This window comes from Mycobacterium sp. NGS17 (genome assembly GCF_059813205.1).
This window is the reverse complement of sequence record NZ_JCALED010000012.1, coordinates 1-57,671: the sequence shown is the minus strand read 5'-3', so window position 1 is coordinate 57,671 and position 57,671 is coordinate 1. Positions and strand designations below refer to the sequence as shown.

The window sequence follows — 57,671 nt, the reverse complement described above, 5'->3', positions numbered from 1 at the left end:
CCGCGCTGCCCATGCGGCCCACGGTCTTAGAGGTCAAGCAGGACCTGCCCGTTTCGACCCGGGACGGGTGCATCAGCGACTTCGTCAACCCCGCGGTGGTCACCTGCACCTACGGCGATGTGGCCGCCGACCGGACCATCGCACTCGCCGGTGGGTCCCATGCCGAACACTGGCTGCCCGCGCTGGACGTCCTGGGCAGGCTGCACCGCTTCAAGGTCGTGACGTACCTCAAGATGGGTTGCCCCCTGTCGACCGAGCAGGTCCCGTTGATCATGGGCAACAACGCCCCCTATCCCCAATGCCGGGAATGGGTGCAGGGAACGATGACCAAACTGGTCACCGACCGGCCCGACTACGTCTTCACCACCACCACGCGGCCGTGGAACATCAGGGCCGGCGATGTGATGCCTGCCACCTATATCGGGATCTGGCAAACGTTGTCCGACAACAACATTCCCATTCTCGGCATGCGGGACACGCCCTGGCTGGTCAAAAACGGTCAGCCGTTCGACCCGGCGGACTGCCTGGCCAAACGGGGCGGCACCGCGCAGTCATGCGCCATCAAGCGTTCCGATATGCTCTCCGACCGCAACCAGACGCTCGACTTCGTCGCGCAGTTCCCGCAGCTCAAGGTGCTCGACATGTCGGACGCGATCTGCCGCGCCGACGTGTGCCGCCCGGTCGAGGGAAACATCTTGATTTATCACGGCGCCCACCACCTGTCCCCCACCTACGTGCGGACCATGGCACCCGAATTGGGCCGCCAGATCGCCGAGGCCACGGGCTGGTGGTGACCCGCCTTACTCCCTGGTCTCCAACGCGCGTGAGCGCAACCGGGCGCGGATAAGGTCGATGGGTGTCAACAAACAGTCCCGCTTCAGAAGCAGGCGGTAACCACCAACCCAAACTCGCCACCGTGTGGCCGGGTGACCCGTATCCGCTCGGCGCCTCCTACGACGGCGCGGGAACCAACTTCTCGTTGTTCTCCGAAATCGCCGAGAAGGTCGAGTTGTGCTTGATCGACCATCACGGCGGCGAGTCGCGGATTGCCTTGGAAGAGGTGGACGGATTCGTCTGGCACGCCTATCTGCCCAACATCAACCCGGGCCAGCAATACGGCTATCGGGTCTACGGCCCCTTCGACCCGGCAGCCGGTCACCGCTGTGACCCCAGCAAGCTGCTGCTGGACCCGTACGGCAAGGCTTTTCACGGCGACTTCACTTTCGGCCAGGCGCTGTTCTCCTACGACATGAAGGCGGTCGACCCGGACGGACCCAACGCCGATGGAGCCGATCCGGGCATTCCCCCGATGGTCGATTCGCTGGGCCACACCATGACCAGCGTGGTGAGCAATCCGTTCTTCGACTGGGGATCCGACCGCGCACCGCTGACGCCCTATCACGAAACCGTCATCTACGAAGCCCATGTCAAGGGGATGACGCAAACCCATCCCAGCGTTCCCGAGGAGCTTCGGGGCACCTATGCCGGGCTGGCCCATCCGGCGATCATCGACCACCTCAAGTCGCTAGGGGTCACGGCCATCGAACTCATGCCCGTGCATCAGTTCATGCACGACTCGCGACTGCTGGATCTGGGGCTGCGAAACTACTGGGGCTACAACACTTTCGGGTATTTCGCGCCGCACAACCAGTACGCGGCCAACCGAACGTCCAGCGTCGCCGAGTTCAAGTCCATGGTGCGCAGCTTCCACGAAGCCGGCATCGAAGTGATCCTCGACGTGGTCTACAACCACACTGCCGAGGGCAACCACCTCGGGCCGACCATCAATTTCCGCGGCATCGACAACGCCGCGTACTACCGGCTGGTCGACACCGACCTGCGCCTGTACAAGGACTACACCGGCACCGGCAACAGCCTGAATCCGCGCCACCCGCACGTGCTGCAGCTGATCATGGACTCGCTGCGGTACTGGGTGACCGAGATGCACGTGGACGGTTTCCGCTTCGACCTGGCCGCCACTCTGGCCCGCGAACTGCACGACGTCGACCGATTGAGCGCGTTCTTCGATCTGGTGCAGCAGGATCCCATCGTCAGTCAGGTCAAATTGATCGCCGAACCGTGGGACGTCGGCGAGGGCGGCTACCAAGTCGGAAATTTCCCGGGTTTGTGGACCGAGTGGAACGGGAAGTATCGCGATACTGTGCGCGACTACTGGCGGGGCGAGCCCGCAACCCTGGGCGAGTTCGCTTCCCGGCTGACCGGGTCGTCGGACCTGTACGAGGCGACCGGCCGGCGTCCCAGCGCAAGCATCAACTTCGTCACCGCGCACGACGGTTTCACGCTGGCCGACCTGGTGTCCTACAACGAGAAACACAACATGGCCAACGGGGAGGAGAACCGGGACGGGGAAAGCCACAACCGATCGTGGAACTGTGGCGTCGAAGGCCCCACCGACGACCCGGACATCATCGAGCTGCGCTGCCGCCAGATGCGCAACTTCTGGGCGACCCTGATGGTCAGCCAGGGCACGCCGATGATCGCCCACGGTGACGAGTTCGGCCGCACCCAGAACGGCAACAACAACGTGTACTGCCAGGACTCCGAATTGTCTTGGATGGACTGGTCTTTGGTGGACAAGAACGCCGACCTGCTGGAGTTCGCACGCAGGGTGACCACGCTGCGCAAGCGCCATCCGGTGTTCCGCCGGCGCCGGTTCTTCGAGGGCGAACCGATCCGCAGCGGCGACGAGGTGCGCGACATCGCCTGGCTGAATCCAAGCAGCCGCGAGATGACGCATGAGGACTGGGGCGAAAGCATTCACAAGTGTGTCGCGGTGTTCCTCAACGGCGAGGCCATCACCGCGCCCAACGCCCGCGGTGAACAGGTCATCGACGACTCATTCCTGTTGTGTTTCAACGCCGGTGAAGATCCGGTGGACTTCGTGACGCCGAACAGCGACTATGCGAAAGAGTGGGCCGTGGAACTGGACACCAACGAACCGACGGGGCGCAAAGAAGGAGCCGATCAGGTGGTGACCGCCGAGGAGAAGGTGTCCCTGCCGTCGCGCTCGCTACTGGTCTTGCGTAAGACGCAGTGACGCATGGCTTTACCCGTCATCTCCACCTATCGGCTGCAACTGCGTGGTGAATCGAGTGGGTTCGCGTTCACCTTCGCCGACGCGGAAAACCTGCTCGACTACCTGAACGACCTCGGGGTGTCGCACCTGTACCTGTCTCCGATCATGACCGCGACGGCGGGATCGAGCCATGGCTACGACGTCACCGACCCGACGAGGGTGTCCCCCGAGCTCGGCGGCGCCGACGGCCTGGCACGGTTGTCGGCGGCGGCCCGAGCGCGCGGCATGGGCTTGATCGTGGACATCGTGCCCAACCATGTGGGTATCGACGATCCTCGGCAGAACCCGTGGTGGTGGGACGTCCTGCGAAACGGCCGATCTTCGCAATACGCAACGTTTTTCGACATCGACTGGGACCTCGACGACGACGGCCGCATCGTGCTGCCGGTGCTGGGTTCCGACGACGACGCCGCCGACCTCACGGTCGACGGGGACGTGTTGCGCCTGGGCGATCTGGCGTTTCCGATCGCGCCCGGCACCGCGGGGGGCAGCGGCGCGCAAGTGCACGACCGCCAGCATTACCGGCTGGTCGGCTGGCGCAACGGCGTGTGCGGCTACCGCCGCTTCTTCTCGATCACCTCGCTGGCCGGGTTGCGCCAGGAGGACCGCGCGGTGTTCGACGCCACTCATACCGAGGTCGGCCGGTGGTTCGCCGACGAGCTGGTCGACGGCATCCGCATCGACCACCCCGACGGCTTATCCGATCCGTGCGGGTACCTGGCGTGGCTGCGCGAACTGACCGGCCCGGAAGCGTGGATTGTGATCGAGAAGATCCTGGCCGTCGACGAGGCCCTCGAGCCCACCCTGCCGGTGGGCGGCACCACCGGTTATGACGTGCTGCGCGAAGTAGGCGGCGTTCTGGTGGATCCGGGCGGGGCCCGGGCGCTGACCGAACTGGTCGAATCCACCGGCGTGGACTACTCCGCGATGCCGGACATGCTGGCGGACCTCAAGATTCGTTCGGCCACCGACACCTTGGCCAGTGAGCTGCGCCGGCTGCGCCGCAGCATCGTGGCCGCGGCCGGCGTCGACCACCCGTTGTTGCCCGACGCCGTGGCCGCGCTGCTCACCCGTATCGAGGTCTACCGCTGCGACTATCCCGGCCTGGTCGCGCTGCTGCCCACCGCGCTGGCCGAAACCGAGGCGGCCGCACCGCAGTTGGGCCCCGCGCTGCAGGTGCTGGCGGCGGCGCTGGCCCGCGGCGGGGAGCCGGCCACCCGGTTGCAGCAGCTGTGCGGCGCCGTCACCGCCAAGGCCGTCGAGGACTGCTTGTTCTACCGCGACGCGCGGCTGGTCTCGCTGAACGAGGTGGGCGGCGAACCGCACCGCTTCGGGGTCGGCGCGGCCGAATTCCATCACAGCGCCGCCAGCCGGGCCCGGCTGTGGCCGCAGACCATGACCACACTGACCACCCATGACACCAAGCGCGGCGAGGATGTGCGGGCCCGCATTTCGGTGCTGTCACAGGTGCCCTCGCTGTGGACCGAGTTCCTCGCCCGCTGGGAGATCGACGCGCCCTCCCCCGATCCGGCGACCGGACAGTTCTTGTGGCAGAACATCTTCGGCGTGTGGCCCGTGAACGGTGAGGTCACCGAGGCCCTGCGCGAGCGGTTGCACAACTACACCGAGAAGGCCATCCGGGAGGCGGCCTGGCACACCTCTTGGAACGAGCCGGACGCCGATTTCGAGGGTGCGGTGCACCAATGGCTGGACACCGTGCTCGACGGCCCGGTGGCGGGCCAGCTGACCGAGCTTGTCGCCCAACTGAATCCGCACGCCGCCAGCGACGCGCTGGCCCAGAAGCTGCTCGCGCTGACCGTGCCCGGCATTCCTGACGTGTATCAGGGCACCGAGCTGTGGGACGACAGCCTGGTCGACCCGGACAATCGACGAGCCGTCGACTATGCCGCCCGCCGCGCAGCCCTGCAGGCCCTGGAGCATCCGAAGATCCGGGTCGTCACGACCGCACTTCGCGTGCGCCGTAACCACCCGGACACCTTCCTGCATGGCGACTACGTCCCGCTACTCGCCAACGGCGACGCCGGCGATCACGTGCTGGCCTTCCGTCGCGGCGAGGACATCGTGGTGGCGGTGACCCGCTGGACCGTGCGCCTGGCCGAAACAGGCTGGGGCAACACGGTTTTGCCACTGCCGGACGGCACCTGGAAGGACGCCCTGACCGGGGTGATCGCCGACGGCCCGACGTCGGCCGCCCAATTGTTCGCCGACCTGCCCGTGGTTCTGCTGGAGCGCCACCATGACTGAATTCCGGGTCTGGGCGCCCATACCCGCGCAGGTTCGACTCGACGTCGAGGGCCAGGTGCACGCCATGACCCGCTCGGCGGGCGGTTGGTGGCACACGACCGTCGATACCGCGCCGGACGCCCGCTATGGCTACCTGCTCGACGACGACCCCACCGTGCTGCCCGACCCGCGCTCGCCCCGCCAGCCCGACGGCGTGCACGCCCGCTCGCAATTGTGGGACCCGGCCGCCGCGACGTGGACCGACGGCGGGTGGGCCGGCCGCGCGGTCGAGGGCGCCGTCATCTACGAGCTGCACCTGGGCACGTTCACCGAGGCCGGAACCTTCGACGCCGCCGTCGAGAAGCTGGACTATCTGGTCGACCTCGGCGTCGACTTCGTCGAGCTGATGCCGGTGAATTCCTTTGCCGGCACGCATGGTTGGGGATACGACGGTGTCCTGTGGTACAGCGTGCACGAGCCCTACGGCGGACCCGACGGGCTGGTGCGCTTCGTCGACGCCTGCCACGGCAAGGGTTTGGGGGTGTTGATCGACGCGGTCTTCAACCACCTCGGCCCGTCGGGCAATTACCTGCCGCGGTACGGGCCCTACCTGTCGTCGGCGAGCAACCCGTGGGGCGAGGGCATCAACATCGCCGACGCCGATTCCGACGAGGTGCGCCGCTACATCATCGGCTGCGCGCTGCGCTGGATGCGCGATTTCCACGCGGACGGCCTGCGGCTGGACGCCGTCCACGCCCTGGTGGACACCACCGCGATCCACATCCTCGAGGAGCTCGCCACCGAAACAGACTGGCTGGCACAGCAATTGAGGCGGCCACTGTCGCTGATCGCCGAGAGCGACCTGAACGACCCGCGGCTGATCACCCCGCGCGACCGGGGCGGCTACGGTCTGACCGGGCAATGGGCCGACGACATTCATCACGCCATCCACACCGCTGTTTCCGGCGAGCGTCAGGGCTACTACGGCGATTTCGGCAGCCTGGCCACCCTGGCGCAGACGCTGCGCCACGGCTTCTACCACGCCGCCACCTATTCGTCGTTCCGGCGCCGCCGCCATGGGCGGCCGCTGGACACCAGCGAGGAAACGGGCATCCCGGCCACCCGGCTGGTCGCCTACACCTGCACGCACGACCAGGTCGGCAATCGCGCCCTGGGCGACCGTCCTTCGCAGAACCTGACCGGCGGCCAGCTGGCCGTCAAAGCCGCACTCGCGCTCGGATCCCCCTATACCGCCATGCTTTTCATGGGTGAGGAATACGCGGCCTCGACCCCGTTCCAGTTCTTCAGCTCGCACCCCGAACCGGAGCTGGCCCGGGCCACCGCCGAAGGACGCAAGGCCGAATTCGCCGAACACGGCTGGGACGCCGACGAGATCCCCGACCCGCAGGACCCCCAGACGTTCGCGCGCTGCAAACTCGACTGGAACGAGGTGGACACCGGCGAGCACGCCCGGCTGCACCGACTGTATCGGGACCTCATCGCGTTGCGGCGCAACCACCCCGACATGGCGGATCCCTGGCTCGACCACCTCACGGTCGACTACAACGAGGACGAGCGCTGGATCACCGTCTCCCGCGGCCGGTTGCACATCGTGTGCAACCTCGGAGCCGAGCCGGTGCGGGTCCCGGTCAGCGGTCACGTGGTGCTGGCCTGGGACGAGCCGGCCACCGACGCCGGCGGCACTGTGCTACAGGGCCATTCGTTCGCCATCCTGTCGGCTGTGGATAGCTGACTGGCGGCCGCGCCGCCTTACCCCCGAAGATGCCGCCATGAGTCAATTCGGTCAACGACGGGTCTGCCTGCACAACCCGAGCCTTCGCGCGAACACGATGTCGGGTCGGCGTACCGTGCGCCACGACATCGCGCCCACTGCGGGCGTCGATCCGTTGTGCAGCGGCCCCCGGCCCGCTGCGGCGACCGACGACGACGAGGACGCCTGAGCCGCTACACGATCGCCCGGCCATCGGGGTGCACCGCGCGTGCGACCGCGCCGGCGAGTGGATCGATCTCATCGAGAGCGAGCTCGGAGATCGTGATGCGGATGCCCGCGGGCGTGTTCATCCGGAACCGGCTGCCCGGTGCCGCGGCCCAGCCCGCGCCGAGCAGCCGGGAAACCGCGACCGCCTCGTCGGGAACCGGCACCCACACATTGAGCCCCGAGCGGCCGTGCGCCGGCAGCCCGCGTTCGGCAAAGGCGTCACATAGCCGTTGACGCCTGGCGGCGTACTGCCTTTCGGCCGTCGCGACCAGCGCCACCGCCGCGGGGTCGGACCACAAGTCGACGGCGAGCCGCTGCAGGAAGTGGCTGACCCAGCCAGGTCCGAGCCGCAACCGGCCATGCACCCGCTCGACGGTGCGATGGTCGCCGGCCAGGACGGCCACCCGCAGATCGGGGCCGTAGGCCTTGGACGCCGACCGGACGAACGCCCAGTGCGCGGTGCAGCCGGCCAGGGCGCGCAGCGATACCCCGGCAATGCCCGCGCAGTGATCGTCTTCGACCAGCAGCAGGTCGTCGGCCCGCCGCCCCAACAGCTCCCGCAACGACTCGGCCCGATCCGCCGAAAGCGCGGCGCCCGTGGGGTTTTGCGCGCGGTTGGTGAGCACCAGGGCACGTACCCCGCTCCCCAACGCCCGGGCGAGGTCGTCGGGCAGCGGACCGTCGTCGTCGACCTGCACCGGCTCGGCCGAAAGCCCCAGTGCCGCAAGGAGATCGAGCAGGTTCGCCCAGCCGGGATCCTCGACCGCGACGCGATCGCCCGGGCGCAGGTGTGCGGTGAGCGCGCGTTCGATGCCGTCCAGCGCGCCGCTGGTCACGGCCAGCTGATCGGCGGGAATCCCGTCCGCGGCCAGCGCGCGGCGGGCGAATTCCGCCAGCTCGGGCGAGACGGCCTGCTCGCCGTAGAGGACCGGTTGGCCGGTACCCGAGCCGGCCGGCGAGGCGCCGGCGATGGGCAGCAGGTCCGGGTTCGGGTTGCCGGTCGACAGGTCGCGCACGCCCGCGGGCACGTCCAGACCGAGCAGCGAGCGCGGACTGGTCGCCGGGCGGTGGCGCACGCGGGTGCCGCGTCGGCCGGCCGTCTCGACCGCCCCGCGATGGCGCAGCAGGCGGTAGGCCGCGGCGGCGGTGTTGGCGTTGACGCCGAGTTGGCCGGCGAGCTCGCGGACCGGCGGGAGCGCGTCGCCGGGCGCCAGCGCTCCGGCGGAGATCGCCGCTTCGATGCTGGCGGCTATGGACTCAGCGCCCGTTCCGGCTATGCTGTTTTGTACTGGCACGCAACTAATTATGTACTAGAACAAATACGAGGGCAATCCTGTGGACACCGCATATCAGCCGACGGCACGCACCACCCCGACCCGCTACCGGGAGCGTGCGCACTACGACCGCCGCACCATCCACGCCATCCTCGACGAGGCGCTCATCTGCCATCTGGGTTACTCGAGCGACGGTCGGCCGGTGGTCTTGCCCACGACTCATGCCCGGCGCGGCGAGACCCTCTACCTGCACGGTTCGACGGGCAGCGGCCCGTTGCTGGCGGCCAAGGCGGCCGGCGCATCGGGGGCTGGGCTGCCGGTCTGCGTCACCGTCACTTTGGTCGACGGTCTGGTGCTGGCCCGGTCCGCGATGCACCACTCGGTGAACTTCCGCTCGGTGGTCGTGATGGGTGATGCGCGCGTCGTCGACGATCCCGCCGAGAAGGCGCAGGCGCTGCGTTGCCTGCTCGACCACATCGCGCCCGGGCGCGCCGAAGACTGCCGCGCCCCCGACGCCCGCGAGCTCGCCGCGACGGGGGTGCTCGCGCTCGATCTCGTCGAGGTGTCGGCGAAGGTGCGTAGCGGCCCCCCGGCCGACGATCCGCAGGACGTTCCGCTGCCTCATTGGGCGGGTGTGGTGCCGCTGAGCCTGTCTGCCGGAACGCCGGTGCCGGCCGACGACCTCAGTCCCGGCACTCCCGTGCCGGGGTACCTCGGGAAGCACCGCCCCTGAGCCGTCACGGATCCGGCTGCCGTTTGCCGGTCCGCGTGGTGTTGTCCCACCAGAATCCGGCGAGCATGACGGCGCCGGCCCAAGCCACGCCCAGCATCCAGCCGGCGAGCACATCGCTGAGGTAATGGACGCCGAGATAGACGCGCGAGAACCCGATCAGGAACACCGACCCGATCGCCGCCGTCCACACCACCACGCGCCCGGTCCACCACGGGATCAGCCAGCGGGTCAGGATCCATGCAGTGATGGCCATGGTCGCGGCGGTGCCGGTGGCGTGCCCGGAGGGAAACGAATACCCGTCGGCGTCGACCAGGGCGAATGGCACGGGCGGGCGTTCCCGCCCCACCAAGGCTTTGGCGGTGAAGAGGATCAAGGGAATCCCACCGCCACAAACGAGAGCAAGCACCAGGGGCCGCCACGACCTGCATCGCCAGGCGGCGGCAACGGAAATCGGCAAGGCGACCGCCGCCAGCAGAAGGGGACCGCCAGCGTGGGTGACCACCCGCAGGGTGCTGGTCAGCCATAGATCACGGTGGGCCGCAAGCCACCCGGTTGTCGGCTGGTCGATTCCGGCGACGCCGTCGCCCTCGAGCACGTCGTCGAGCACTTCGGTGAAGCCGACCGCCAACGACACGACCGCGGCGAGCCCGAGAAGCACTGCGATGCCGGCGACTTCGCTGGTGGGCAACCGACCGATTCGCCCCCGCACCCATCGCATCGCTTCGCCGATCGCGGGAACGTCGGACATCCGCGCCATGAGTGCCCGTAACCGCGGCCCACGGCGAGCGACCCAGATCGCTGCCCACACAAGCAGTGCGAGCGACGCTACCGTGGCAGCGCTGACCAGCCCGAAACCGGCGGCACCGGGTCCAGACGGTGGGTGCATGTCGGCGGGGAGGCCCTAGAACAGCAGGTAGCGATAGGCGGGCGAGCCCGGTTTCAACGTCTCGACGTGAAGTTCCGTTGCGCGCATCCGGGCCAGCAGGCCGTCCAGGTCGGCCGAGGATCCCAACTGGATGCCGACCAGCGCCTCGCCGGTCTCCCGGTTGTTGCGCTTGACGTACTCGAACAGGGTGATGTCGTCGTTCGGCCCGAGCACCGTGTCGAGGAAGCGGCGCAGCGCGCCGGGCTCCTGCGGGAAGTCGACCAGGAAGTAGTGCTTGAGGCCGAGATGGACCAGCGAGCGCTCGAGCACTTCGCCATAGCGCGACACGTCGTTGTTGCCGCCCGAGACCAGGCAGACCACCGTCGAACCCGGCTCGATGTCGGCGTCCAGCAATCCCGCGACCGACAGGGCGCCCGCAGGCTCGGCGATAATGCCCTCGTTCTGATAGAGGTCGAGCATCGCGGTGCACACCGCCCCTTCGTCGACGGCGGTGATCGACACCATGTCGCCGGCCGCCGCCAAGGCGGCGTAGGTCAGGTCTCCGGCCCGGCGCACCGCGGCGCCGTCGACGAACTGGTCGACGTCGTCCAGCGTCACCGGCTCCCCGGCGGACAGCGCGGCCATCATCGCCGCGGCGCCGGCCGGTTCGACGCCGAGCACCGACGTGTTGTCGGTGCGCTCGGCCAGGTAGGTGGTGATGCCGGCGATGCAGCCGCCGCCGCCCACCGGGACGACGACCAGATCCGGCTCGCCGTCGAGCTGGTCGAGCAGTTCCGCGGCGATCGTGCCCTGGCCCGCCATGGTGCGCAGGTCGTCATAGGGGGGCACCAGGATGGCGCCGGTGCTTTCCACGTCGCTCAGCGCCGCCTCGGCGGCGAGGTCGTAGGTGGCGCCACCCACGATCAAGTCGATGAACTCCCCGCCGTGGTAGCGGATCCGGTCGCGCTTCTGCATGGGCGTCTTGGCCGGCACGTAGACGCGGCCGCGCACCTGCAACATCCGGCACGCGTAGGCGAAGCCCTGCGCGTGGTTGCCGGCCGACGAGCAGACCACGCCCGCGGCAAGCTCCGCCTCGGACAGCTGGACCAGCAGGTTGTAGGCGCCGCGCAGCTTGTAGGAGCGCACGATCTGCAGGTCCTCGCGCTTGAGGTAGACCTGCGCGCCGGTGATCGCCGACAACCGGTCGCTGAACTGCAAGGGGGTCGGCGTAACCACAGCGGCGATCCGCTTGGCCGCGCCGTCGATGTCAGCCGCGGATAACGGCGAGACGCTCGGGGGACGGCTCAATTCGGCGGACACTGGTCAATGGTGCCACGACAGCCGACCAACTCTGGAATTCAGCCGACCGGGGTCAGCACGAACACCGGGATCTGGCGGTCGGTCTTGGTCTGGTATTCGGCGTAGTCCGGCCACGCCTCGACGGCACGCTCCCACCACGTGGCCTTCTCGTCGTCGAAGACCTCGCGGGCGTCGTAATCGCGGGTCACCGAGCCGTCCTGCAGCTCGACGCGGGGGTTCTTCTTGATGTTGTGGTACCAGACCGGGTTCTTCGGCGCCCCGCCCAGGGAGGCGACCACCGCGTACTCGCCATCGTGCTCGACGCGCATCAGCGGCGTCTTGCGCAGTTTGCCGGTCTTGGCGCCGACCGTAGTCAGCAAAATGATCGGCTTGCCCTTCATGTCGGCGGCCTCGGTCCCGCCCGACTCGGCGTACTTGTCAGCTTGCTCGCGAGACCAATCCCATGGCGACGGCTCGTACTCTCCTTCTAGCGGCATGTCATCGACTCTAGGCGCGGATTTCCCGGCTGTGATCGCCCGCGATCACGGTAACGAGCCGGTGAGGTAGTGGGCGAGCACCGGGCGCAGCCACTCCGTCAGCGTCGTGTCGTCCATCGCGACTAGGGCCGGAACGCCAACAACGTTGCGCGCCATGGCGATTCCCAACACCTGCGACCCCACCATCGCGGTGCGCTCAGCGGCGCGGTCGGGAGTGACGGTGGTCAAGGCCGGCGCCACCTTCTCGACGAACACTTCCAGTAGGGCGTCGGCGGCGGCCCGGTTGGTTGCGGCAGCGCGCAGCAGCGGCAGGAAAGATCCGTCCGGATCCCATACCCGTACCAGGAACGGCACCAGGACGTCGGCGATGCGGTCCGGGGCGAGCCCGGTGAGGTCGGGGAAGTCGATGTCGAGCCGGGAGACCGCGGCGAACAAGTCGGCCTTGTTGCCGAAGTAGTGCATGACGAGCGCGGGATCGACGCCGGCCTCGGCCGCGATCGAACGGATAGTGGTCCGCTCGAAGCCGTGGGCGGAGAACAGGCTGCGCGCCGCACTGAGGATTGTCGCGCGGGTGGCTTTGCCGTCCCGGGTGGGCATGTCGAGAATTGTAGTTCAACAACTGTTGACATCGCTACTACATGGGCTTACGTTGATTTCAACAGTTGTTGAATCGGTTCATCGAGGAGGCCGAACATGACCGTGACCGTCATCCAGATTGGGCTCGATCCCGAGGTGATCGACTACTCGTCACCGGAGTTCGCCCAGTTCGCGGGCCTGTCCAAGGAGGTGCTGCGGGCCGCCAACGACGACAATGTCGCGGGGCTGCGCGCCGCGGGCTACCAGGTCGACAACTGCCTGATCGACTTCGGCGCCCCCGGCGCCGCGAAGGCCGGCGAGTGGCTGCGCGCCAAGCGCTACGACGCGGTGCTGATCGGCGCCGGAATTCGCCTGGTCGCCGGCAACACCCAGCTGTTCGAGTCGATCGTCAACATGGCGCACGCGACCCAGCCCGGCTGCCGATTCGTCTTCAACCGGGCAGCCCAAGCCACCCCCGGCGACATTCGTCGCTGGTACCCCGAACCGGAAGGAGCGATCCGATGAGCACAACCCCTGTTCGCGACGTCGACGTCCTGGTGGTGGGCGCGGGCCCCACGGGCCTGACCGCCGCCGGTGACCTGGCCCGCGCCGGGCGGGCGGTGACCGTGCTGGAGCGCTGGCCCGCCGAGAACACGACCAGCCGCGCGTTCGCCGTCATGCCCCGGACGCTGGAGCTCCTCGACGCGCGTGACGCCGCCGACGAACTGCTGGCGCAAGGTCAGCGCGGACCGGACGTCACGCTGTTCGCCAAGGCCCGCCTCGACCTGACCCGCCTCGACTCGGCCTACCCGTTCGTCTTGGTCACCCCGCAGACCAACGTCGACGCGGCACTGCGCCGCTACGCGGTGTCCGAAGGGGCCGAGATCCGGCGCGGCGTCGAGGTGATGGCACTCGAGCAGGATGCCGACAAAGTCACCGTCACCGCCCGCCCCAAGGGCGACGACGACCCCGCGCACCGCCAGACGTGGCGGGCGCGCTACGTGATCGGCGCCGACGGCGCGCACAGCACCGTCCGAACGCTGCTGGGCGCCCGCTTTCCCGGCAAGACGGTGCTGACCTCGCTCATGCTGGCCGACGTCAAGCTGGCGCACCGCCCGTCGGCCAACGGGTTGGTGGTGGGCACCACCGCTGACGTGCTGGGCTTCTTGGCCCCGTACAACCGTCACGACGAGGACGGATCGTGGTACCGGGCTCTGGTATGGGACCGCGACCACCAGCTGCCCGACAGCGCGCCCGTCGACGACGACGAGATCTTCGACGTCCTGGGCCGCGCCATGGGGACCGACTTCGGTGTGATCGAAATCGGCTGGAAGTCGCGATTCCATTGCGACGAAAGGCAAGTCGCCCAGTACCGGCACGGGCGGGTGTTCCTGGCCGGCGACGCCGCGCACGTGCACTCCCCCATGGGCGGCCAGGGCATGAACACCGGTATCCAGGACGCGGCGAACCTGGCCTGGAAGCTCGACGCGGTGCTCGGCGGCGCCGACGACGGGCTGCTGGACACCTACCAGGACGAACGCCACCCGATCGGCAAGCGGGTGCTGTTGCAGTCCGGCATGGTCGCCCGCGGCGCGACGCTGCATCGACGGCCCGCGATCTGGCTGCGTAATCTGCTGGTGCCCAACCTGTTTCGGATTGCGGCGGTGCAGGATTTCGTCGGGGGCAGCTTCGCGGGCACGGCCTTGCGTTACGGCCGGCGCGGCCTGGTCGGCACCCGCGCCGATGCGATCCCCCTCGTCGAGGGGCGGCTGACGCACCTGCAGCGCGGCGGCGGCTTCGTCCTCATCCGCGAATACGGCGCCGCCCCGGTCGAGACACCCGGGACGCTGCAGGCCGAGCGGTCCGACGGCGGGCCGGCCGTGCTGGTGCGCCCCGACGGCTACATCGCGTGGGCCGGCGCGTCGGCGCAGGCGGCCGCCGCGGTCATGAACATCACGAACCGCGGCAGTTACCCTGCCCGCGAGGTGATTTCGTCCTAGCCCCCGTTCGCGGGCCGATGCGTAGCGAAGGACCGCAAGCGACGGCGGGTTTGGTGGTCTTCCGCACCGGGCTCGCCGTCGCTGTGCCGGCCCCGCGTGTAATCGCCTTGCCAGGGCACCTTCTCGTTCTCCGCGGCTTCCTGTTCGCGGCCCAGCGCGCCACGTGAACCGAGGAAGTGCTCGTGCTTTGCGTACAGCTCCTCGTCGGATTCGATGGGCCTGAGCTCGGGTGCGAACTCCTCGAGCTCGGCCCTGCGTTGCGGCACGATCATGCAGATCGGCTCGTCGACCTCGAATCGCACCGGCATGAATTCGCGGGTGAACTTCCAGTTCATGCTGAAACTCGAGCTGGACCAATCGGTTTCGACGATGCCCTCCAACGGCGAGATGGCATCCTTCGGATGGTTGGCCGGGCCACGGACCAGCAGGTTGTAGCCGGGCGGGGTGCGAAACAGCATCGGCAGGTGCCAGGTCAGGATGCCGTAGCCGAAGTGGCTGGAGGGCAGGAACTGACCGCTCTCGCGGGTGTCGGGCGCGATCATCAGGTTGGTCCGGTCGTTGCCGCCCATCCAGGTCGCGGTGAACGCGCTGCGGTTGCGCACCTCCCAGCCGCTCTGGTTGGCGATCAGCATCGGCAGGCACCGGTGCGGCCAGCCCTGCCGAATCTCGGACATCCACGTCCGGCCTATCGGCGCGGGGCCGATCGGGGGCGCGATCTCGTGGGTGACATAGCCGATCAGCGGGCGGGACTGCCCACCGGATTTCTCGCTCATCACATCCTCGCTCCACCGGCCTATGCCGACCATCACTCGCCAACGCACTATCGCGACCAAACGTTAACGGTCCGTGAACCCCGCCGCTCGTCGGCAAACAGCGTCTCAGCGCGATCCGGCCAGCTCCGCAATGGTGTTGACCCGCCGGACAGCCGCCGCGATCTCGTCGGCGAACTCGCGACGCCGCCGGGCGATATCCAGGTCCTCGACGCCGCCCACCAACTCGCGATGCCGTGCCAGGCGCAGCGCCGTCTTGAACAACTCCATCGACCTCGATTCGGCGCTGGCGATCCTGCGTTGCAGCTCCCACTGCTTGCCCACCTCGAGGCACTCGGCCAGAAAAGCGTTCTCGTCGAATGATTCGTCGTCGTAGGCGGCGAGGCGGTCGGCGACGATGTGGTAGGCGTCCAGGAACGGGCGCAGCACGAGGTGCGCCAGCAAGACGTCGGCCTTCTCCAGCAGCCCGCGCACGTCGGCCGCGCCGGCCGCCTTGCTGGTGTCATCGACTCGCCCGAGCAGGCGCACCTCGTCGGCGAGTTCCTTCTCGAACTGCGCGCGCGCCGAGAACAAGAACTCGAATTTGAGCAACTCGCGCAGGCTCAGCGCCTCATCGCGCACAGCCGTCGGTTGCACCAATCCGTCCACCGAACCCTCGGCGTCCTCTATGGCCGCCAGCAATGCAGTCTCGGCGATCGCCCGGTCGACCACGATATGAATGGCGGCGTTGCGGTAGAACGCGGCGACCAGGTGCTGCTCCGCCCCGATGCCCCAGACCGGTTCGGTGCCGGCGTCGTACACGCTGACGACGCCGGAGGCGACCAGCTGGTGCAGGGTCCAGCGGATGGTCGAGCGATTCGTCAGGTCGGCTGCGCCGGCCACCGCCCAGTTGCGCGCCGCGATGTAGCTGGCCAACGGCCGCACGGTGGCCAGCACCTCGCTGATGGACAGTGAGCGATCGGCGCCCAGCAGCGCCAGGCTCACCACCGCCGTCGGGGTGACCGGCGTGGCTCGGTTGATGCGGTGCTCGACGTCCAGGGCGATCCGTTCGATCTCAGTGCCCGTGCCGGCCTCCTCGGCGCGCAGCTCCTCGAGCCGCTTGCGCAACGGCAGCGGTTCACCGAAATCGAGGTAGGCGCGGCCGAGCCGCTCGCCTTGCTGTCGCGCCAAGCGGACCAGGAAGCGAAAGTCTTCGGGCCGCTTGGTCGCGCCGTAAGCCTCGGTGGTCATGGCCTCCACCTCGTGCAGTTGGTCATACACGATCGAGGTCGGCACCAAATACACCTCGGGGCCCTCGATTTCGTCGACGGCATCGCTGATGTAGCGCAGGATTCCGAACACCGGCGGCCGCAGCTTGCCCGTCCTGGTCCGGCCGCCTTCGATCGACCAGGTCAGGTTGGCGTGGTTTTGCACCAGCTGCGCCGCATAGGCCCGCAGCACGAAACGGTAGACGGGAAGGTCCTTGGTCTGCCGCCGGATGAAAATGGTTCCGGTGCGTTTGGCCCAGGCGCCCATCGGAAAGAAGTTCAGGTTGGCGCCACCGAAGGTGAGCGCGGGCGACAGCCGATTGGCCTGGATCACCTCGGGCAGCAACAGCCCATCGAGATAGGAGCGATGCGAAAAGGCAAACGCCAGCGTGGCTTTGCGGTCCAGCTTGCGCAGGTGCGCGATCTGGTCCTCATCGGTCAGCACATCGTAGGCACGCATCAGCCAACAACTGAAGCTGCGCCACGCCTTCACGGCCCGCTCGTCGAGCGAGGGCGCCATTTCGCGCAGGTAGCAGGCGGCCTCGGCGCGCACGCTATCCGGCTCACGCCCGAGCTGGCGGGCCAACTCGACCAGCCGGTCGTCATACCATGGGGCGCTCAACAATTCGACGACCTCGGCCGGATCCGTCGACAGCGGTGACGCCGATTCCTCGAACATACCGGTGCGCTGCAACAGCTTTCGCACCCCCAGCCGGCCTATTTCCCGGGCGGTCGCCGCCGGTCCCCCGCTCATACCGGCTGCACCTTGGCGGCTTCGGCGGGCTCGTGCACCTCCGGATGCGGTTCGGGTGCATAAAGCTGCTCGATCTCGTCGGCGTATTTCGCCATGATCGGCTTGCGTTTGAGCTTCATCGTCAGCGTGATCTCGTCACCGCCGGGCTCCCACACGGTGGGCAGGATGCGGAACCGCTTGATCTGTTCAACCCGGGAGAGTTTGTCGTTGCCCGCCGCAACCCCGGCCGCGATCTCCGCGACCACCTCCGGGTCAGCCGCCAGGGCCGCGGGCGAGGCGTCGGTCAACCCGCGCTGGGCCGCATACGGGCCGACGGAGTCGGCGTCGAAGACCATCAGCGCGGTGTTGTACGGCCGTCCCTCACCGATGGTGATCATCACCCCGACCATGGGGCAAGAAGCCAGGATGGCGTTCTCGATATTGGCCGGCGACATGTTCTTTCCGGCCGCATTGATGATCAGCTCCTTCTTGCGGTCGACGATGCGCAGGTAACCCTCGGCGTCGACCTCGATGATGTCGCCGGTGTGCAGCCAGCCGTCGGCGTCGATCGCCTCGGCGGTCTTCGCGGGTTCCTTGCGGTAGCCCTTCATCACCAGCGGACCGCGGATCAGATATTCGCCGTCCTCGGCGACTTTGCCCTCGAGGCCGGGAAGCAGCTTGCCGACCGTGCCCAGCCGCGTGTCGTCCGGATGTGCCACGCTGGCAGCGCAACTCAGCTCCGACATGCCCCAAACCTCGCTGATCGGGATCCCGATCCCGGCGAAGAACGCCAGCGTCTCCTTGGGGATCGGCGCCGCGCCGGACACCGCCCAGCGCAATTCGCCGAACCCGAGCCGCTCGCGCAGCTTCGACAACACCAGCTCGTCGGCTTGGGCCCATTCGGCGGCCAGCTCCTCCGAGATCTCACGGCCGGCCACCAGAGCGTCGGCGCGCTTGCCGGCCACCGACAGCGCCCAGCGCAACGCCTGGCGCTTCGTCTCGTCGGCTTCGTTGGCGACAACGAATTCGATTGCGGCCTTGAGCTTCTCCCACACTCGCGGCACGGCCCCCCAGACCGTGGGCCGCACGTCGGGCAGGGCCGCGGCAACGGCACGCGCGTCAGCCACGGGAGTCACCTGGGTGCCGAACACCTCGAGGGGATACAGGGCCATCATCCGGTCGGCAATGTGGGCCGACGGCAGGTACGACGTGGTTCGATCGCCGAACCGGCTGCCCAGCACGGCGTCGAGTCCGTACGCCTCGAACAGCAGACTGGCGTGCGTCATCTCCACCCCCTTGGGATTGCCGGTCGTCCCGGAGGTGTAGATGAGGGTGATGACGTCCTCGGGCCGCACCGCCCGCCAGGTCGCCTCGAAGTCGAAATCCGTTTGCGCGGCGCCATACAGGTCGTCCACGGAGAGGGTGCCGGGCGGCGTACCGTCGATGCAGACGATGTGCTCGATTGGCGCACCGCTGGCGCGAATGCGGTCGACGTACTGCTCCTCGCAGATCGCGACCTTGGTGCCGGCGTTGTCGAACAGGTACGTCAGCTGCTCGGCCGGCAGCGTGTTGTACACCGAAAACGATGTGGCCCCGAGGTGTTGGGCGCCGATCTCGAACGGGTAGAACTCGATTCGGTTGGCCATCATCAGCGACACCGTGTCGCCCCGCCGGACCCCCAGGCCGGCCAGGCCGGCGGCGACCTTGCGCACCTGCGTCGCGAGCTCTCGCCACGTCAACACCTGGGTGTCGCCGGGCGTCCGGAGCGCGACGGCCTCCGGATCGACCGACGCGGTGCGCTGGAAAGCCTCGCAGAAGGTGACCGGATCCTGCGCTGTCGTCATTTCCGTCCTCCTCGGCGGCGCGACATCAGCCCTGCCTTCGTGAGCCTACGTCCAGTTCGCACGTTCACGACCCGGGACGCCAGAGTTGCACCGTGCTCGTCGCGCCACCGGGCAGTTCCACCAGCTCGATCGGCGTCCCGTCGGGGTCATAGACGAAGAACATCCGCACGCCGCCGATGTCGACGGGCGGCTCGGCGCGGACGCCGGGGTGCTCGCGCGTCACCGTCTCGTAAGCGGCGTCGAGATCGTCGACGCGAAACGACATGTTGGTGTAGCCCAGGTGCGGTCCGCTCGGGCACTCGGGCACCACGCCCAACGACAACAGCTCCACCATCGCCGCCCCGATCAGCCCGCCGATCATGCGGCCCCGCTGGGCGGCACCGCCGGTGACCGAATCCAGTCCCGCGCCCTCGAGTTCGACGTCGAACACCACGTCCATGCCCAGCACCGCGGTGTAGAACGCCAGGGAGGCCTCGATGTCCGAGACGCCGATGCAGACGTGGGAGAAGTTCTGCACCGCGATGGGATGGGTCATGCGGACTCCTTGTCGACGTGGGGTGGATGAATGCCGCAGGTACAGGCGTCAATGGAGGGGCATGTGCAGCGCATCCCCCACTCGATGACGGCCCGGGCGCGCGCCAGCGACTCCATGTGCGCGTCGATCTCGGCCAGTTTGGCCTCGGCCAGGGCGCGGCTGACCGGCCGTCCGGGAGCGTCGTCGGCGAACAGCAGCTGGATCTCCTCCAGCGAGAACCCGGCGGACTTGCACAGCGCGATCACCTCGAGGCGAGCCAGAATCGAGTCGTCGTAGCGGCGCTGGCCGCCCAGCCGCGCCGGCTCGGGCACCAGGCCGATCTGCTCGTAGTAACGCAACGCCGTCGCGGCCACCCCGGCCTGGCGCGCCACCTCCCCGATCGTCAGGCTTGGGGCCATCGCAATCTCCCGAGAATTGGATGCTTGACTTAGAGCCAACTCTAAGTCATTGACTGGCGTCATGACCATCCCCCGATACGCCGAACTCAACCGTTCTCGCTATGCCCTGCTGCGATCATTCCGCCGCGACGGCACGCCCGTCGGCACCCCGATCTGGTTCGCGTTCGACGACGACGGCGGCGTGTTGTTCCGGACCAAGGTCGGCCCGAAGACCAGGCGGCTGGCCGCGCGCCGTGGCGTCGAACTCGTCCCGTGCGACTACCGGGGCCAGGTGCACCCCGGCGCGACGACGGTGGCCGGCCGCGCCACGGTGCTGTCCGGTGCCGAGGCCGCCCGCGCCAACCGCGTGCTGCACCGGCGCTACGGCTGGCAGTGGAACATTCTCCCGCTGATCAAGCTTCCCGGCGTGACCAACGTGCACCAAGACCTGTGCGCGCGAGAGAAGCTGCGGCGCGCCCGCGATCGCGGCGTGTGGCCGGACAGCGTCATCGTGCGGGTGGAGCTGCCATGACGCGCGCCACGACGTCGGACCCCGTCCGCTCCCCCGGCTTGCGCCAATGCTGCGGTGCGGCAGTGGGATTGGTGCTGGGCATGGTGCGCCCTAGGCGGCCCGACGAGCGGTTCCTGCGCAGCGTCGTCGACGCGGGTCTGCCGGATCCCGGCCGCACCGTGACGGTGACGGCGCTGCCCCAACTGCCGCGCCCGGTGCCGACCGCCGCCATCGTGGAGGGCGCCTTCACCCCGGCGCGCATCGAGAACTCGCTCACGTCGTTCGTCGTCACCCACCCGGCGGCGACGTTCATCGTAGACCCCGCGGTCTGCGGCGACGTCGAGCGACGAGCGATCGCCCAGCTGCCCGCCGTGCTGCGGGTGGCGGTCCGCCCGCCGGCCGGCACGATCCCCACCCGCACCGCACTGAACGGCCTGCCCGACGCTCGCCTGGATTTCGCGCTTCCCACCCACGCGCACTGGGACCATGTGTCGGGTCTGCTGGATCTACCGGGTCTCCCCGTGTACCTGCACCGCCGCGAGCACAGCTGGATCGGCTCGGGTGGCGTCGCTCCCGTCGGCGGCGTGCGCGATTCGCTGCGCGACCGGCCCGTCAACGAATACGACCTGGACGGGCCGCCGGTGCTGACCTTCACCGCCAGCCATGACCTCTTCGGCGACCACTCGGTGCTGCTGGTCGACCTTGCCGGGCACACCCCGGGCAGCGTCGGGGTGCTCGCCCACACCGCACGAGGATGGATCCTGATCGCGGGCGACGCCGCCTGGCACTACTTGCAGATCGACAAGGTCCGGCAGAAGTCAAGCTATCCAGGCAATTTGGTGGACGAGGATCGTGACGAGACCTTCAGGACCCTGCAGCGCCTACACCTGGCGCGGCATGCGGTCACAATCATCCCGACCCACGACCACCAGGCCGCGTTGCGATTGGCCGGTTAGCGGTTCGGGGTCGAACGTGAAGTTAGTTTCACATTCGAACGCGAGTGTGAAACTAACTTCACACTCGCGGAGGAGCGGCGGTGGGCGCGCCGGCGCCTAGCCGCCCAGGCAGCCCGGGCCGAGCAGCGCCTTGAGGTCCCCCATCAGCGCCGGCGACGGCGTAACCCGAAGGGAGGCATCCAGTTCCAGGGTGGTGATCCGGTCCCCGCTGATCAGCCGCAGATGCACCTGTGCCGTGCCGGGGTGACGAGCCAGCACCTGCTTGAGCGCGGTGACCTTGTCGATGGTGCACTGCCGTGTCGGCAGGCTGACCGCCAGCGGCCGGTTCGGCTGCGCATTGGAAAAGTCCGGCACCACAAGTTCATTGGCGATCAGCGCGACGCGGTCGTCGCGCAGCGATACCTTGGCCTTGATCAGCACCACGGCGTCGTCGGCGATCTCGGCCCCGTACACGGAGTACGCCTGCGGGAAGAACATCACCTCGATCCCACCGGTGAGGTCCTCCAATTGAGCGGACGCCCAAGGCATCCCGTTCTTGTTGACCCGCCGGTTGACCGACGCGAGGATGCCCCCGACCCGCACCTGGGCGTCGTTGGGGACATCACCGTCGAGGATGGCCGGGATCTGGGTGTCGACCTGAGCGGTCAACAGGTGCGCCACCTGGTTGAGCGGATGCCCGGACACGTACAGGCCCAGCATCTCTCGCTCCAGGGCGAGCTTGTGCTTGTCCTCCCACTCGTCGTCGGGCACCTTGATGTTGAACACGGAGTCGCAGCCGACCCCGTCTTCCCCGCCGCCGAACAGGTCGAACTGGCCCATCGCCTCGGCCTTCTTGGTGCCCAGCACCGAGTCGACCGCGTCGGTATGCACCAGGAACAGACCCTTACGGGCGTGACCGAGCGAGTCGAATGCCCCCGCCTTGATCAGCGACTCGGTGACCTTCTTGTTGCAGGCCGCGACGTCGATCTTGTTCAGGTAGTCCGAAAAGTCGGTGAATTTGCCTTTGCCGTTGCGGGTGCCGATCAGCGAGCCGACCACGTTGGCGCCGACGTTGCGCACCGCGCCGAGCCCGAACCGGATGTCCCGCCCCACCGAGGCGAAGTTCACCAGCGACTCGTTGACGTCCGGCGGCAGCACCGTGATGCCGAGCTTTCTGCAGTCGGCCAGGTAGACGGCCGCCTTGTCCTTGTCGTCGCCCACCGACGTCAGCAGGCCGGCCATGTACTCGGCCGGATAGTTGGCCTTGAGGTAGGCGGTCCAGTAGGAGACCAGGCCGTAGCCGGCCGCATGCGACTTGTTGAACGCATAACCGGCGAACGGAAGAATGGTGTCCCACAACGCTTTCACCGCTTTTTCGGAGAAGCCGTTGGCGGTCATGCCCTCATAGAAGCCCTTGTACTCGGCCTCGAGCACCTCGAGCTTCTTCTTACCCATCGCCTTACGCAGCGCGTCGGCCTTGCCCATCGTGTAGGAGGCGACCTTCTGGGCGATGAACATGATCTGCTCTTGGTAGACGATCAACCCGTGGGTTTCGGCCAGGATCTCGCGCAGCGGCTCCTCGAGCTCGGGGTGGATCGGCTTGACCGCCTGACGACCGTTCTTGCGGTCCGCGTAGTCGTTGTGCGCGTTCATGCCCATCGGGCCGGGGCGGTACAGCGCCAGCACCGCGACGATGTCGTTGAACTCGGTGGGCTGCATGCGGCGCAACAGATCTCGCATCGGCCCACCGTCGAGCTGGAACACGCCCAGGGTGTCGCCGCGGCCGAGCAGCTCATAGGTGGGCTTGTCGTCCAGCGGCACCGATTCCAGGTCGAGGTCGATTCCCCTGTTGCTCTTGATGTTCTCCAGGGCGTCGCCGATGATCGTCAGGTTTCGCAGGCCCAGGAAGTCCATCTTCAGCAGGCCGATGGCCTCGCACGACGGGTAGTCCCAGCCGGTGATGATCGCGCCGTCCTGGGGCCGCTTCCACAGCGGAATGGCCTCGGTCAGCGGCTCGCTGCTCATGATCACCGCGCACGCGTGCACACCGGCGTTGCGGATCAGGCCCTCCAGGCCGCGCGCGGTCTGGTAGATGGTGCGCACGTCCGGGTCCGTTTCGATCAGGCCGCGGACCTCGGCGGCCTCCTTGAACCGCTCATGGCCCGGGTCGGTGATGCCCGACAGCGGAATGTCCTTGGCCATGATCGGCGGCGGTAGCGCCTTGGTGATCCGGTCGGCGATCGCGAAGCCGGGCTGGCCATAGTGGATGCGGGCCGAATCCTTCAGCGCCGCTTTGGTTTTGATGGTGCCGAAGGTGATGACCTGGGCGACGCGGTCGGAGCCCCACTTCTCGGCGGCGTAGCGCACCATCTCGCCGCGGCGACGGTCGTCGAAGTCGATGTCGATGTCGGGTGCCGACGGGCGTTCCGGGTTGAGGAAGCGCTCGAACAGCAGACCGTGCGGGATCGGGTCGATGTTGGTGATGCCCAGCGCGTAGGCCACCAGCGAGCCCGCCGCCGAGCCACGCCCCGGCCCCACCCGGATGTCGACCGACCGCGCGTAGTTGATCAGGTCGGCGACGATCAGGAAGTAGGACGGGAAGCCCTTGTCGCAGATGACCTTGATCTCGTACTCGGCCCGGTCGATGTAGTCCTGGCCGACACCGGACGGAAAGCGGCGCGCCAACCCGGCCAGCACCTCGTGGTGCAGCCAGCTCGCCTGGTCGTGACCCTCGGGCACCGGGAAGATCGGCATCCGGTCGCGCGGCGCCCACACCTCGTCGTAGGACTGCACCCGCTCGGCGATCAGCAGGGTCGAGTCGCAGGCACCGGGGACCTCGCCGTCCCAGATCTGTCGCATCTCGGCGGCCGACTTCAGGTAGTAGCCGTCGCCGTCGAACTTGAACCGGTTGGGGTCCGAGAGCGTCTTGCCGGTCTGCACGCACAGCAGCGCCTCGTGGTTATGGGCGGCGTCGCGGGTGACGTAGTGGCAGTCGTTGGTGGCCAGCGGCGGGATGCCCAACTTGCGGCCGATCTCCAGCAGCCCGTCGCGGACCCGCGTCTCGATGGACAGCCCGTGATCCATCAGCTCCAGGAAGTAGTTATCGGCGCCGAAGATCTCGCGCCACTTGGCGGCCGACTCCAGCGCCTCGCGCTCATGGCCCAGCCGCAGCCGGGTCTGCACCTCACCCGACGGGCAGCCGGTGGTGGCGATGATGCCCTCGGCGTGTTCGGCGATGATCTCGGCGTCCATCCGCGACCACTTGCCGAGCTGACCCTCGAACGACGCCAGCGAGGACAGCTTGAACAGGTTGCGCAGGCCGGTGGCGTTCTCGGCCACCATCGTCATGTGCGTGTAGGAGCCGCTGCCCGACACGTCGTCCGACTTCTGGCCCGGGTCGCCCCACAGGATGCGCCGCGTGTCGAAGCGCGAGGCCGGCGCGATGTAGGCCTCGACGCCGATGATCGGCTTGATCCCGGCCTTGGTCGCCGCGTTGTAGAACTCGCTGGCGCCGAACATGTTTCCGTGGTCGGTCATCCCGACCGCGGGCATTTGCAGCCGGTCCACCTCGGCCAGCATCGGCGCGATCTTCGCGGCACCGTCCAACATCGAATACTCGGTGTGGTTGTGCAGGTGCACGAAGGACGAGTGGTTCATAGGGACGCCAGTCTATGACCGCGGACCGACACGAGTTCGGCGTGTCGCGGCGTGTGTCTGTGTTTATTGGTGGCGACCCGCCGCGCCCGGCTTCGCCGCGCTTGCGATCGCCACGAACCGGTTTATCCGTACAACTCGACGAAGTTCTGCAGTGACTTCGCGACGTCGCCCTTGACGGCGCGCGCCGCCGCCGAGCCCACCGGACCGAACAGCGGCCGTCCGCCCAGTTCGAGGCGCAGACCCAGCGTCGAACCATCCGCGGTGGGCCGCACGCTGAGGGTGACGGCGTATTTGGCCCCGCCCTTGCCGGACCCTGACATCGCCATCTCGTGCGGCGGGTCCCACGTGGTGACCGTCCAAGTCACCCGGTTGCGCAGTCCCTTGGCCCGCGCCACGCCGACGATCTGGGTGCCCTTGGCGATCTCGTCGGGCAGTTCGCCACGCCATCCCTCGTGCATGATCAGCCAGTCGCCCAGGTCCGACAGGTCGGAGACGTGGTCCCACATGTCTTGCGGGGTCATCGGGACGTCGGCGGTCAGGTCCACAGCGGCCACGCGAATCCTCCTTGCTCATTCCCGACCGCCACGCTGGCGTGACGCTGGGTGCTCGATGCCACGCTAGCGTGACGTCCGCAAGCGGGAGGTGCCCCCAGCTCGGCGAAAGATTACTTCTTGGGCCCGCCGCGGAATCGGTTGCCGATCCGAATGCCGGGCAAAAGCAGGCTGCGCGGCGCGAACCGGCCGCCGGTGCTGACCACCTTGGGCACCACGCCGGGCACCACCGTCCGCCGGCCGGACAGCATGCCGCCGATGGCCGCCTCGGCCACGTCGCGCGGCGACACCTGCGCAATGGGGATGCTGAACCGCTCGGCATTGGCGATCTCGGCCCACTCCGTCGGCACCGGCCCCGGGCACAGGCAGGTGACCGACACGCCGGTCCCGTGTAACTCCTCGTGCACCGCTTCGGAGAACGTCTGCACGAAAGCCTTGGTGGCCGAGTACACCGCCATGAACGGAACCGGCTGAAACCCCGCGATGGACGCGATGTTCATCACCGCGCCGGCACCGCGCTTGACCATGCCCGGCAACGTCGCGTGGGTCAGTTCCATCAGCGCCAGCGCATTGAGGGTGACCTCTTCGCTCTCGCGCTCCAGCGGCAGCTCGTGAAACACCCCGCTGGTCCCGAAACCGGCGCTGTTGCACAGGCCGGCGATCGGATCGCTGCGCAACCGGTCCGCCAATTTCCCGCGGCCCTTGCTGTCGCCGAGGTCCAGCGGCAGCACCTCGATGGCGACCGAGTACTCCTGGCCGACCTCGTTGGCCAACTCGTCGAGGCGCTCGCGGCGCCGCGCGACCAGCAACAGCGGGAAGCCACGGCGGGCCAGCCCGCGAGCCAGTTCGGCGCCGATGCCGGACGACGCGCCGGTGATGACAACGGTGGTTTGGATGTCAGGTTTTGGAAGGCTCATGGTGTCACCAATGTATCCCTCGGGTCGCCCGCACGAAGTTCTCGCTGCGTCTGTCGAATTCTGTTGTGTCAGTTGATGCTTCACTGCCCTTCGCGGCGCTGGAGTCGCCGAACATGGCGAACGCCCGATTGCGCACCCGATCCATCACCGCCGGGTTGACCGCGTCGGCGACCGCGGCGAACTGCCCGAACGGCGAGCTGGCCCGGCGGGGCCGGTGCACGATCGCGTCCGCGATCACCCCGGCCGCCTGGTCCGGCGTCAGCGCCGGGAACTTGTCGTAGAGCGTGGTCGGGCTGATCATCGGGGTGCGCACCAAAGCCATGTGCACGGTGGTGAACTTGACGCCGTCGTTGACGGTCTCGGCCTGCAGCGAGTCGCACAGGCTGTCCAGCGCGGCCTTGCTGGCGATGTAGGCGCCGAAGCGCGGCGCGCGGGTCTGCACGCCCACCGAGGAGACGTTGACGATGTGCCCGTATCCGCGCTCGCGCATCCCGGGGATGAACTTGAGGATCAGCTGGACCGCGCCCAGGTAGTTCAGCTGCATGGTCCGCTGATAGTCGTGAATGCGGTCGTAGGACAGCTCGAGTGAGCGCCGGATCGACCGCCCGGCGTTGTTGACCAGGATGTCGACGCCGCCGACGTCGCTGAGCACCTGGTCGGCCATGGCCGCGATCGCGTCCATGTCGGACAGGTCGCAGGGATACACCTCGGCGGTGCCGCCGTCGCCGCGGATCTCGTCGGCGACCTTCTCCAGATTCTCCCGGGTGCGGGCGACCAGCGCCACGGTCCCCCCGGCCTCGGCGATCTTCTTCGCGGCGGCCTCACCGATGCCCGACGATCCCCCGGTGATCAGGACGGTCTTGCCCTTGACGGCCTCCTCGAGCGTGCGGCCCTGCACCGCGTCCAGCAGGTTCCGCAGATAGAACGGCCGGTACCGTCCGGCCGAGTTCGGGGTGTTGACGAGGTGAGACACCGTAGCCAGCGGCTTTTCCACCAGGTTTCCGATCGAGTTCTCCACCAAGTTCGTTAAGTCACCAAGATTCATCGGCTTTCGCTCCTGATGATGTGAGCCCCCCGACCGCAACTGGCCTGCCCGTAGACCACGACCGCCTTGCGGGGCTGTGCGAGTGATGTGACGTGCATCATTAAGCCAACCTAGGACATCGGCGGCTCACCCCGATGCGGATTGCGGTCATGTAACACCGCGACCACTCTCACGGCCCGACCAGTACTACCGCCAGCATTGGGCAATCCGCTTGTTACACAAGGCAATCCGGCCGTGATCGCGCACTTACCGACGAGCAACGCCGAGATGTTCCAATCGTGCTCATGAAAATTCTGGCGCGCTTTCACAAGCCGGCACCGGCACCCATCTATGACCGCATCGGTGGACACGAGGCGATCGAAGTCGTGGTCGAGGACTTCTACGTTAGGGTGCTCGCCGACGATCAGCTGTCCGGCTTTTTCACCGGCACGAACATGAACCGCCTCAAGGGCAAACAGGTCGAGTTCTTCGCCGCCGCCCTGGGCGGCCCGGAGCCCTACACCGGCGCCCCGATGCGGCAGGTACACCAAGGCCGCGGGATCACGATGCACCACTTCAGTTTGGTGGCCGGACATTTGGCCGACGCGCTGGCGGCCGCGGGGGTGCCGTCGAAGACCGTGACCGAGATTCTCGGCGCGATCGCACCGCTTGCTCCAGAGATCGCGACGGCCGACGCCGGCAAGGTCAACGTCTGAGCGGTTGCCGCGGTTGCGCCGAGATTGCCGCGGCGGCTGCGGTCATGGGGGTGATCACGACCGTGGCGGCAATCTCGGCGCGTCCCCGGCAGCGGCGCGTCCCGGGCAGCGGCGCGTGCCCGGCAGCGGCGCCTAGCATGCGTGACATGCGGCGCACATTTGACGACCTGATCGCCGAGGCGGACGCCGCCCCGGTCGAGGGCTGGGATTTTTCGTGGCTGGACGGCCGGGCCATCGAGGAACGCCCGTCGTGGGGTTACCAGCGCCTGCTCAGGGACCGGTTGGCGACGGTGTCGGCCGCGCTGGACATTCACACCGGCGGCGGGGAGGTGTTGTCCGGCGCGGCGCCGTTCCCGCCCACCATGGCGGCCGTCGAGACCTGGCCGCCTAACGCCGCGCTGGCCACCCAGCGCCTGCATCCGCTCGGCGTGGTGGTCGTCGCGACTCGGGACGAGCCGCCGCTGCCGTTCGGCGATGCCGCCTTCGACCTGGTGACCACGCGTCATCCGATCTCCGTCTGGTGGACCGAGATCCTGCGGGTGCTGCGGCCCGGCGGCACCTACTTCGCCCAGCAGATCGGCCCGGCCACCATGGGCGAGCTGGTCGAGCACTTCATCGGTCCGCAACCACAGAAATGGGCCGAGTTCCACCCGGACGCCGTGCGCGCCCAGGCCGAGGCGGCCGGCCTGCAGATCGTGGATCTACGGATGGAACGGATGCGCGCCGAGTTCTTCGACATCGGCGCCGTCGTGTATTTCCTGCGCAAGGTGATCTGGACGGTCCCCGCCTTCACCGTGCAGCGCTACCGCGAGCGGCTGTTCGAACTGCACCAGCGCATCGAATCCGAAGGGCCGTTCGTCACCCATTCGGTACGCCTCCTCGTCGAGGCGCGAAAGCCCGAGTGAGTCAGCCCTCGTCGCGCAGCACGTCGAGCGCGTGCTGCAGATCCGGCGGGTAGGGGCTGACGATCTCAATCCGCCTGCCGTCGGCGGGGTGGGCGAAGCCGAGCGAACGCGCGTGCAGCCATTGCCGTTCCAGCCCAAGCCTTTTCGCGAGCTTCGGGTCGGCACCGTAGACGAGGTCACCGCAGCACGGGTGGTGCAGCGCGGAGAAATGCACCCGGATCTGGTGGGTGCGGCCGGTTTCCAGGTGCACGTCGAGCAGACTCGCGGCGACGAACGCCTCCACGGTGTCGTAGTGGGTGAGGCTGTGCCGGCCGTCCTTGGTGACGGCGAACTTCCACTCGCCGCCGCGATGACGCCCGATCGGCGCGTCGATGGTGCCGCTGGACGGGTCCGGATGTCCTTGCACCAGCGCGTGATAGCGCTTGTCGACGGTGCGCTGTTTGAACGCCCGCTTGAGCACGGCGTAAGCCCGTTCGGACAGCGCCACCACCATCACCCCCGACGTGCCGACGTCGAGGCGATGCACGATCCCCTGCCGCTCGGGCACCCCCGACGTGGTGATCCGGTAACCGGCGGCGGCCAGCCCACCGAGCACCGTGGGCCCGGTCCAGCCCACCGACGCGTGCGCGGCCACCGCCGCAGGCTTGTCGACAGCGACGATGTCGTCATCGGAGTACAGGATCGTCATGCCCTCGATGTCGACGGGCGTGTTCTGCAGCGGCGCGGGCGCCTCGGGCAGGCGCACCTGTAGCCATGCGCCGCCGGTCAACCGGTCCGACTTGCCGGCCTGCACGCCATCGAGTTCGACACCGCCGTCTTCGGCAAGAGCGGCCGCCGCGCTGCGCGACAATCCCAGCAGCCGTGCCAGCCCGGCATCCACGCGCATACCCGCCAGTCCCTCGGGGACAGGCATGGAGCGGTCACTCACCCGTGCGGTCTCCGCCGTCGCCTTTGCGCCGACCGACGGAGTCGAAGTCGAACCCGAAGATCGACAGCACCACCAGCAGGATGGCGCCGCCGACCACCGACGGATCGGCGACGTTGAACACCGGCCACCAGCCGACCGACAGGAAATCCACGACATGCCCGCGAAGCGGTCCCGGGGCGCGAAAGAAGCGATCGACCAAGTTGCCCATCGCGCCGCCGAGGATCATGCCCAGGCCCACCGCCCACCAGGGCGACACCAACCGCCGCCCCATCCAGAAGATGCCGACAACCACACCGGTCGCGATCAGGGTCAGCACCCAGGTGTAGCCGGTCGCCATCGAGAAGGCCGCGCCCGAATTGCGCACCAGGGTCCAGGTCACCGTGTCGCCGATGATCGGCACCGGCTGGCCGGGCGGCAGCAGTTTGACGGCGAGGACCTTGGTGACGACGTCGAGGATCAGGACTATCGCCGCGATCGACAGCAGCAGCCGCAGCCGCCGTGGCGCAGGTTCGGGTGCCGCGTCGGTCCCCGGCAGCGCGTCCCGCTCGACCGGGGCGGCCGCACCGGCCTCTTCGGCCGAGGTCACCGGCTCGGTCGACTTCGTTGGTTCTTCAGGCACTTCCCCATCATCCCCTACTGTCCCACGCAGGCTAGCCATGTTCGCGCAGCGGCGATGCGCAATGATGCCAGCATGGCCCGGCTCACCGTGATCGCCACCGGAGGCACGATATCGACCGGCACCGGCGCCGACGGGGTGCACCGACCCTCGTACAGCGGGGCGGATCTGACGGCGCCCTTCCGCGAACAACACGACGTGGACGTCGTGGACCTGCTGGCGGTCGACAGCTCGGAGCTGACGCTGGCCGATTGGGACCGGATCCGTGACGCGGTGACGGCCGCGGTCGACGGCGGCGCCGACGGTGTGGTGGTGCTCCATGGCACCGACACCATGGAGGAAAGCGCGCTCTGGCTCGATCTCACCTATGCGGGCCAGGCGCCGGTCGTGCTGACCGGGGCGATGCGCAGCGCCGACGCCGCCGATGCGGACGGCCCCCGAAACGTGCGCGACGCGCTGGCGGTGGCGGCCAGCCCGGCCGCCCGCGGCTTAGGCGTGGTGCTGTGTTTCGCCGGCCGGGTGCTGCAGCCGCTGGGCATGAGCAAGGTGGCCACCGAGGACCTGAGCGGGTTCATCGGTCAGCCGGTCGGCGCCGTGACCGGCCAGGTGACACTCACCGGCCCGAAGACCCGTCCGTACGTCGGCGATCTGCGGGCGGCCGCCGCGCCGCGCGTCGACATCGTTGCGGCATACCTGGGCAGCGACGGGGTGGCCCTCGACGCGTGCGTGGCCGCCGGGGCGCGGGGCGTGGTGCTCGAGGCGCTGGGTTCGGGAAACGCCGGGCCGGCGGTGGTCGAGGCGGTGCGCCGGCACTGCGGCGACGGGGTCATCGTCGCGGTGTCCACCCGCGTCCCGGGGGGGCGGGTCGGCGCCAGCTATGGCCCCGGGCACGAGATGGCGGCCGCCGGGGCCGTGCTGGTGCCGCGGCTGCGACCGCCTCAGGCGCGCGTCCTGCTGATCGCCGCGCTGGCCGCGGAGCTACCGGTCGCCGACGTCGTCGCGCGGTGGGGCTGACAGCGCCTCGGCCTGCAGCCCGCCGGTGTAATCGGGCCAATCCAGTGAGTCCACCGGGTTGGCGCGCACCAGGTCGCCGCCGTCGGCGGGGAACGTCCGGGCCGGACCGGGACCGGAGCTGCGGGTTTCGAATCGCGCGGTGACGACGCCGTGGCCCGCCCCCTGTACCCAGCCGTGCCCGAGCTCCCGGTGGGCCACGTCGTCGCCGATCCGCCACCCCGCGGCCTCCGCTGGGCCCGGGGCGAACATCGCCTCCGTCGCGGTCTCGGCCGACGGTGAATCCGCTTGCGGCTCCGGCAGTTCCAGGTCCGGAAACAGCGACTCCTGGCGCACGTCGCTCAGCCCCGAAAAGCCCACGCCGAGAAGGCGAATGGGGCCGATCTCGCGCGGATCGAGCAGCAGCCGGCGCGCCATGCCGACCAGCGCGGCAACCTCGGTGGTGGCGTAGGGCAGCGTCGCGGACCGGGTCAGCGTACTCATGTCGGATTTCTTCAGCTTAACGGTCACGGTGCGCGCGCCGCGGCCATCGCGCAGCAGGCGGTGATGGGCGTGCTCGGCGATCGGCTCGATGGCCTCTCGCAACTGCTCCAGGCTGGTCAGGTCGACGGCAAAGGTCGATTCCGAGCTGATCTGCTTGGCCTCGGCGCGCTCGGCGACCGGGCGGTCGTCGACGCCGCGCGCCAGCCGGTGCAGCGCGGGCCCGATCGTGGCGCCCAGGATGTTGGCCGCCTCGGCCTCGGTCAGCGCGGCCAGCTCGCCGATGGTCTCGATCCCGAGACGATGCAGCCTCTCCTCGGCGACCGGCCCGATACCCCACAGCCGGCGCACCGGCAGCCCGCCGAGCAGCAGCCGTTCCTCCTCGCGGCTCACCACCCGGACCCCATCGGGCTTGGCCAGTCCGGACGCGATCTTGGCGATCTGCTTGCCCGAGCCGGCGCCCACGGAGGCGATCAGGCCGGTGTGATCGCGGACCACCCGCCGCAGGTCCTCGCAGAACGCCTCCACGTCCTCGGCGGACGCGCCCGCGAGTTGGGCGGGTTCGCCGAAACCCTCGTCGAAGGACAGCTGCTCGACGACGGGCACCACCGCGCGAATGGTGTCGAAGACGCGCCGGCTGGCCAGTCCGTACACCACGCCGCGCGGCGGCAGCACCACTGCATTCACACCGACCAGCCGGCGGGCCTGATGCATGGGCATCGCAGAACGCGCCCCGAACACTCGGGCCTCGTAGCTGGCGCCGGCCACTACGCCGCGCCCGCCCACCCCGCCGACGAGCACCGGGCGGCCGCGCAGCGTCGGGCGGGTGAGCTGCTCGACGGAGGCGAAAAACGCATCCATGTCCAGGTGCAGCACCCACCGCGACTCCACTCCCTCGATGCTAGGGCCCACCCGCCGGGCCAGTTCGACTAACGTTTTCGCCATGGCCATGAACCTCGCGCACCGCCGGATCTGCAGCTCGAACCGCTGGGCCAAGGCGGTCGAGGAGGATCTGCTGCCGTGGGCGCTCGCCGATGTGGATTTGGGCGACAACACCCTCGAGATCGGGCCGGGTTACGGCGCGATCCTGCGGGTGCTGCTCGACAAGACGCCGCGGCTCACCGCGGTGGAGATCGACCCGCCGATGGCCGAGCGCCTGCAACGGCTCTACGGCGACCGGGCGCGCATCATCAACGGCGATGCCACCGCGACGGGATTGCCGTCCGACGAGTTCAGCTCGGTGGTGTCGTTCACCATGCTGCATCACGTCCCGACGCCCGAGCTGCAGGACCGGTTGTTCGCCGAGGCGTTCCGGGTTCTGCGGCCCGGCGGCGTGTTCGCCGGCAGCGACAGCGTGACCTCGCTGTGGTTCCGGATCCTGCATTTTCGTGACACCTGCAACACCGTGTCACCGGATACCCTGCCGGATCGGTTGCGCGCGGCGGGGTTTGGTCGCGTCGAGGTCGGAGTTCGCGGCGGCCGGCTGCGCTGGCGCGCAGTCAAATAATGGACACCGGGCCCGGCGACACGGCCGTTCCGTCCAATGGTTCGCCGCCCTCGACGCGGTGGGCGCGGCTGCGTCATCAGTGGGATCAGCGGCTGCAACCCGGGGAGCAAACGACGGTGCTGGCCTGGGCGTCGTTCACCCTCACGTTCGCCGGCCTGCGCGGCCTCACCCACTGGATTCGCGCCGGCCATGGCCCCTCGGGTGGCGGCATGTCCTTCGGCGGCAACCACTTCCACCACTACAACATCGGCATCGGCATGCTGGCGACGGTGGCCGGCATCGGCCTGCGCGGCACGGAAGCGCAACGGCGACATCCCGCGGCCGCGGTGGCGTACGGCGCCGCGAACGCCATGATCGTCGACGAGCTGGCCCTGCTGTTAGACCTCAAGGACGTCTACTGGGCATCGGATGGCCGCAAGAGCGTGGACGTCGCGGTCGGCGTCATCGCCACCGGCGCGACCGTGGTAGCCGGCATGCCGTTCTGGCCGCATGCCCAGCGGGCGCTGCGGCCCTAGAATTTTCCGCGAAACTGTAAGTGGCGGCCGGTCATCTCGGAAAACGTGTTGCCAGTTGCAATCTCGCTGTCACACTGGACAGCCGGCGGCCGCCAAAGCACGTCGAACTCGGTCCACGACGACCTCCGGCCGATGTCGCAGTAGGTCGGCGCTGACCCGGACCAAGCGCCATCCCCGTCGCTCCAGTTCGGCGGTGCGATCGATATCGTCGGCGCGAATGCGCGGATCCAGCCAATGCTGCGCGCCGTCGTATTCCACCCCGACAAGCCACTCCTCCCAACCCATGTCGATCCTGGCCAACACCGCGCCCCAGACGTTGCGCACCTCGATTTGGGTCTGCGGCCTGGGCAGACCGCCGCGCATCAGGACGAGCCTTGTCCGCGTCTCCTGCGGCGATTCGGCACCCGCGTCGATCAAGGGCAGCACGCGCCGCAACTGCTTCATGCCGCGGGCGCCACGGCGGGAGTGCACCAGCGGATACACGTCTTTGGCGGTAAGTCCGGTGGCCCGTGCAAGAGCATCGATCCGGATCACCGCGACCGTCAATCCTGGCCGCCGCCCAAGGTCAAACGCCGTACGGGCTGGCGAGGTGACCGGCACGCCGTTGACCGCTGTAATCTCCCCGTCGCTCAAGGTTTCGTTGCGGGTGATGATCAACGACGGCGGACGGGTGCGATCACATACCAATTCAGCAGGCGTGTGGGGGTCGATCCACTCAGTGCCGAGCAGCGCTGCTGCAGAGCAGCCTGCCACCACGGCTTCCTTTCCCGACCATAGCCACGCGGCGATCGCGCGATCCCGGGCAGTCAGCTCCCTGCCCGGCCGCTGATACACGTTCCGGTAGATGCGGGTGCAGGAGCGCCGAAGCTCACGTTCCGTGTACGCTCCCGCGCGAACGGCTTCAGTACCGACGAAAAGTTCTGCGCTCACGACAGCAGGGTGCCAGACGCCCCTGACATCTCACGAAACTGCAACTGCCGACAGCTCCACTTGGGAAATGCGTCGTGGAATACAGTTTCGCGGTCAGGATTTCGAAATGCTCACCCGCACGCCGTCGCCGATCTCGGCACCGTCGGCCGGATCGCCGAATTCGAAACTGGTGGCCAGGATTTCACCCGCGATGAGGTCGCGGTGGGCGCGCGCCCAGTCGGCGCGCTCGTCCGGCACCGCCATCACCACCGAAATCCGGTCGGAGACATCCAAACCCGACGACTTGCGCAGCTCCTGCAGCTCGCGGATCCGGTCCTTGGCCCAGCCCTCGGCCTCGAGTTCGGGGGTTACCGTACCGTCCAGCACCACCAGGCCCGCCCCGTCGGGCAGGGCCGCGGTGAATTCCGGGTCCGCGGCGACCAGTCGGGAGCTGTATTCCTCGGGTTGCAGCACCGCGGGTCCGGCGGTCAGGGTGCCGTCCGCATTGACGACGCCCTCCCCCGCCTTGACCGCCTTGATGGCCGCCTGCACGTCCTTGCCCAGCCGCGGCCCGGCTACCCGCGCGTTCACGGTGAGTTCGAAGCGGCCGTAGGTGTCGATCGCATCGGTCAGCTCCACGCTCTTGACGTTGAGTTCGTCGGCGATGAGGTCCACGAACGGCTCCAGTCGCTGCGGATTGTCCACCGCCACGGTCAGTTTCGGCAGTGGTAGCCGCACCCGCAGCTTCTTGGCCTTGCGCAACGAGGACGCGGCCGAGCAGACCTCGCGGACCTGATCCATCGCGGAGACCAGGTCTGGGTCGGCGGGCACGTCACCGGCTTGCGGCCAATCGGTCAGGTGCACCGACCGCTCGCCGGTGAGGCCGCGCCAGACGATCTCGGTCACCGAGGGAAGCAACGGCGCGGCCAGCCGCGCGGTCACCTCCAGCACGGTGTGCAAAGTGTCGATGGCATCGACATCCTCCGCCCAGAACCGCGAACGCGACCGTCGCACATACCAGTTCGTCAACGCCTCGGTGAACTGACGCAGTTGCTCGCAGGCCCGCGAGATATCGCAGGTGTCCATCTCGTGGGTCAGGTCGTCGCGCAGCTCGGCGAGCTTGGCCAGGATGTAGCGGTCGAGCACCTGCGTTGAATTCGTCCGCCAGGTACCGACTTTGGGCGCGTATAGGGCCAGGAAGCTGTAGGCGTTCCAGAACGGCAACAACACCTGGCGCACGCCGTCGCGGATGCCCTGCTCGGTGACGATGAGGTTGCCGCCGCGCAGAATCGGCGAGGCCATCAGGAACCAGCGCATGGCGTCGGAGCCGTCGCGGTCGAATACCTCGCTGACATCGGGATAGTTCCGCAGCGACTTGCTCATCTTCTGGCCGTCGGAGCCCAGCACGATGCCATGTGCCACACAGGTTTTGAAGGCGGGGCGGTCGAACAGCGCGGTCGCCAGGACGTGCAGCGTGTAGAACCAGCCCCGGGTCTGGCCGATGTACTCGACGATGAAGTCACCCGGGTAATGACCGTCGAACCACTCGTCGTTCTCGAACGGGTAGTGCACCTGCGCATACGGCATCGATCCCGAGTCGAACCACACGTCGAGCACGTCGGGGATGCGGCGCATGGTGCTTGCCCCGGTCGGGTCGTCGGGGTTGGGCCGGGTCAGCTCGTCGATGAAGGGCCGGTGCAGGTTGGTGGGCCGCACCCCGAAGTCGCGTTCGAGTTCGTCGAGGCCGCCGTACACGTCGATGCGCGGATAGGCCGGGTCGTCGGACTTCCACACCGGAATCGGGGTGCCCCAGTAGCGGTTTCGCGAGATCGACCAGTCGCGGGCGCCCTGCAGCCACTTGCCGAACTGGCCGTCCTTGACGTGTTCGGGGTACCACGTGATCTGTTGGTTGAGTTCGACCATCCGGTCCCGGAATTGGGTGACCGCGACGAACCAGGACGACACCGCCCGATAGATCAGCGGGTTGCGGCAGCGCCAGCAGTGCGGGTAGGGGTGCTCGTAGGTTTCGTGGCGTAGCAGCACCGCGCCGTTGGCCGCGGCCGGACCGCTGCCGTTCTTCAGGTCGCGGATGATGTGCGGGTTGGCGTCAAACACGTGCTGTCCCTGGTAATCCGGGACGGTGCCGTCGAATCGCCCCTTGGAGTCGACCGGCGTGACCGGGGTGATGCCGACCTTGTCGGTGGTCGCCATGTCGTCCTCGCCGTAGGCGGGCGCCATGTGCACGATGCCGGTGCCGTCCTCGGTCGTCACGAAGTCGCCGGCCAGCACCTGAAATGCGTTGGCCGCGTCCATGAAATACGGGAAGGGCGGCAGGTAGCGGGTGCCGAGCAGGTCGGCGCCGAGATAAGTGGCCAGGATCTCGGGTGCATCTCCTTTTTCGAAGCCCAGCTCCTTCGCGTAGGCGGCCAGCCGCGCTTCGGCCAGCATGAAACGCCGCTCCCCAGAGCGCACCTCGACATAGGTCACGTCGGGGTTGACGGCGACCGCGAGGTTGGAGGGCAGGGTCCACGGCGTCGTCGTCCACACCAGCAGGTGGGCCCCGTTCAGCGGTCCGCCGACCACCTTGAATCCGACCGTGAGGGCCGGGTCCTGGCGGCTCTGGTAGACGTCGTCGTCCATCCGCAATTCGTGGTTTGACAGCGGGGTTTCGTCGCGCCAGCAGTACGGCAACACCCGGTAGCCCTCGTAGGCCAGCCCCTTGTCCCACAGCTGTTTGAACGCCCAGATCACCGACTCCATGTAGGGCAGATCGAGCGTCTTGTAGTCGTTGTCGAAGTCGACCCAGCGCGCCTGGCGGGTGACGTAGGCCTGCCACTCGTCGGTGTAGCGCAGCACCGAGGCGCGGCAGGCGTCGTTGAACGCGGCGATGCCCATGTCGTCGATCTGCGATTTGTCGGTGATGCCCAGTTGGCGCTCGACTTCGAGTTCGGCCGGCAGGCCGTGGGTGTCCCAGCCGAAGCGGCGCTCCACCTTGTACCCGCGCATCGTGCGGTAGCGCGGGACGATGTCCTTGACGTAGCCGGTGAGCAGGTGCCCGTAATGCGGCAGGCCGTTCGCGAACGGCGGCCCGTCGTAGAACACGTATTCCGGTGCGCCATCGCGCCGCGCGATGCTGGCCCGGAAGGTGTCGTCGCGGGCCCAGTAGTCCAGCACCTCGAGCTCAAGCGCGGGAAAGTCGGGCGCTCCTGGCTTCGGGTAGGTGTTGACGTCGGCCTTGTCGGTCACGATGCGCGTTGTCTCCTGTGCCACGGTGCAAACCGGGGACGACGACGCGCTGGCTGCGCGAGCGCCGCGGTACCACCCCGCTTGCCGCGCTTTCGCGTGGCCACTCGATGACGGCTGTGACGGGCCTACCCGTTCGGTTCTACTGAGCCGCCGACGGCTGTTCTTCCGAAGGCTCCCCGGTGATGGCCGGATCGACGCCAGTTGATTTTACCGCGAGACTGCAACTGCCCACGCGAACGCCGAGTGAGGTCGTCGGCAGTTGCAGGCTCGCGGCAAGGAAAGTCAGGCCCGGACCTCGAGGACGCCAACCCGCCACAGCGCGGCATACACGTGACGCAGCGGCACGCTCAGCAGCCGAGCGGCGCCGTCCACCAGCAGGTCGCCACTAGCGGCAAACTGCGGGTTGTCCGCCCGGCGGCGCACCTCGGGAGCCGGAGCGGCCGCCGGGAAGGTGTCGGTGTCGCGCACCACGGTCAGCGTGCGGACGGGCGCTACGGTCGTTACTTCGTCGTAGAAAGCTGCGGTCATTTTCGCCTCCTAGAGGGGAGATCCAACGCGGACTGTTTGGACTGACGTGTCCCGCCCCGTGTCGGTTCCGATCTCGAGAACGCTTGGCCGATAACCACTTAGCGTTGCGACGACTCAGCCGAGAAGGTCGCGCCGGAGACCGGATGGGGACGAAACACAGTTCGGACTTCGATCCGGACTGTCGCTAGAACGCATCTGTCCCTCACCTCCTCGCGGTCACGACGCACACGCGGTTCGCATGCAATCTATGCGCAGCAAAGGAGCAGAACCCGACGACCGTCGGAGAACCGCACCCCTCTCGTCAGAGCTTCGGCACCACACGACGTGTCCTGGCCTGGAAAACAATCCGAGCCGGAAGCCACCTGGGCTCAACCCTTAAGCCGGGAGGAGCTGTCCTGACCCGGGGCGTCTTTCGACGTTCGGGGTCAGTGGCCTGTATTCGTGTAGACGCCTCACCTAACGAGGTGCTTACCGGACCGATCATGCACGACGGGTATGTCGCGGTCAAATCCCTGGATGGCGTGTCGGGGATTCTGTACGGATTCCTGCGGCGAGCGCACAGCATCCGGTCAGGTTTGCGACCCTGACCTGGACAAACGACCCGGGATCACTTCTCGACCAGGCCGTCGAGCCGGCCGATGGTGTCGATGAACTCGTCGACCATGTCGAGCACCACAGAGCGCGTCGGGCGGATCCGGTCGAGCGACCCCACGACCTGGCCGACGAAGTAGGTGGCCAGCTCACGCGCCTTGGCACCCTGGTGCGCGGCGGCCTGGTTGATGCGCATCTGGGGCTCGGTGATCAGCGCGGTCTGCAGGGGCATGCCCAGCGGATCCGGGTTTTCCGGCCGCTCCCACTCGTCGGTCCAGGCCGTGCGCAGCATCCGTGCCGGCTTGCCCGTCATCGAGCGCGATCGCACCGTGTCCGAAGAACTGGCGGCCAGGAATTTCTCCTTGACCACGGGCACCGTCTCGGCTTCTTCGGTGGTCAGCCACACCGAGCCGCACCACACGCCCTCGGCGCCCAGGGCGAGCGCCGCCGCGATCTGGCGACCGCGGGCGATTCCACCGGCGGCGAGGACGGGCACCGGCGCCACGGCATCGACGACCTCGGGCACCAGGACCATCGTCGCCACCTCGCCGGTATGACCGCCCGCCTCGGTGCCTTGGGCGACGATCAGGTCGACACCCGCCGCGGCGTGCCGTTGCGCGTGCCGGGTGGTGCCGGCCAGCGCGGCCACCAGCACGTCGTGGTCATGTGCCCGGCGGACGACGTCCGCCGGGGGCGGCCCGAGTGCGCTGGCGATCAGCCGGATGTTGCTGGAGAACGCCACGTCGAGCAGCGGCTCGTACATCTTGGGCGAGATGCTCAGGCCGCCCCTTGAGCCGGGCGATTCCTCGGCGGTCGCCGTGACGCCGTAGCGGGCCAGGAGGTCCTCGACGAAGGCGCGATGCTCGTCGGGCAGCAGAGTGCGGGCCTGTGAGGTGTCGATGCCGCCTTGCTCGGCGCCAACGTATTTGGGCGGAAGCAGCAGGTCGACTCCGTAGGGCTTGCCCCCGGTCTGCTCCTCGATCCAGGCCAGCTCGCTCTCCAGGCGCCGGGGACTGTGCGCGGTGGCGCCGAGGACCCCGAAGCCGCCGGCATTGGTTACCGCCGCCACCACGTCACGGCAGTGGCTGAAGGCGCAGATCGGGAATTCGACTCCGAGCAACTCGGCGACTCTGGTTCTCATTGCCCGACGCTAAGGAGATACGAATTGATATGTCAATCGATTACGGCCTGCGTTGGCCCTCGGCCGTCCGGGGGCCAGCTGGACACGCCCTCTTCAAGCGGGACCTGCAGACTGTGCAGGATCGACGAGACCATCCGCCACGCGCCGATGGCGGTGACGAGCTCGATGAGAACCGTTGTGTCGCCGTTCAATTCACGTTCGCAGGCCGCCCAGCTGTCGGCGCTCACCGCACCGTGGAGCACCACGTCGTCGGTCGCGGCCAGCACAGCGCGCTCGGTGGGACCGAAGCCGGCGTGACCTTGCCAGTCGCGCACGCCGAGCAGATCGTCGGCGGCCACGCCCAGCCTCGACGCAACCCGCCAGTGCTGCGTCCATTCGTAGTCGCACGCGGTGAGCCAGCCGATTCGCATGATGACCAACTCGCGCAACCGGGGGTCGAGCGCGCCGTGCCACAGCATCGTCGCGAGCAGATCGTTGATGGCGCGCGCCAGCGGCGGATGGTTGAGAAGCACCTGAAAGATGCTGAGTTCGGCCATGTAGTTGGGCACTGCGGCTTCGTCGGCGGCGGCTTGGGCCTCACCGGGCGGCAGTCCCGGTACACGGGCTGTTGTCATTCTCTGAGCATCCCACGCGCCCGGCGCAAATTCCGCCGACGCCCCAGAGCCTAGGCGTCCAAGCGGGCGAACTGATTCTGCCGGTACTGCTCGACACAGGCCGCTCGCCTGACCTTGCCGCTGGTGGTGATCGGAATCGAGCCGGGAGCCACCACAACCAGGTCCGCCACGCCCAACCCATGTGAGTTGGATATCGCCGAGGCGACTTTGCGTTTGACGGCGACAAGCTTCTCCGCCGCGACCTCTGCGGAGTCGCCGTTCTTCTTGAATTCGATTATCGCGACCAGCTTTTCGGTCTCCTTGTCGGGAACCGCGATCGCCACACACCGGCCCCGCGTGATCTCTTGGATCGTCGCCTCGATGTCATCGGGAGAGTGGTTGCGCCCGTAGACGATCAAAAGATCCTTGATGCGCCCCATCACGAACAACTCGCCACCCGAAACGAAACCCAAATCGCCGGTCCGAAGCCAAGGCCCCTCGGGTGTGCCCGTCGACGGATCGACGAGTTTCGCGCGGAAGGTTTGTTGCGTCTCCTCGGTTTTGCCCCAATACCCCGACGCGACATTGTGGCCGTGCACCCAGATCTCGCCGGTCGTCCCGTCCGGACACTCGATGGCGGTCTCGGGATCGACGATCCGCACCATCGGCGAGGGCGGCAGCTCGTAGCCGACCAGCGGAGCACCCCCGCTGGCACAAGGTTCCGCACGCCCGGCGGACAACGCATCGGAATCGAAGCGGACCATCCGTGGGGGTTGACCCGAGGCGCTGGTCGCCACGTACAAAACCGCCTCGGCCAGGCCATACGACGGGCGAAGCACCGTGTGGTCGAGATTGAACTTGGCGAACCGCTCGGTGAAACGCCGCAGGGTCGCCGCATGTATCCGTTCGCTACCACTGATGAACGCCACCACGTCGCCGAGATCGAGCCCGGCCATGTCCTCATCCGTGGTTTTGCGCACCGCCAGCTCGTAGGCAAAGTTCGGTCCCGCCGTGACGGCGCGCCTGTGGGTCGCCATCAGCTGCATCCATCGCGCAGGGCGCTCCAGGAAAGCCACCGGGCTCATGAGAACGGCGTGCACTCCGCCGATCACCGGCTTACAGATTCCCGCCATCAGGCCCATGTCGTGGTAGAAGGGCAGCCACGACACCACAGTCATGTCCATGCCGGAATCGGCGAAGTAGGCCTGTACCCACTGTTGAAAATTGGCCAGCACGTTTTCGTACGAGATCATGACGCCGGCGGGCCGGCGCGTCGATCCGGACGTGTATTGCAGGTATGCGATATCGGACCTGCCGCTGCCGCCGTCGGACGCTGCTCTTGAGTCCAGGTCCAGGGCGTCGATCTCGATGACCGACGGACTGGAACCACCGCCGTTGCGCGCCTCGACGTACTCGGCGACATTGCCGACAACCGCCGACGTCGTGAGGATGACCGAGGGCGAGGTGTCCTGCAGGACCGCGTCCACACGCTCGTCGTGGACGCCGCCGGTGGGCGCCGAAAGCGGCACGGCGATAAGCCCGGCCTGCAATGCGCCGAGAAATGCGACGATGTACTCCAGTCCCTGTGGTGCCAAAATCACCGCGCGGTCACCGCTGGATGCGCTGCGGCCGAGTTCGTGTGCGACGTTTGAAGTCCGGCGATACAGCTGAGACCAGGTCAGGGTTTCGGGGACTCCGGCCCAATCCTGCTCGTAATCCATGAACGTGAACGCTGGGTCGTTGGGCTGCAAACTTGCACGTTCACGCAGCACATCCGGGATGGACGTCTCAAACACGTGCCTGAGATTACCGGGGCCGTCGCAGCGGATGTTCGGAAAAGGGCAAATTGGGTGGACAGTGGTTCACCCGGCGCCCGGCCGCGTTCGCAGGGTAAGCGAGGCGCGACGGTGACTACAGGTCAGCGGCCATTTTGGCTTCCTGCGCCCGCGCCACGTCTTGCGCGCTGTAGCCGATGAACAGCGCCACCGCCGCGAGCAGGACGACCGCCCCGGCGAGCCACAGCAAACCATAGGTATAGCCACGGTCGAGCGCATGGAGCTGGGCGGCGTTCATGGATTTCGCCGGGCCGCTGATGCCGCCCAGGGACAGTGTGTGGGAGGTGATGGCGGCCTGGATGACGGAAAGCACCACCGGCCCGCCCAGACCCTGCAGCACCACCGCGATGGCCGAGGTGGGCCCGATGCGATCGGGGCCGACGCTGGCGATCACCGACAGCGAAAGCGGCACCACGATCAGGGCGACGCCGACACCGGCGACGACGATCGGGAGCGCCAGGTTAGGAAAATATGGGACTCCACGGTGGAGATTCGACGCGTACAGAGCGCCGCCGAACATCAGGATGCTGCCGCCGAGCACGAGCGCCCGCGGCGGGAGCGACACCACCAGCCGCGAGGCCGCGCCGAGCCCGACGGCGGCCGCTACGACGAACGGGATGAAGGCGAGGCCGGATTGAAGCGTGTTGTAGCCCATGATGTCCTGCACGTATACGGTGACGACGAGCATCAGGGCCATGATCAGCCCGCCGGTGAGAAACAACGCCGCGAATGTGGCCAGTCGATTGCGCTCGGCGAACAAGCTGAACGGCAGCACCGGGTTCTCCGCCCTGCGCTCGACAACGGCGAAAGCGGTGAAAGCCGCCAGCGCCACCGCGCCCGCGCCGATGGTGCCGGCCGACAGCACTCCCTTCCCCGACTGCATCGAGAAGCCGAGGACCACCGCCGTCACACCCAGCGTGGCCAGCACGGCCCCCGCGACATCGAGCTTCATCCGCTCCTTCTGCGTTTCCCGAAGCGCGATGTGGGCTAAGTAGAGCGCCAGCAGCCCGATCGGCGCGGTCACGAAAACCGCCAGCCGCCAAGACACTTCGGTGATGATCCCGCCCACCACCAGGCCGAGCACGGAGCCGACGCTGCCCATCGCGGTGAACACCGCCATGGCGCCATTGCGTAAACGGCCCTTAGGAAAGGTCGTCGCGACGAGGGCCAAGCACGTCGGTGCGAGTATCGCGATCGCGACGCCTTTCAACATGCGCGCCACGACGAGGCTGCCTTCGTCCCACGCGATCGCGGACATCACCGATGCGACGGTGGAGAGCACGGTGCCAATGACGAAGGCGCGCTTGCGGCCGATGGTGTCGCCGAGGCGACCGCCGACCAATATCAATCCGTTGCAGGCCAACAGGGTGGCGAACACAACCCAGTTTCGCCCGGCGCTCGACAGGTTCAGCTCATTCTGGATCTTGGGAAGCGCCACTATTCCGATCGTCAGCTCTATCGACGCCATCAACTCCGCGCTGCCGAGAGCGACGATCGCGGCGATGAACCGGCCCCGTGGCAGTTCTTCGCGCGCAGAAGCTGTCTGGGCGACGGCATGGCCATTGCGAGTGACGTCGGGGCCGCTGATCCTGCGAGTGATGTCGTCCAGCGAGATCGTGCCGGCTCTGGGCCGATGGGAACCCCCCGCCATAGCGGGCTACGGTACAGCAAACGTGCAACGCGCAGGCCACGTTCCGTAAATCGCTGGGCTGAACCCATTTTGGCGGGCTCGGCGGCGAGTCGTTTTCTGTCTCGAGGCGTTCACCCCCGCGCGGCAGGGCCGTCAGCAATCCGCATATTGGCGCTGAAGCTCGTCTATCTGCTGCTGGCTGAGTCCGGTAAGCGCGATGTCGGAGGGAGTCAGCCCGCCCCCACCACGGCGCACGTGTGCGCAGATACCGGCGAGGGCGTCGAACCACAATTGGCCGAGCCGGGCTACCTGCGCATGATTGAGGGCCGAGGGCGCCCACGTCCAGTTGGCGTGCAAGCTCGGGCCCGTATCGGTGTCCATGGTGGCCGCATTGAGCTCTAGGGTGTGCATCAGCGGCATCGGGACCGCTGCGGCCGCCGCTGTCAACGACAAACTCTCGGGGCTGATCTGCCACAGATCACCCGAGGTTTGCGCGCTCGGCTCGCCGAACCGCCCCAGGTAGTTGAATCCGATTGCCGCATCAAACCCATCGAGGTCAACGTCGCTGTTCGAATACCGCAGCAGCCCATAGGTCACACCGTCCGGAAGGTCCCGCAGCTGTTCCTTGGCGCGTTTGATGAGCGCCCCCAGCGCGGCGTCACCCGATCGCACCTGTGCCCAGCTCAGCCGACCAACCGCCAACGACACCGGATATTGGGTGGTAAACCAGCCCACTGTGCGGGACAGGTCGATGTCGAGGCCCAACTCTTCCTGACGTCCGTGGCCCTCGACGTCGATGCCGATCGGCGACCCGCCGGTGCCTAGAAACTCCGCCAACGCCATCCCGAACGCGATCAGCAGAATCTCATTAACCCCGGCATGAAAGGCCGCGGGCGCCTCGCTGAGCAGCATCCGCGTGGTCTCGGGATCCAAATCGGCCGACAGGCGCCCCGCCGTGGCAAACGTGTCTACCGCCGGCTGCACCGCCGGCAACACCGAGGGCGTCGCGGCCACTTCCCGCCATCTCTCGGCCTCCTTGACAACCGCCGCGTCCCCCGCATACTCGGCCAGCAGCGACGACCACCGCGCAAACGACGTCCCACCCGCCGGCAACGCCATCGGCTGGCCGCTCTGGCGTTGTGCCCAGGCGATGTTGATGTCCTCGAGCAATATCCGCCAGGACACCCCGTCGACGGCCAAATGGTGAATGACCAACGCCAACTGCCCCGTCGAGCCCACCCATACGGCGCTGAGCATCACGCCGGCACCCAGGTTCAACCGCGACCGCGCCTTGACCAGCGCTTCCTCGGACATCACGTCCACCGATTGCAGGCAGCCGCCGGCATCGACGGCCCCCGCCTCGGGCACCTGCAGCGACCAGCCCCCGGCCCCATCGTCATCCACGCGGAGCCGCAACATCGCATGCCGATCCAGCAACGCCTGCAGAACCGCCACCACATCCGTCTCGCAGACCCGTGCGGGCGCCTGAATCACCATCGTCTGGTTGAACTGCTCGACCCCGCCGCCCACGCCTTGCAGCCAGCGCATGATCGGGGTGGCCGCCACGGGGCCCAGACCGTCATCGGCCACAGCGCCCTCACCGTCGACCACTCGCGCGACCCCCGCCAACCGGGCCACCGTCTGCTCGACGAACACGTCGCGCGGCCGGCACATCACCCCGGCCAGTCGCGCCCGCGCCACCACTTGCATGGACAAAATGCTGTCCCCGCCAAGCTCGAAGAACGACTCGTCAACTCCTACGCGCTCAAGGCCGAGCACCTGCGCGTAAATGGCGGCCAAGGTCTCTTCGACCGCGGAGCCCGGCGCGCGATAACCATCGACGTCCTGATATTCCGGTGCGGGCAGCGCACGAGTGTCCAATTTCCCGTTGACCGTCAACGGCAGCACGTCCAGCACCACCACCGCGGCCGGCACCATATACGCCGGGAGCCGATCCACCAGGCTCGCCCGCGCGGCAACCGGATCCACGACCCCGGTCACATAACCCACCAGACGCTTGTCGCCCGGACGGTCCTCGCGGGCAATCGCTACAGCCTGCTCCACCCCGTCCAGCGCGGCCAGTGCCGCACCCACTTCGCCCGGCTCAATCCGATATCCGCGAATCTTGACCTGCTCATCGGCACGCCCGTGGTAACGCAACTGGCCATCGGCACCCCAAGACACCAAGTCCCCCGTGCGATACATCCGGGCGCCAACCCCGCCGAACGGGGACGCCACGAACCGCGACGCCGTCAACTCGGGCCGGCGCACGTACCCGCATCCGACGCCTCGGCCCGCCACATACAATTCGCCGATCACACCGACGGGCACCGGCCGCAACCATCCATCCAGAACAAACAATGCCGCGCTGGACACCGGATAACCAATGGGCGGACCCGCGGAATCCGAACCGAGAGGGCTGGACATGGTGACGTCAACAGTCGTTTCCGTCGGCCCGTACTCGTTGATCAGGGTGGCGACAGGACCGTACCGGTCCACCAGTTCCTTTGTGCACGCCTCACCCGCCACCACCAGCGTCATCCCGCCCAGTTGATCGGGCGGGAGGGCTGCCAGCGCCGTGGGCGTGAATACGGCGTGGGACACCTGCTGTTGACTCATCAATTCAACTAGCTCCATGCCGGGAAGCGCTTGGTCCTCGACTGGGATCACCGCGGCGGCTCCAGACAGCAGCGCGTACCACAGATTCCCGACGGACGTGTCGAACGACAACGGCGCAAACTGCAGGATCCTGCTGGCGGGCGTAATGCCCAGACGTTCGACGTGAGTAGCGACAAGGTCGGCGATGCCGGTATGGGCAATGGCTACGCCTTTGGGGATGCCGGTGGTGCCCGAGGTGTAGATGATGTAGGCGATGTTGTCGGGCGCAGGCGCCGGCAGCCCCGTGCACGCACACGCCTGGATCTCGGCGGCACCGACATCGATGACCGGCAGATCACAGCCATCGAGGCGCTCCACCAAATCCTGGGTCGTGACCGCCACAATCGGCGCGGCATCGGCAAGCATGAACTCCAACCGCGCCGTCGGCAACGCCGGATCCATCGGCAAATACGCCGCCCCGGTCTTCAACACCGCCAAGATCGACACAATCGCCTCAGCCGAACGGGCAAACAACAACGCCACACACTGCCCAGGCCCCACACCCCGACCGGCCAGATGATGCCCCAACCGGTTGGCGGCCTCATCAAGCTCGCGATAAGTCCACCGGCGCTGCCCACACACCAGCGCCACCGCCTCGGGAGCGCGAGCCACCTGAGCGGCGAACAACTCCGGAACCGACGCCGAGGACCCCACCGCCGCGGCCAACACCGACCGATTACCCAACTCATCGAGCCGCGCCTGCTCGGCCCCATCAAGCAGACCCATCGACGACAACCGCCGCACCGGATCGGCAGCCATCGCCACCAACACCCGTTCTAGCCGCGTGGCCAACTCCCCGAGATCGCAATCGGGCAGCAACTGCCCCGCACCCGGCGTGGACAAAAACAGCTGATCCTCGTCCCGGAAAAAGACCAGCCGGAACTGATCCCCCAACCCGTCATGAGTCAACGTCGCCGTCACCGCAGAGCCATTGAGGTCCGAAAGGTGCGTGGTGGGGATGAAGTTGACGGCCACCCGATTCGACGCCTGCCCGGGACCCCGGAAATGCCCCGCATTCTCCAACGCGTGCACCGGGAACCGCTGATGCTGCAACGCTTCTCGAATCCGCCTGTCGACGTGTTCACAAAAGCCGGCCACCGTCGAACCCGGTGACGCCTTCAACACCAGCGGCACCGCCCCAGAGATCATTCCCGGCACCAGCTTGGACTCCGGCCGCACCCGCCTGCTCACCGGGAAATCGAACACGATCTCCGAATTCTCGATATCGCACCCGCCGACCAGCAGCGCACACGCTGCAGTAATCACCGACGACCGACGCATCCCGAACTTCCTGGCCAACTCGTCAATTCCAGCAACCGCCGAAGGGTCTAATTGCACCGGTGCCGCGGACTCGTTCTCGTTGGGACCTGTTACTGCTTCCACCGACCGATATTGCGACTCGCTTGCCGATTGGAGAATCCGGGTCCAATACTCCTGGTCATCAAGATAATCGCTGGAAGATTCATATTCCAGCTCACAGTCGATCAGATCAGACAGCGATCCAAAAAAGGTCGGCGGAATCGACGTTCCGGAGGTAATTGCGTTGTAGATGGTCGCGACCCGATGGCAAACAAGAGCGAGACTAATGCCGTCGACCACAATATGGTGGCAGCACGCGAACCAGTAGAATTCATTCACGCCAGTCTGAAACACCGCAAATTTGAATAGCGGCCCGCTGAGCGGCATCACTGTGCGTTGAATAGATGTCGCCAGTCGATAAGCTTCCCGCTCGGGATCCTGCGAGCGTGTGAGGTCATAACGGGCGAGCTCGACGTCGGGATCGTCGATCACCCTTTGGACGATCTGACCATCAACCTCGAAAAAAGCAGCTCTTAGTGGTTCGGCCTCACCAACCGCCTGCTGTACCGCGGTCTCGAACAAATCGACGTCGAGCGAGCCCGCGATTCGCATATACACGCCCAGCTGCCACCTCGCCGCGAAGCTGCCCGTCTCCTCCGCGAGCCATATATCCAGCTGGCCGCGCGTCAGTGGAAGTGGTCGGTCGTCCAGTCTCACATGCTCTCCCAAAGCGCACCCTTTACTCGTCAGCAACCCGGCAATACCGGTCCGCAAATATTTGCCTCTGCGTCAGCGGCTTTCGATTCCTTCGTCTACGTCGCCGGTTGCCAGTGCTCACGCAACAGGTGATTGTCGAACGAAGTTCTGCCGCAAACTGCTGGTTTGGTTATACTTGTGTTCAATACCTGCGGTCGGTATGACTGCTGTCAGCATAATGAAGGTCACCAAGCCGGACGCGGTTTTCAGCTAATGTGTGCGAGACCACAGTCATTCACCGCACGGCAGGTCAGGGGTGCGAAACGCAACCGCTACGCTGGCGGCTATCACTGGCCCGCCAAGCCATGCGGTCCAAGGGGCCAGGTACAGGGATAATTCGGTCGGAACTCGTGGGACCGGCGGATGCATCAGGCAACGCAGCTCGGCGCGCCGATGTATGACGACCTTCGTTATCACGGAAATCGGCAAACTCGCGCACGCGCGAGCGTCGCTCGCCGGACGGTTTCGAGAGCGGCTCCGGCTCGAACCAGTGGCGGCACCCGCTATGGCGCTGAGATGGGCGGCTAGGCGGAATTTATATGCGCAATCGTCAATTGCTGGGCTGGCGGCATGGCCCCAGTGCCGAGTTGGAAAGACGCTTTGCTGGCGTAAGTGGCTATTGTTGCCGGAAAAGTTGCCGACAACCGATCTCGGGCCGCATCGCCAATGACTAGGTGCACGACCTGGTCGATGACCAGCCGGCAGACGCACTCATCACACCGACACCCGCGGGCCTGCGCCCTCGCTGGAGCCCTACAGCACTCAAGGCCGCCACAGCGCACTCAACGGCTAGAGCAGGCCGAGCCCCTGCAAGTCGGTGACGTACCTGATGATGATCGGCGCCGAGATGTGCGGAATGTCGTTGTCGGGGCCGATCTTGGCTTCTTGCACCGCAGCACGGAATCGGTCGGCCGGTGCAACGGACGTGCGCTCGGGTTCGAAGGGCCGCACCTCGGCGGCATTGCGCAACACCGCACGCAACACATCCAGTATTGAGTGCTGGCGCTGTCGATCCGGCAGGGCAACCAATGCGGCCTCGAACTGCTCGACCCAGTCCGCAAAGTCATCGATGCGCCGGATCGGGTATCCCGCCTCGATCAGCCAGTCGACGTACTGGTCGAATCCGATCCCGTCGTCGTGCGGATTCATCACATGGTAGGTCTGGAACCCGCTGACCGTTTGGGCGCCGAGCGTGGCGACCGCTTCGGCCACAAATCCCACGGGCAGCCCGTCGTAGTGAGCACGCTGGCGGTTCCCGTTACTGTCGAGCTCGTACACGGAATGGGGTGCGATGCCAGTAGCGACGACGCTCAGTACCATCCGGGTGAACAGGTCCGGCACGTTGATCTGACCCTGGTAAGAGGTGTCGACCATGATCCTTCCGCTGCGGAACACCGCGACCGGCAGCCCACACAAATCGTTTGCCTCGCGCAACAGCACCTCGCCCGCCCACTTGCTGTTGCCATAGCCGTTGCCGTAGCTGTCGTCGATCGCGCGGGTGGGGCTGATGACCCTGATGTCGCCGTCCTCAGTGAACGCCGACGCATCGATCTGATCTCCTACGTTGACAGTCGACACGTAGCTGTAGGGCTTCATCTTCGTGGTGAGCGCGATGCGGATCAGCTCGGCGGTGCCCTCCACGTTGGGGCCGAACAGCTCGCTGTACGGCAGCAGACCGTTGACAAGGGCCGCTGAATCAATGATCAAATCGACTGTGGCCGCGAGCCGCTGCCAGGTCTGCTGGTCCAAACCGAGGTCGGCTTCGCCCTTATCACCCGCGATGACCTCTAAATGATCGGCTGCCAACTCACGGAAATAGGCAAGTAGGTCGGGGTCGCCAGAGTCGAAGACGCTCTCAAGACGCCGCCACGCATCCTCATTGGACTTAGCTCGCACCAGGCAAATCAGCGTGCCGTCCACTTGCTCTAACTGCTTCAAACATTCAAGAGCCAGGTAGCGCCCCAGGAAGCCGGTCGCCCCGGTTAACAGGATTGTCCGCACCTCGGCGCTTGGGCCAGGGAGCGTGGGGGCTCCGTTCAGCGTCCCGACATCGAGGAATTTATCCAGCGTGAGGTCACGAGCGTGCACTTCCGCAACATCGCGGCCGTGCACGGACACAAAGCTGTCCGAGAAGGTTTGTCTGGCCAGCTGCTGGCTCAAGCTTCGAACAGACGGCGCGTTGAACAAGGTCGGTACCGCCAGGCGCACGTCTAAAGACTTGTTAATTGCGGCGACCACCCGCATCGCCAACAGCGAATCCCCGCCCAGATCGAAGAATGACTCTTCGACCCCTACGCGGTCGAGGCCTAGCACCTGGGCGTAGATGCCTGCCAGGGTCTCTTCCGTCGCGTTGGCTGGCGCCTGATAATCGCCGGCATCTTGGTATTCGGGTGCTGGCAGGGCACGTTTGTCCAGTTTGCCGTTGACCGTCAAGGGCAGAGCGCCCACCGACACTACGGCCGACGGCACCATATACGCCGGCAGCACATCGACCAGAGCGTTCCGCACCGCCACCGGGTCCGCTGCGCCGGTGATGTAACCAACCAGGCGTTTGTCGCCCGGGCGGTCCTCGCGAGCGATCACCACCGCCTGCTCCACCCCGTCCAGACCGGCAAGGGATGCCTGCACCTCGCCCAGCTCGATGCGGTGCCCACGGATCTTGACCTGCTCATCGACGCGCCCGAGGTACTGCAGCTGTCCGTCGGAGCCCCACCGCACCAGATCCCCAGTGCGATACATGCGCGTCCCGGATGTGCCGAAGGGACAAGCGACGAAGCGCGACGCGGTCAAACCGCCTCGGCGCCAATACCCGGCGCCGACCTGCGGACCGGCCACATACAATTCGCCGACCACTCCGGCGGGCACCGGCCGCAACCACCCGTCAAGGACGAACAATGCCGCCGTCGGCAGTGGCGATCCGATCGGCACCGCGCCCGACCCGGGTTTCAGCGAGGCATTGATCGTGACCCACATCGTCGTCTCGGTCGGGCCGTATTCATTGATCATCACCCGTCCGGGCGCCCACCGATCCATCACCTCTGGCGGGCAGGCCTCCCCACCCACCAGCAAAGCCACCGACTCCAGGCCCTCTGGTGACAGTGCCCCGACCGCCGAGGGGGTTTGGCTGAGGACATTGACGCGCTGGGCGAGCAGTAGGGCGCGGAAGTCGTCCGGTGAGCTGGCGACCGACTCGGGCACAACCACCAGCCGTCCACCTCGGAGGAGAGCGCCGAAGATCTCCCAGCCCGAGATGTCGAAGCTATAGGAGTGCCACTGCGACCACACACGTTCGGGCCCCGACGGCAAACCTGTGCCGTCGAGTGAGTTGGCCAACTGGGTGACATTGCGATGGGTGATGGCCACGCCCTTGGGCACACCGGTGGTACCCGAAGTGAAGATGATGTAGGCAAGATCATCAGCCGCCGGCGCGGGCAAAGCGGAGGCGGGTCTGGCGTCCACCGGAGCGTTGACATCGATCACCGTCAGGTCGATCTCGTCCAGCCGGTCAGCCAACTCAGCGGTTGTGACCGCCGCGATCGGCGCGGCATCGGCAAGCATGAACTCCACCCGGGACCGCGGGTGCGCGGGGTCGATCGGCAGATACGCCGCGCCAGTCTTGAGCACAGCCAGTATTGACACGATCGCCTCGGCCGACCGGGAGAACAGCAATGCAACACACTGCCCTGGACCCGCACCCTGCGCAGCCAGCAGGTGCGCCAACTGGTTAGCTGCCTCGTCTAGCTCGCGGTAGGACCACGACCGTTGTCCGCAGACCAATGCCACGGCCTCCGGGGCGCGCGCCACCTGCTCGGCAAACAATGCGGGGATGGACACATCTGGCATAGCCGGCTGGGTCAACACCGCTCGGTTGCCAAGGTGATCCAGCCTGTCACGCTCGGCCGTATCGAGCAGATTCATCGACGACAACCGGCGCCCTGGATCAGCTGCCATCTCCAGCATCACGCGCTCTAGCCGCTCCATCAACGCGTCGATGCTTTCCGCATCAAACAGCTCGGTGTCGAATTCGACGCGGAGGTTCAGTTCACTACCCGGAACCGCCTGCACCGCAAGGGGGTAGTGGTTGTATTCGCGCGCAGCGAATTCAGTGATGGCCAGCTCACCGACACCCGACAATGCGGCCGTATCGACTGGGTAATTCTCGAACACGAGGAGGGTGTCGAATAACTGGTCATGGCCAGCCGCGCGATGGATCTCGCTCAACGCCAAGTGCTGGTGCTCAAGGGTCTGGTTGTGGACGTTTTGCAGCTGGCTCAGCAATTCGGCGGTGGTAGTGGCGGGCGTGATGTTCGCCCGGACCGGCACCGTATTGATCAGCAAGCCCACCATCGAGTCTGCGCCGGGCAGTTCGGCTGGCCGGCCCGACACCGGGACGCCGAACGCCACGTCGTGCTGGCCAGTGAGCGAAGTCAGCACCTGCGCCCAGGCGCCTTGCAGCACGATGTTGACTGTGGTGTGGTGCGAGCGCGCCAATTCGACGAGCGCCCGTGTCGTTACTTCCGGCACCCGGAACGATGCGACGCTCCGCCGTCCGACCCCGGGCCGGCTTGGCCCGGCGACCAGCGTCGGCGTGTTGAAGCCATCGAGCACGTCGCGCCAGGTCGTGAAGGCGGCATCGCGATCGCGATCCACCAGCCAACTGACGAACCTGCGATATGGGACCGCCGCGGGCAGCCGCTGACCGTGGTAACTGGCGAAGATCTCCCCCAACAGAACTGGCATTGACCAGCCATCAAGCACGATGTGGTGATTGCTCAGCACAAATCGGTGCCGGTCTTCCGCGATCCGGATCAACGCCACCCGAACTGGCGACTGGTCCAGGTCACAGGCGGCCGCGCGCTCCGCGACGCACACCTGCCGCACCTGCTCATCTACCTCGTCTTCTGCTGCGCTGAGGTCAACATAACGCCAAGGCACCACGGGATCAGCCGGGATGATCTGGACCGGTTCGTCGAACTCTTCGCTGAATCGGGCCGCCAGGTTCGGATGCCGGTTGATAACCGTCTGCACCGCGTCGCGCAAGCGCTGCTGGTGGAGTGGACCGCTCACGGTGATATCCAGCTGCACCGCATACAACTCACTCAGATCGCCGGGGCTTTGCGCGAAGCTGGCGTGAAATAGCATGCCCTCCTGCAATGGCGTGAGTGGTAACACGTCGGCAATCGAGTATTGCGTCTCGAGCTCGTCGATCTGTCGCTGGCTGAGCCTGGCAGGCGCGATATCAGAAGGAGTCAACCCGCCTCCGCCGCTCTGCACATGGGCGCAGATACCGGTCAGGGCGTCGAACCACAACTGGCTAAGCCTTCTGACCTGCGCTTCGTCGAGCGCTGAGGGCGCCCACGTCCAATTGGCATGCAGGTGCGGGCCGGAATCCGTATCCACGGTGCTGGCGTTCAGCTCCAGCGTGTGCGCCAACGACATGGGCACCGCCGCGGCAGCGACGGTCAACGACAAGCCGTCCTCGCTGACCCGCCACAGTTCGTCCGATAGCTGGGTCGCCGGGCCACCCAATCGGCCCAGATAGTTGAAACCGATCGGTGGATCGAACTCGCCGAGGTCAGCGTCGGCGTTCAGGTAGCGCAGCAGACCGTAGCTGAGCGGGTCGGGCAGGGCGCGGAGTTGTTCTTTGGCGTTCTTGATCACCGCTCCCAGCTCAGCCTCGCCGGCCACGATCTGCTCCCACGACAGCCCGCCCACGGCAAGTGACACCGGGTAGATCGCCGTGAACCATCCCACGGTCCGCGACAGGTCCACGTCGGGGGCCAGTTCGTCGTGACGCCCGTGTCCCTCGACGTCGATGCCGATCGGCGCGGCTCCGGTTCCCAGAAACTCCGCCACCGCCATCGCGAACGCGATCAACAAGATGTCTTGCACCCCGGCGTGGAACGCCGATGGCACCTGACCGAGCAGCATGCCGGTGGTGTCGGCGCCCAGCTCCACCGACAGCAACCCTGCGGTGGCGATCGTGTCCATCGCAGGCTGTACCGCTGGCAGCATGGCGGGAGCAGACTCCGCGACCTGCCGCCAGGCACGGGCCTGCTCTACTATTTCTGGGCGGCGCGCGTGCTCGGCCAACAGCGACGCCCACCGGGCAAACGACGTCCCGCCGGGTGGCAACGCTACGGGCTGACCTGAGTGATGCTGCGCCCAAGCGATATTGAGGTCTTCGAGCAGGATCCGCCAGGACACCCCGTCGACGGCAAGGTGGTGGATGATCACCACCAACCGCCCCGTGGAGCCCTCCCACACCGCGCTCAGCATCACCCCAGCGGCCGGGTTCAACGAGGACCGCGCCTCGACCAGCGCCTCTTCAGACAGGACGCCCACGGACTGCAGGCACCCGCCGGCGGCCACCGAACCCGCCTCGGGCACGTGCAGCGACCAACCGTCTGCACCGTCGTCCTCGACGCGCACCCGCAGCATGGCATGCCGATCCAGCAATGCCTGCAGCATCACCACGACATCGGCCTCGCCGGCTCCCACCGGCGCCTGCACCACCATGGTCTGATTGAACTGATCAACCGCACCATCCAGCCTGTGCAGCCAGTGCATGATCGGCGTGGCCAATACCTCCCCGACGCCCTCATCGATCACGGTTTCCGAGCCGTCGGTCACGGTGGCTACCCTGGCCAGCCGGGCAACGGTCTGTTCCACGAAGATGTCACGCGGCCGGCAAACCACCCCGACGGCACGGGCCCGCGCGACAACCTGCATCGACAGAATGCTGTCGCCACCCAGTTCGAAGAAGGAGTCGTCGACCCCGACCCGCTCCAGCCGAAGGATCTGCGCGTAGATGTCGGCCAGCTTCTCCTCGACGGCATTGGTCGGGGCACGGTAGCCACCGGCCTCCTGGTATCCCGGTGCGGGCAGTGCGCGGGTGTCCAGCTTGCCATTGGGAGTCAGCGGCAAGGCGTCGATCGGCACTATCGCGGCGGGGACCATGTACGCCGGGAGCCGCTCGGCCAGGGCCGTGCGCAGCGCGGCGGGCTCGGCGGTCCCGGTGACGTAACCGACCAGGCGCTTGTCGCCAGGGACGTCCTCGCGTGCGATCACCACCGCCTGCTGCACCTCGTCCAGCGCGGCCAATGCCGCTTGGACCTCACCGAGCTCGATGCGGTAGCCGCGGATCTTGACCTGCTCATCAGCACGTCCCAGATATCGCAGTTGGCCGTCCGCGCCCCACGACACGACGTCCCCGGTGCGATACATACGACTTCCGGACGCTCCCGCTCCGCCGAACGGGCAGGCCACAAATCGTGACGCCGTTAGCCCCGCCCGACCCACATACCCGTAGGCCAGGCCGGCACCGGCGACGTACAGGTCACCGACCACGCCGGCGGGTACCGGGCGCAACCAGCTGTCCAGCACAAAGAATCCGAGGTGGGCCAGCGGCACGCCGATCGGGCTGGCGTTTCGCTCGACGTCGCTGCTGACGATCTCCCTGAACGAGGCGTGCACCGTCGTCTCGGTGATGCCATACATATTGATCAGCCGGGCCAATCCCGGATGGTTGTCCAGCCACGTTGCCAGACGCTGGGGCTCGAGCGCTTCACCACCGAATACGACGGTGGAGAGCTTGAGTTGGTCTGCGAGTTCGGGGGCGAGCGCGTCGGCGGTCTGCAGTGCGTAAAACGCCGAGGGCGTCTGACTCAACACACTGACTTGTTCACGAACCAGCACGCTGAGCAGGTCTTCCGGTGAGCGGACCACCGACTCGGGCACAACCACCAGCCGGCCGCCGTACAGCAGCGCACCCCAGATCTCCCACACCGAGTAGTCGAACGCCAACGAATGACACTGCGACCACACCTGCCCCGAAAGTTCGAGGTCGGCGTCCAACGTCTCCAGCAGCCGGGTGACGTTGCGGTGACTGACGGCCACGCCCTTGGGGACACCGGTAGTGCCCGAGGTGTAAATGAGGTAAGCGATGTCGTCCTCTGCCGGCCCGGGCAGTCCGGTGGCCGGTTGGGTGCCGATGCTGGGATCGTTGACATCGATGACGGAGAGGTTGTAGCTCTCCAGACGCTCGGCGAGATCGGCGGTGGTGACGGCGACGACCGGAGCCGCATCGCCGAGCATGAAGTCCATCCGCGCCGCCGGCTGT

40 protein-coding genes, 1 pseudogene and 1 riboswitch (1 of these 42 running past the window's edge) are annotated in these 57,671 nt (G+C 67.2%); of the genes and pseudogenes, 15 read left to right on the top strand and 26 right to left on the bottom strand.

The genetic code is table 11. The features are described 5' to 3' along the window. From sucT to AC5Y7E_RS22095, 5 genes are all read left to right on the top strand, one after another. Positions 1-794: the end of an acetyltransferase SucT gene (gene sucT / locus AC5Y7E_RS22115; protein ID WP_499950775.1), read on the top strand. The gene continues 1,363 nt to the left of window position 1, outside the view; only the last 794 of its 2,157 coding nucleotides appear in the window; its start codon lies off the left edge, out of view; its stop codon occupies positions 792-794. Positions 795-856: 62 nt separating this feature from the next. Then, positions 857-3,058 (top strand): glycogen debranching protein GlgX, encoded by a 2,202-nt coding sequence (gene glgX / locus AC5Y7E_RS22110; RefSeq protein WP_499921665.1) that lies wholly within the window; start codon positions 857-859, stop codon positions 3,056-3,058. 3 nt (positions 3,059-3,061) lie between these two features. Continuing rightward, on the top strand, positions 3,062-5,362 hold the full coding sequence (treY, locus tag AC5Y7E_RS22105; protein WP_499950774.1) for a malto-oligosyltrehalose synthase: 2,301 nt from the start codon (positions 3,062-3,064) through the stop codon (positions 5,360-5,362). Next, a complete protein-coding gene (gene treZ, locus AC5Y7E_RS22100; protein WP_499950773.1) occupies positions 5,355-7,094 on the top strand; it encodes a malto-oligosyltrehalose trehalohydrolase in 1,740 nt (579 codons plus the stop codon). Before treY ends, treZ begins: the two co-directional genes overlap by 8 nt. A gap of 37 nt (positions 7,095-7,131) precedes the next feature. Next, complete coding sequence (locus AC5Y7E_RS22095) at positions 7,132-7,302, top strand: hypothetical protein (RefSeq protein ID WP_499921670.1); 171 nt, start codon at positions 7,132-7,134, stop codon at positions 7,300-7,302. A 4-nt stretch (positions 7,303-7,306) separates the two neighbouring features. Here AC5Y7E_RS22095 and AC5Y7E_RS22090 read toward each other — a convergent pair whose 3' ends face one another. After that, positions 7,307-8,635: an aminotransferase class I/II-fold pyridoxal phosphate-dependent enzyme gene (locus AC5Y7E_RS22090; RefSeq protein WP_499950772.1), complete on the bottom strand. Its 1,329-nt coding sequence runs from the start codon at positions 8,633-8,635 to the stop codon at positions 7,307-7,309. Positions 8,636-8,675: 40 nt separating this feature from the next. On the opposite strand from AC5Y7E_RS22090, the gene AC5Y7E_RS22085 reads away from it, so the two are divergent. Continuing rightward, positions 8,676-9,347 carry a pyridoxamine 5'-phosphate oxidase family protein gene (locus AC5Y7E_RS22085; RefSeq protein ID WP_499950771.1) on the top strand — a complete coding sequence of 224 codons (672 nt, stop codon included), beginning with the start codon at positions 8,676-8,678 and terminating at the stop codon, positions 9,345-9,347. Between the two features lie 4 nt (positions 9,348-9,351). Here AC5Y7E_RS22085 and AC5Y7E_RS22080 read toward each other — a convergent pair whose 3' ends face one another. Genes AC5Y7E_RS22080 through AC5Y7E_RS22065 form a run of 4 tightly spaced genes read right to left on the bottom strand, consistent with a single transcriptional unit; the run spans position 9,352 to position 12,605 of the window. Beyond that, a complete protein-coding gene (locus tag AC5Y7E_RS22080) occupies positions 9,352-10,233 on the bottom strand; it encodes a phosphatase PAP2 family protein (RefSeq protein ID WP_499950770.1) in 882 nt (293 codons plus the stop codon). A gap of 15 nt (positions 10,234-10,248) precedes the next feature. Further along, the gene (ilvA, locus tag AC5Y7E_RS22075) at positions 10,249-11,532 is read right to left on the bottom strand and encodes a threonine ammonia-lyase (RefSeq protein ID WP_499950769.1); all 1,284 of its coding nucleotides are present in this window, start codon (positions 11,530-11,532) and stop codon (positions 10,249-10,251) included. A gap of 38 nt (positions 11,533-11,570) precedes the next feature. Next, a complete protein-coding gene (locus tag AC5Y7E_RS22070) occupies positions 11,571-12,008 on the bottom strand; it encodes a nitroreductase family deazaflavin-dependent oxidoreductase (RefSeq protein ID WP_499950768.1) in 438 nt (145 codons plus the stop codon). Between the two features lie 45 nt (positions 12,009-12,053). Further along, positions 12,054-12,605: a TetR/AcrR family transcriptional regulator gene (locus AC5Y7E_RS22065; RefSeq protein ID WP_499950767.1), complete on the bottom strand. Its 552-nt coding sequence runs from the start codon at positions 12,603-12,605 to the stop codon at positions 12,054-12,056. A gap of 96 nt (positions 12,606-12,701) precedes the next feature. Here AC5Y7E_RS22065 and AC5Y7E_RS22060 point away from each other — a divergent pair, with 96 nt between their 5' ends. Together AC5Y7E_RS22060 and AC5Y7E_RS22055 are read left to right on the top strand one after the other, a co-directional pair. Then, positions 12,702-13,109, top strand: coding sequence for a hypothetical protein (locus AC5Y7E_RS22060; RefSeq protein WP_499950766.1), 408 nt, complete (start codon positions 12,702-12,704; stop codon positions 13,107-13,109). After that, a complete protein-coding gene (locus AC5Y7E_RS22055; RefSeq protein WP_499950765.1) occupies positions 13,106-14,584 on the top strand; it encodes an FAD-dependent oxidoreductase in 1,479 nt (492 codons plus the stop codon). Before AC5Y7E_RS22060 ends, AC5Y7E_RS22055 begins: the two co-directional genes overlap by 4 nt. Here AC5Y7E_RS22055 and AC5Y7E_RS22050 read toward each other — a convergent pair. The 5 genes from AC5Y7E_RS22050 to AC5Y7E_RS22030 form a co-directional block, all read right to left on the bottom strand. Next, positions 14,581-15,357 carry a DUF6065 family protein gene (locus AC5Y7E_RS22050; protein WP_499950764.1) on the bottom strand — a complete coding sequence of 259 codons (777 nt, stop codon included), beginning with the start codon at positions 15,355-15,357 and terminating at the stop codon, positions 14,581-14,583. The genes AC5Y7E_RS22055 and AC5Y7E_RS22050 overlap by 4 nt on opposite strands. A gap of 105 nt (positions 15,358-15,462) precedes the next feature. After that, positions 15,463-17,355 carry a lysophospholipid acyltransferase gene (locus tag AC5Y7E_RS22045; protein ID WP_499921689.1) on the bottom strand — a complete coding sequence of 631 codons (1,893 nt, stop codon included), beginning with the start codon at positions 17,353-17,355 and terminating at the stop codon, positions 15,463-15,465. Beyond that, positions 17,352-19,178, bottom strand: coding sequence for a fatty acid--CoA ligase FadD11 (fadD11, locus tag AC5Y7E_RS22040; RefSeq protein WP_499950763.1), 1,827 nt, complete (start codon positions 19,176-19,178; stop codon positions 17,352-17,354). Before fadD11 ends, AC5Y7E_RS22045 begins: the two co-directional genes overlap by 4 nt. 64 nt (positions 19,179-19,242) lie before the next feature. Continuing rightward, complete coding sequence (locus AC5Y7E_RS22035; protein ID WP_499950762.1) at positions 19,243-19,713, bottom strand: VOC family protein; 471 nt, start codon at positions 19,711-19,713, stop codon at positions 19,243-19,245. Then, on the bottom strand, positions 19,710-20,111 hold the full coding sequence (locus tag AC5Y7E_RS22030) for a helix-turn-helix domain-containing protein (protein ID WP_499921695.1): 402 nt from the start codon (positions 20,109-20,111) through the stop codon (positions 19,710-19,712). Before AC5Y7E_RS22030 ends, AC5Y7E_RS22035 begins: the two co-directional genes overlap by 4 nt. Before the next feature lie 61 nt (positions 20,112-20,172). On the opposite strand from AC5Y7E_RS22030, the gene AC5Y7E_RS22025 reads away from it, so the two are divergent. Both AC5Y7E_RS22025 and AC5Y7E_RS22020 read left to right on the top strand, forming a co-directional pair. Then, positions 20,173-20,622: a PPOX class F420-dependent oxidoreductase gene (locus tag AC5Y7E_RS22025; protein WP_499950761.1), complete on the top strand. Its 450-nt coding sequence runs from the start codon at positions 20,173-20,175 to the stop codon at positions 20,620-20,622. Further along, a complete protein-coding gene (locus AC5Y7E_RS22020; protein WP_499950760.1) occupies positions 20,619-21,557 on the top strand; it encodes an MBL fold metallo-hydrolase in 939 nt (312 codons plus the stop codon). Before AC5Y7E_RS22025 ends, AC5Y7E_RS22020 begins: the two co-directional genes overlap by 4 nt. 96 nt (positions 21,558-21,653) lie before the next feature. Here AC5Y7E_RS22020 and dnaE read toward each other — a convergent pair whose 3' ends face one another. The 4 genes from dnaE to AC5Y7E_RS22000 all read right to left on the bottom strand — a co-directional run bounded on the left by dnaE (position 21,654) and on the right by AC5Y7E_RS22000 (position 27,706). Next, positions 21,654-25,193: a DNA polymerase III subunit alpha gene (gene dnaE, locus AC5Y7E_RS22015; protein WP_499921701.1), complete on the bottom strand. Its 3,540-nt coding sequence runs from the start codon at positions 25,191-25,193 to the stop codon at positions 21,654-21,656. A gap of 122 nt (positions 25,194-25,315) precedes the next feature. Beyond that, entirely contained in the window at positions 25,316-25,747 is a 432-nt protein-coding gene (locus tag AC5Y7E_RS22010; RefSeq protein ID WP_499950759.1) for a type II toxin-antitoxin system Rv0910 family toxin, read from the bottom strand. 110 nt (positions 25,748-25,857) lie between these two features. Next, positions 25,858-26,661: an SDR family NAD(P)-dependent oxidoreductase gene (locus AC5Y7E_RS22005; protein ID WP_499950758.1), complete on the bottom strand. Its 804-nt coding sequence runs from the start codon at positions 26,659-26,661 to the stop codon at positions 25,858-25,860. 4 nt (positions 26,662-26,665) lie between these two features. Next, entirely contained in the window at positions 26,666-27,706 is a 1,041-nt protein-coding gene (locus AC5Y7E_RS22000; RefSeq protein WP_499950757.1) for an SDR family NAD(P)-dependent oxidoreductase, read from the bottom strand. A gap of 284 nt (positions 27,707-27,990) precedes the next feature. On the opposite strand from AC5Y7E_RS22000, the gene AC5Y7E_RS21995 reads away from it, so the two are divergent. Both AC5Y7E_RS21995 and AC5Y7E_RS21990 read left to right on the top strand, forming a co-directional pair. Next, on the top strand, positions 27,991-28,401 hold the full coding sequence (locus tag AC5Y7E_RS21995) for a group I truncated hemoglobin (protein WP_499950756.1): 411 nt from the start codon (positions 27,991-27,993) through the stop codon (positions 28,399-28,401). 146 nt (positions 28,402-28,547) lie between these two features. Then, positions 28,548-29,306 carry a methyltransferase domain-containing protein gene (locus AC5Y7E_RS21990; RefSeq protein WP_499950755.1) on the top strand — a complete coding sequence of 253 codons (759 nt, stop codon included), beginning with the start codon at positions 28,548-28,550 and terminating at the stop codon, positions 29,304-29,306. Between the two features lies 1 nt (position 29,307). On the opposite strand, the gene AC5Y7E_RS21985 is transcribed toward AC5Y7E_RS21990, so the two are convergent. After that, entirely contained in the window at positions 29,308-30,234 is a 927-nt protein-coding gene (locus tag AC5Y7E_RS21985) for an RluA family pseudouridine synthase (RefSeq protein WP_499950754.1), read from the bottom strand. Further along, positions 30,227-30,853, bottom strand: a complete 627-nt coding sequence (gene lspA / locus AC5Y7E_RS21980; protein ID WP_499950753.1) for a signal peptidase II — start codon at positions 30,851-30,853, stop codon at positions 30,227-30,229. The genes AC5Y7E_RS21985 and lspA overlap by 8 nt, the downstream gene beginning before the upstream one ends. A gap of 54 nt (positions 30,854-30,907) precedes the next feature. On the opposite strand from lspA, the gene AC5Y7E_RS21975 reads away from it, so the two are divergent. Further along, entirely contained in the window at positions 30,908-31,864 is a 957-nt protein-coding gene (locus tag AC5Y7E_RS21975; RefSeq protein ID WP_499950752.1) for an asparaginase, read from the top strand. On the opposite strand, the gene AC5Y7E_RS21970 is transcribed toward AC5Y7E_RS21975, so the two are convergent. Continuing rightward, a complete protein-coding gene (locus AC5Y7E_RS21970; protein WP_499950805.1) occupies positions 31,829-33,232 on the bottom strand; it encodes a DNA polymerase IV in 1,404 nt (467 codons plus the stop codon). The two genes, AC5Y7E_RS21975 and AC5Y7E_RS21970, sit on opposite strands and share 36 nt — an antisense overlap. Positions 33,233-33,284: 52 nt before the next feature. Between AC5Y7E_RS21970 and AC5Y7E_RS21965 the strand changes: the two genes are divergently transcribed. Together AC5Y7E_RS21965 and AC5Y7E_RS21960 are read left to right on the top strand one after the other, a co-directional pair. Beyond that, positions 33,285-33,848 (top strand): class I SAM-dependent methyltransferase, encoded by a 564-nt coding sequence (locus AC5Y7E_RS21965; protein ID WP_499950751.1) that lies wholly within the window; start codon positions 33,285-33,287, stop codon positions 33,846-33,848. Further along, positions 33,848-34,363 (top strand): hypothetical protein, encoded by a 516-nt coding sequence (locus tag AC5Y7E_RS21960; RefSeq protein WP_499950750.1) that lies wholly within the window; start codon positions 33,848-33,850, stop codon positions 34,361-34,363. Before AC5Y7E_RS21965 ends, AC5Y7E_RS21960 begins: the two co-directional genes overlap by 1 nt. Before the next feature lie 69 nt (positions 34,364-34,432). Here the strand turns inward: AC5Y7E_RS21960 and AC5Y7E_RS21955 are convergent, their stop codons facing one another. The 9 genes and pseudogenes from AC5Y7E_RS21955 to AC5Y7E_RS21915 all read right to left on the bottom strand — a co-directional run. Further along, positions 34,433-35,293 (bottom strand): PDDEXK-like endonuclease domain-containing protein, encoded by an 861-nt coding sequence (locus AC5Y7E_RS21955; RefSeq protein ID WP_499950749.1) that lies wholly within the window; start codon positions 35,291-35,293, stop codon positions 34,433-34,435. A 93-nt stretch (positions 35,294-35,386) separates the two neighbouring features. Continuing rightward, a complete protein-coding gene (gene ileS / locus AC5Y7E_RS21950) occupies positions 35,387-38,518 on the bottom strand; it encodes an isoleucine--tRNA ligase (protein WP_499950748.1) in 3,132 nt (1,043 codons plus the stop codon). A gap of 282 nt (positions 38,519-38,800) precedes the next feature. After that, positions 38,801-39,046: an Rv1535 family protein gene (locus AC5Y7E_RS21945; RefSeq protein WP_499921726.1), complete on the bottom strand. Its 246-nt coding sequence runs from the start codon at positions 39,044-39,046 to the stop codon at positions 38,801-38,803. 286 nt (positions 39,047-39,332) lie between these two features. After that, positions 39,333-39,517: riboswitch (M-box (ykoK) riboswitch) on the bottom strand. Between the two features lie 136 nt (positions 39,518-39,653). Further along, positions 39,654-40,778, bottom strand: a complete 1,125-nt coding sequence (locus tag AC5Y7E_RS21940; protein WP_499950747.1) for an NAD(P)H-dependent flavin oxidoreductase — start codon at positions 40,776-40,778, stop codon at positions 39,654-39,656. Positions 40,779-40,810: 32 nt separating this feature from the next. Further along, positions 40,811-41,392, bottom strand: coding sequence for a carboxymuconolactone decarboxylase family protein (locus tag AC5Y7E_RS21935; RefSeq protein ID WP_499950746.1), 582 nt, complete (start codon positions 41,390-41,392; stop codon positions 40,811-40,813). A 50-nt stretch (positions 41,393-41,442) separates the two neighbouring features. Next, positions 41,443-43,167, bottom strand: coding sequence for an AMP-binding protein (locus tag AC5Y7E_RS21930; RefSeq protein WP_499950745.1), 1,725 nt, complete (start codon positions 43,165-43,167; stop codon positions 41,443-41,445). Positions 43,168-43,282: 115 nt separating this feature from the next. Continuing rightward, positions 43,283-44,674: an MFS transporter gene (locus tag AC5Y7E_RS21925; RefSeq protein WP_499950804.1), complete on the bottom strand. Its 1,392-nt coding sequence runs from the start codon at positions 44,672-44,674 to the stop codon at positions 43,283-43,285. Between the two features lie 327 nt (positions 44,675-45,001). Next, a pseudogene (locus tag AC5Y7E_RS21920) lies at positions 45,002-49,510 on the bottom strand (amino acid adenylation domain-containing protein); the annotation flags it as partial. 828 nt (positions 49,511-50,338) lie between these two features. Further along, positions 50,339-57,671: amino acid adenylation domain-containing protein (locus AC5Y7E_RS21915; protein WP_499921732.1), on the bottom strand; the 7,333-nt coding region annotated here is incomplete at its 5' end.

What these genes read in the sequence shown, in the direction of transcription:
- AC5Y7E_RS21995 (WP_499950756.1), top strand. Translation starts at nt 27,991, where the DNA reads ATGAAAATTCTGGCGCGCTTTCACAAGCCGGCACCGGCACCCATCTAT.
- AC5Y7E_RS22055 (WP_499950765.1), top strand. Translation starts at nt 13,106, where the DNA reads ATGAGCACAACCCCTGTTCGCGACGTCGACGTCCTGGTGGTGGGCGCG.
- treY (WP_499950774.1), top strand. Translation starts at nt 3,062, where the DNA reads ATGGCTTTACCCGTCATCTCCACCTATCGGCTGCAACTGCGTGGTGAA.
- AC5Y7E_RS22070 (WP_499950768.1), bottom strand. Translation starts at nt 12,008, where the DNA reads ATGCCGCTAGAAGGAGAGTACGAGCCGTCGCCATGGGATTGGTCTCGC.
- dnaE (WP_499921701.1), bottom strand. Translation starts at nt 25,193, where the DNA reads ATGAACCACTCGTCCTTCGTGCACCTGCACAACCACACCGAGTATTCG.
- AC5Y7E_RS22095 (WP_499921670.1), top strand. Translation starts at nt 7,132, where the DNA reads ATGAGTCAATTCGGTCAACGACGGGTCTGCCTGCACAACCCGAGCCTT.
- AC5Y7E_RS22050 (WP_499950764.1), bottom strand. Translation starts at nt 15,357, where the DNA reads ATGAGCGAGAAATCCGGTGGGCAGTCCCGCCCGCTGATCGGCTATGTC.
- AC5Y7E_RS21935 (WP_499950746.1), bottom strand. Translation starts at nt 41,392, where the DNA reads ATGACAACAGCCCGTGTACCGGGACTGCCGCCCGGTGAGGCCCAAGCC.
- AC5Y7E_RS21925 (WP_499950804.1), bottom strand. Translation starts at nt 44,674, where the DNA reads ATGGCGTCGATAGAGCTGACGATCGGAATAGTGGCGCTTCCCAAGATC.
- AC5Y7E_RS21965 (WP_499950751.1), top strand. Translation starts at nt 33,285, where the DNA reads ATGGCCATGAACCTCGCGCACCGCCGGATCTGCAGCTCGAACCGCTGG.
- AC5Y7E_RS21990 (WP_499950755.1), top strand. Translation starts at nt 28,548, where the DNA reads ATGCGGCGCACATTTGACGACCTGATCGCCGAGGCGGACGCCGCCCCG.
- AC5Y7E_RS22000 (WP_499950757.1), bottom strand. Translation starts at nt 27,706, where the DNA reads ATGAATCTTGGTGACTTAACGAACTTGGTGGAGAACTCGATCGGAAAC.
- AC5Y7E_RS22035 (WP_499950762.1), bottom strand. Translation starts at nt 19,713, where the DNA reads ATGACCCATCCCATCGCGGTGCAGAACTTCTCCCACGTCTGCATCGGC.
- AC5Y7E_RS22060 (WP_499950766.1), top strand. Translation starts at nt 12,702, where the DNA reads ATGACCGTGACCGTCATCCAGATTGGGCTCGATCCCGAGGTGATCGAC.
- AC5Y7E_RS21960 (WP_499950750.1), top strand. Translation starts at nt 33,848, where the DNA reads ATGGACACCGGGCCCGGCGACACGGCCGTTCCGTCCAATGGTTCGCCG.
- AC5Y7E_RS22080 (WP_499950770.1), bottom strand. Translation starts at nt 10,233, where the DNA reads ATGCACCCACCGTCTGGACCCGGTGCCGCCGGTTTCGGGCTGGTCAGC.
- AC5Y7E_RS21940 (WP_499950747.1), bottom strand. Translation starts at nt 40,778, where the DNA reads ATGAGAACCAGAGTCGCCGAGTTGCTCGGAGTCGAATTCCCGATCTGC.
- fadD11 (WP_499950763.1), bottom strand. Translation starts at nt 19,178, where the DNA reads ATGACGACAGCGCAGGATCCGGTCACCTTCTGCGAGGCTTTCCAGCGC.
- AC5Y7E_RS22030 (WP_499921695.1), bottom strand. Translation starts at nt 20,111, where the DNA reads ATGGCCCCAAGCCTGACGATCGGGGAGGTGGCGCGCCAGGCCGGGGTG.
- AC5Y7E_RS22020 (WP_499950760.1), top strand. Translation starts at nt 20,619, where the DNA reads ATGACGCGCGCCACGACGTCGGACCCCGTCCGCTCCCCCGGCTTGCGC.
- AC5Y7E_RS21945 (WP_499921726.1), bottom strand. Translation starts at nt 39,046, where the DNA reads ATGACCGCAGCTTTCTACGACGAAGTAACGACCGTAGCGCCCGTCCGC.
- AC5Y7E_RS21975 (WP_499950752.1), top strand. Translation starts at nt 30,908, where the DNA reads ATGCGCAATGATGCCAGCATGGCCCGGCTCACCGTGATCGCCACCGGA.
- treZ (WP_499950773.1), top strand. Translation starts at nt 5,355, where the DNA reads ATGACTGAATTCCGGGTCTGGGCGCCCATACCCGCGCAGGTTCGACTC.
- AC5Y7E_RS22065 (WP_499950767.1), bottom strand. Translation starts at nt 12,605, where the DNA reads ATGCCCACCCGGGACGGCAAAGCCACCCGCGCGACAATCCTCAGTGCG.
- AC5Y7E_RS22005 (WP_499950758.1), bottom strand. Translation starts at nt 26,661, where the DNA reads ATGAGCCTTCCAAAACCTGACATCCAAACCACCGTTGTCATCACCGGC.
- AC5Y7E_RS22025 (WP_499950761.1), top strand. Translation starts at nt 20,173, where the DNA reads ATGACCATCCCCCGATACGCCGAACTCAACCGTTCTCGCTATGCCCTG.
- AC5Y7E_RS22045 (WP_499921689.1), bottom strand. Translation starts at nt 17,355, where the DNA reads ATGAGCGGGGGACCGGCGGCGACCGCCCGGGAAATAGGCCGGCTGGGG.